This window comes from Sphingomonas sp. PAMC 26621 (assembly GCF_000251145.1).
GTDB lineage: Bacteria > Pseudomonadota > Alphaproteobacteria > Sphingomonadales > Sphingomonadaceae > Sphingomonas.
On the sequence record NZ_AIDW01000042.1, the window covers coordinates 1 to 43430 of the forward strand.

A 43430-nucleotide genomic window follows, 5' to 3' on the forward strand; every position below is an offset into this window, starting at 1 on the left:
CCGCCGGACGATCGATAGGATCTTGCATCATCATCTCCTGAAATAGCTGGTCAGCCTCGTCGGCTGTTAATTGCCGCGGACTTCGTCCGCTTGGTTGTCGAGAGCTTTACCGGTTGTTTTGGCTTGCGCACGGACCTCGGCGGCCTGACGCTCCAGCGCATCCGCCTGGCTGTCGCCGGACGCCCGCACGGTCTTGGCCTGATCCTTTAGGGCGTCAGCGCGGGCATCGATTACGCGCATTTGTGCATGGTCCGCCCGATCCGCAAGCCTGCCGAGCCGCTGCTGCGGCCCTTCTCGGAACAGTCCTGGCTTTTCGCCCGCTGCTTGATCTGCCTGTTTGCCAGACTTCTCATGGGGCCCGTCACAACCGGTAAGGACGGCGAACCCAAACACGGCTACAAGTGCCGCATAACTGTGCACGGCTCGCCTGATCATCTCGAGATGTTCGCTTCGCATCGCCTATGCTCGATTTGAAAGAGCCCGCGCGGTGCCAACCGCGCAGGCTCTGATTGCGTTAAATACGCTTGTTGGTGCTACCCAGCTTATCGGCGTCGCTAATCGATCTCGACGTCGGTGCGGCGCACTGTATCATCGATCTCTTCAACATGCTCTTCAGCGGTCTTCGAGACGACGACCTCCTCTACAACGCGCGCAGTCTTACCGACCACTGCCTCTTCGCCGGTCGCAGTCATGTCAATCGTGCGCTCACGGAACGCGTCGCCCTCGGCTGCCGAAAGGGGCTTATCAACAGCACGACGCTCGACATGCACCTGCTCGTTGCGCAGACGGATCTGCTCATGAACGGGCGTTTCAGTGACATAGGAGCGCACGCGCACGCCGCCACGGTCCACGTCGCGCTTGCCGACAACGAGCTGCTCTTCAACAATCGGAACAACTTCCTCACGCTCCCCGTCGAGGTCGTGAGTACGGTTCGTATCGTGCGCGGTGGTGCCACCAAGAGCACCCAAACCCGCTGCCCCTGCACCCGCTGCCGGATGATCCCAGCCGGACGAACGCCACTCGCTCGAGCGGTCGTCGATATCGACGCTATTGGCATCTTCCAGAACCTTGACGGCCTCATCAACGTGCGCGTCTTCGACGTCAGCAGTCAGCAGCACACCACCCCGGCGAACGCCTTCCTCATAAGTGTGGCGGTCCTCATCGGGAAGGAACGCGTGCTTGATCGAATCCCACATTCCGCGGTCCTGATGGGTCGAATAACCAGTCGCGTTATAGCCCGCGCTGGTCTTGTCATGGATGTGGATGTGATCGACGTCGACCCGTGCAGCCTTCAGCCGCTCCTTAGCGGCTTCGGCATCGGCGCGATTGTCGAACAGGGCAGTGATGGTGCTGGACATGATTTCTCCTGAATAAACGTTGGATAGAAAAGGGTTGCTTATCTCGCCGTTACGACGAGTTCGGTACGGCGGTTCTCGAAACGCCCCCCTGCCGTCGTATTGGTGTCGACGGGGTCGGTTGCACCGCCCGAGACGGTCTCGATCCCCCCGGCATCGATGCCCTTGGCCACAAGCGCCGCCTTAACGCTCTCAGCGCGAGCCTTGCCGAGCGCCATGTTAGTCGCATCGCTGCCGCGCGAGTCCGCATAGCCGGCGATCCGGACATGAGAGGTTGGATACTGCCTCAAAGCCATTGCGACTTGATCGACCTCTGCCGCGTCAGCCGCACGAATGTCGCTCTTGGCTGTGTCGAAGTTTAGCTTCTCAGACGTGAAAGTACGTGGCGTCGCTTCCGTGCCGCCCAGATACGCACCAAGACCAGACGTACCGACCAATGCTGCCGATTTCGGCGCATTAGGAGTCTGCGCTATCACTTTGCTCGGGGCTGGAGCCGGCACGACGGCGACTGTGTCCTCTTTGTGGCAGCGGCTTAAACCGAGGATAAGGGCGAGCAGCCCCAACGCCAGCGCCAACCACGCGAGCGCTTGTACCCAGCCTGGCTGAACGTTCCTTTCGATATGCACGTGGCTTGGCGCGCCGGGTTTATGGTCGTTCGGTCCTGGCATTAACAATCCCTCCTATTTTAGACTTCGTCGCCATCGCGCTCGATGACGGCGCGCATTTTGCGAAGCGTGGTAGGAACTCGTACCTCCTCGGTTCGCGCTATCCGGCGAACGACGACCTCCTCGACGACGAAAAGGCGCTTTTCGACGATGGCGCGCTCTTCAACGATTGGAATGATCAGCAGTTCGCCCTCATGGTAAGGCACAGGCGCGACGGACACTTCGCGTTCGACCACGCGGCGCTCAATCTCGATGTCCTCGCGCGCAAGCTCCGCAACAAGATTGTGGGTTCTCTCTTCGACGACCGTGCTGACCCGGACATGGCTACTTTCCACGGTCCGCTTGGACACAGTCGCAACTTCTTCAATAATTGGAACCCTCGTGTGCTGATCGTCAAATTTGGCCACGTAGCTTATCGATCTCTCTGTTCCGAGGGATGTCGAAGAGCACACGCAGCGGGCCAGCAATCACGCTCCGCCAAGTGTATCTTAGGATGCGGAAACCGAAGGCCGTACCATTGGTTCCGCAAAAATCTTGGGACCTTGATTAGGATCATTAGAAATATCTGATGTGCCGAAATCGCATGTGGACTGCGCTCAGTTGCTTGCCGCGACCCGCCCTGTAGAAAGGTTGTGTGAGCAGTTCGACGGGCTTTGTTGCAAAACTGACGCTGGGGATTCCCCAAGGGAATCGAGCGAGATAGATGGGCGCGATGCCCAAACCTGCCGCACCGAAATATCGCACGACGAACTGGCCGGAGTATAATGCAGCGCTAAAGCGGCGCGGGTCACTGGAAATATGGTTTGATCCGCAGATGCACTGGTTGTCGAAGCCGTGCGGTCGTCCTGGTCGGCCGATGCGGTTTTCGGACAGCGCGATTGAGCTCTGCCTGACGCTGAAATCGCTATTCAATCTGCCATTGCGGCAAGTGACAGGGTTGGTAGCGAGCCTGATCAAACTTGCCGGGCTGGACTGGCCGGTGCCGGATTATACGACGCTATGCCGACGGCAGAAGACGTTGGTCGTCGAGCTTGGCGGGCGGCCCAGCTCAGGCGGCCTGCGCCTTCTGGTCGACAGCACGGGCATTAAGATGACGGGTGAAGGTGAGTGGAAGACGCGCAAACATGGCGCTTCCTATCGCCGCCAGTGGCGCAAGCCTGTCCTGAGTTAGTCGAAGGGGTGCATCTGGGGATCGACGCGGCAACGCTGGATATCCGGGCCATCGAAGTCACGACGAATGCCATCGGCGATGCGCCGACCTTGCCCGATCTGCTGGCGCAGATCCCGCAAGACGAGCAGATACTCAGCGTCGGCGGAGATGGCGCTTACGATACCAGGGCGTGCCATGCTGCCATTGCCGAACGTGGTGCAGAGGCGGTCATCCCGGTCCGTCGCAACGGCCAACCATGGACGAAAGACGGTCCCGGCGTCGATGCTCGCAATGAAGCGCTACGCGCTACAAAGCGCCTTGGCCGCGCGATCTGGAAGAAGTGGAGCGGCTATCATCGCCGCAGTCTGGTCGAGACCAAAATGCACTGCTTCAAGCTTCTGAGCCAACGCGTTGTGGCTCGTACCTTCGATCGTCAGATCACCGAGCTCAAAGTCCGTGCTGCAATCCTCAATCGCTTCTCCAAAATGGGAACGCCGATCACTGTCCGCATCGCATAATATCTTTAAGTAAAAGGGCGGTTATGCTCTCGAGGCGTTATGCAACAAAGCCCGGGAAAACTGTAACTCTAACGCCATGTTGTAAAGGGACCGTGGCGGAACTTTTGAGAGTGTCTCCGAAAGCAACACTATTTTAAAAGATGGCGGTTCGTTGTCACAAATGCCCTCTTCTCAAAAGTTGCTCATTCCGAACGCAGTGTTCAAGCCCACTGTTGAGGCCCCGAGATCGTGAGCCTGCCGCCGCTGCGGTCCGAGCAGCGCATCGCGTCCCGAGAGCACACACGCCAGCGTTAACCGACGCCGGCCCTGTTGCGAAAGGGTTCCCTTTCGCGACAAAATACAGGCTAAACGAAATCAGTGGCTTGGCTGTCGCGAAAGGCTGTAGCAAAACGCGCGGATGAAAATCGGCTATGCACGGGTCTCTTCTGGAGAACAGAACCTCGACCTTCAGCGTGATGCTCTGACTCTCGCTGGATGCAGCATGATCTATGAGGATGAGGGTGTGTCAGGTGTTGCGCGTCGGCGTCCTGGGCTCGACCAGGCGCTCGCCACGCTGAAACAGGGCGACACCCTGGTCACGTGGCGGCTTGACCGCCTGGGACGCTCCCTGCCGCACCTGATCGAGCTGGTAGCGGCCTTGCAGGTTCGGGGTTGCGGGTTCGTCTCGCTCAACGAGGCGATCGATACCGGTTCGGCTGGGGGTAAGCTGGTGTTTCACATCATGGGAGCGCTGGCCGAGTTCGAGCGTGCCCTAATTGTAGAACGCACTCGCGCCGGCATGGCTTCTGCCCGAGTGCGTGGCCGACATCTCGGCCGCCCTCGCGCCCTGACGGGTGCACAGCTCTACAAAGCAAAGGACGAAATCGCCGCCGATCGCGAGACCACCGCCAGCATGGCGGCCCTGCTCGGCGTCAGCCGCTCAACCCTGTGGCGGGCGCTACGGGATCAGGAAAGTTGATGGCAGCGAGCGCCCAATCCCAGTCGTTCAACGTCGCAATCGTGGTACCCGAAACCTGCCGTTGGTTCACCTCCGACGTCGAAGGTTGGAATGACGAGGCCTGGGACAAGCCGTCGTCAGGGTAATTGAGCGTGAATGTCGGGTTTCAGATAAACTAGCCATTCGCGCGGCTTCCAAGATCTGCAGGGCAACGGGCCAACTTTCACGGTAGCGACTTCGCAGAGATTGGATCTCAGGCCAAAATAGCAGCCGCCTCTCCCGTGACGAAAAACCCCCTCTCTAAGGTTGTCGCGCACTTTTTGAATCCGTCAGGGTATCTCGGACAGTAGTCCGAACATGGAGCACGTACGCCACAGCTCACGCAGCCATTCTCCAGAATATGCAATGTTCTGCTTCGACAAACATGGGTTTTACGTCATGGCAGGGGGAGGCAGTGATCGACGCAGATTTTGCCATTCCGGCGCCTCAGTGGTGCTCCTAGACGCCGACAGACGAATTTTCATCGGGACAGGGGTTGGCATTTTCACTGTTGGACGGCTGGGCCCCGGTAGCTTTAGTCTGAAAGCTTTCAGTAGGGAGCAGTACTGCGGCTGTCGTTCGCGGTATCAGTTGATAGCGACAACGGAGCGCCTAACTCTTGGCGATCGTTCAGCTCTCGAGGTGCGCAGAGGTCCACGATCGCCGTTAGTTGACCCAAATAATCATGTTGGCGGCAATGATAGCTGAAAGGTGCTTTAAGGAACAAACTGCCTTATCATAGGTTAGGCTTTGATTGTCGGCTCTGCTAATGGCTGTCTGCAATTGAGGGTTGATCTTCGTCAGCTCCCGCCCAGCGAGGAGCATATTGATGGACCATTATCTAAGACTGGGCCCTCTTAAGCGCGGCGATAACAGGCACCGCGGTAACGGCGAATGAACCGAACGACGCCACAACTCCGACGGATTGCACGGAACATCATTTTGTTCGAATCTACCGAAGGGGAAGCCGCAGTTTCAGACTACCCAGTCACTGACCGTATGCGCCCCCAGCTAGCGCGCCTCATGGGGGACGGCTGGGTCCAAGTGCTGCTTGCTCGCGCGCTCGCCCTTGCGACCATCGAGATCCCGTGGCTCTCGCAAGCCTCAGTAAGTCGAAGCGGTGATCTTGAGGGCCTTCGGGACATCGGCAACGGAATGGATCCGAAGGTCTTTCTCGAAGGGCGCGTGGTTCTCTTGGCACAGCTTTTAGGACTGCTGGTTACGTTTGTCGGCCCTGCCCTGACGTGGGGCTTGGTGGACGAGATATGGCCCGACATCCCGCCCGAAGACCGCGATTTTGGCATGGAGCTATAAATGAAAAAGCCAACAAAAACGGCTCGACCTGCTGCTGTCGAAAAGCGCCACGGGAAAGGGGCGAAGGTCACCATCCACAAGCTGTCCACCGGCGTGCGCGGACTGGATGATATTCTCGGTGGCGGCCTGCCGGAATTTTCGCTTAGCCTGATCGGTGGTGCGCCCGGCAGCGGCAAGACTACCTTGGTCCATCAGTTCGCGTTTGCCAACGGCACCCGGGAGCGGCCGGCCCTTTACTTCACGATCCTCGGCGAACCGGTCATCAAGATGCTGCGCTACCAGCAGCAGTTTTCATTCTTCGATGCAGGAAAGGTCGGCAAGGCGGTTCAGTTCGTCAATCTTTCGGACATCGTCCTTGAGAAAAACCTGGACGCAGTGCTGGACGAGATCATCGCCCATGTGACTGCTACGAACGCGGGCGTGGTAGTGATGGATTCCTTTCGAACTCTTCTACGCAAGGCCAACGTCCTCGGCGAGCTTGAGGTCGAATCTTTCGTCCATCGCCTGTCGCAGTTTCTGACGGGCTCCGAAGTTACCACCATCCTCGTCGGTGAATATTTTCAGGACGAGATGCCTGACAACCCGCTATTTACGATGGTCGATGGCGTATTTTGGCTGACGCAGGCGACCGAGCGCAACTCCATCGTGCGCAAGTTGCAGGTCATGAAGCTGCGCGGACAGGCCTCGGTGCCGGGCCTTCATACCATCAGTATAACATCTGACGGTCTCCAGGCGTTCTCACGGACCCTTGGATTAAACACCGTCCCCTCCCGGCCCAGCCGACGCAAGCGGCTATCGATCGGCATTCCGGATCTGGACACCATGCTGGGCGGCGGCATTCTGGAAGGCGATAGCGTTCTCATCGCCGGGCCTTCGGGCACCGGCAAGTCGGCCTTGGCGACCCAGTTCATTGCCGAGGGTCTACGCCAGGGTGAGCCGGGAATCATGGCGATATTCGAAGAGCGACCACCAAGCTATTCGCAGCGGGCCGATAGCTTCGGTTTGCACCTCAGCGATGCGGAGAAGGACGGCAAGCTCGAACTTCTTTATCTAAGACCGCTCGACCTGTCCGTAGACGAGACAATGCAGGCCATTCTCGACGCGATCGAGCGCGTCGGTGCGAAACGGCTGGTAATCGATTCCTTGGTCGGCTTCGAAATGGCGCTCGCCCCCGGTTTCCGCGCTGACTTTCGTGAATCGCTTTATCGCATGATCGGCGCTTTGACGGGCGCAGGGATTACCATCCTCAGCACGGTCGAAGTGGAAGACAATTTCACGTCGCTACAATTCAGCCATTACGCCATATCGTTCCTCACCGATGACATCATCAGGCTGCGTTATGTTGAAATCGACGGCCAGCTGCGCAAGACGATGGTCGTCATCAAGATGCGCGGTGGGAACCACAGCAAAGACATACGCGAATACGTGATCACCACGAAGGGCGTCATCGTCATCGACCCCCGCCGAACGGATTACGCCAAGTTGAGCACCGGCATTCCGGAACGCACGGGGCCGCGCAAGGAGCAGCCGGACGAATTGCCACCAGAGTCCAAAGCAACCGTGTAAGCTCGCTCGCATGCCTATGGTTTCCGCCTTCGATTATATGAACTCGGGCCGTTCCTCTCCGTGGTTCGAACATGCGTCCTCCCCGATTGCCACGGTCACGGGCGCGGGTCACTTGATCCGCGACATCAACACGGCGTTTTGCAAACTATTCGATCGAGAGAGAGGCGATATAATCGGACAGCCCCTTTGCGAGCTGTTACCGGACAGCGACGAGTGCCTGGTGTCGCTCGACCGGGTTTTTCGCACGGGCGAACACGCAGAGTACACGGGGAGAGAACGCTCCCACCCTATGCCGGCATTTGCATCCTATCGGATGTGGCCCGTCCGGGAGGATGACCGCGTTGTCGGCATCGTCGTCCAGGTCACCGAAATGGCACCACTGCATCAGCAAAGGCGGGCCATGAACGAAGCGATGCTGGTCAGTTCGATCCGTCAACAAGAACTTGCCACCGCTGCCGCGACGGCAAACCACCTGCTTAAAGCAGAGATCATTCAACGCACTCAGTCCGAACAGGACGCTTTGATGCTAACGCGTGAAATTTCTCACCGCATCAAGAATAATCTTCAGACCTTCGTGGCACTAATCGCGGGCGAAATTCGACGCACACCTGCTGAATTTGCGCAGGGCTTCATCGCTATGGAGACACGGATTGCTGCCATTGCCGATCTTTATGACCTGATCTCGTCGAGCAGCGGTCAGACCGTTCGCGTTGACGACTATCTCAGGAAGATCGCCGGGGGGCTCGCTACGAGTCTGCTTGAGCCGGCTTCAGGCATCGTGATCGACGTCGTGGCAGATGAAATCGAACTCGACCCTGAGCGCGCCGTGGCCTTCGGACTGATGATCAACGAACTGGGCACGAACGCGATCAAACACGCGTTTCCACGGGGAAAAGGCCGGCTGGTGCTTGGTGCGAGACTAGTAGACGGTCAACTGGAATTTACCGTAAGCGACAACGGTGTCGGTATGGTCAAGAAAGCCTCGGAAACTGATCACAAGGTTCACGGCTCGGATTACGTCGCCATCTTCGTGCGCCAGCTCGGCGGCCAGTTTGCCGTCTCGATGCGCGAGGGCGGCGGAACCCTGATCACCGTTTCGGCACCTTTGTCGCTGTCGATCGAGGGCTAGGTACTGCGGTTCGCCACAGTGCGTGGAAAGTGCGGAGTAACTATTTTCGCCAATTTCCTTTTTCGAATAATACGACGATTGTTCCTGATGATCGACCAATTGGACCAATCAGCCGACGATATTCCATTTCTGGCGTTGGATAACTTCCAATGTCCTCGAGCTTCTCGCGGTCCTGGATGACAACGCAACCGCGCTTCCGAATATACGTCCGGGATGGCGCTAAACTTCACCGATATCAAAATGCCGGGCTATATCGACGGGTTAGACCTCGCAACGGATGTCGCATGGCAATGGCTTCACACAGAGGTCATTATAAGGTCCGGGGGCGCCCGCGCGCGCTACCAAACTAGTGCGAATGTTTATGGCCGCATTCCTCCAGAGATTACCGTTCGCGAACGGCGCAGACCCCCTCTTATATCCCGCAAGGATGACGACTTTTGGGAAGCTGCTGGCGTTATAATTGGCCGGTGATGTTTCGGGAATGACTAATTTCTTTATTCCTGCATGCAGGAGCTAAAATTGGACGGGCTTACGGCACAAATTCGCGTCCAAGGCGCCAATCTTCCCTGCAACCAGATTGCCTATCGAATAATCCATAAGATTCGCAACCCGACCTCTCGCGGTTGGTTAAGGACCAATGGCCCTTTCAACTGTTCCGTACGCCCTCGTCGTTGACGATGACCCGCTAATTATGATGGACACGACGAGCATCCTCGAAGACGCTGGATTTCGGTTCCATGAGGCTATGGACGGGGATGACGCAAAGCTTGTCTTGGCTGAACACTGGGAAAACATCATATTGCTGTTCTCAGATGTCGATATGCCGGGCAAGACAAACGGCTTCGCACTAGCGCGGCACGTTGCCGAGCACTGGCCCGCTATTGAGATCGTCATTGCCTCGGGTCATGTCCTGCCTAGGGCGGGCGAAATGCCCGAAAAGGCCACGTTTATTTCCAAACCGTTCAACAGACGTATGATCCACGAACACCTCAGAAAAACTTTGCCCGACAATAAGCTACCGGAACCTCTCAAAAAGGCAGTCTGACAGGGGTTAGCTGCTTCCAGCTTTCTGCGAAAAGGATGCCTTTGAGAACGCTGATCCACTCCTGACCGCTGTTCCCATGCGGGAAGGGCGTCAGAGGTTGCTTGATTACGAGATCGTCATTGCCGTCAATCCCAGGCTTGGTCCCCTTGCCCCTTCCCGCGCAAACGGCGCTTGAGATTGCGCTTATGGTCGTGTTCGGCGAAGGGGGGGCTGCTCGACCGTCCGGTTCAGTAGTGGAGAGGGCCATGGACGCGTTGGAAGCGCTTCAGAGATATGATGTGCTGGATACCGGACCCGAACAGGGTTTCGAAGATATTGTGGCGCTGGCCGCCCAGATTTGCCGGGTGCCGACAGCCTTGGTGTCGTTGCTCGACACCGACCGGCAATGGTTTAAGGCACGCGTGGGCTTTGACCACGAGCAGACCAGCCTGGATCAGTCTGTCTGTCGTCACGTGGTGGAGACAGCAAAAACCGTGGTCATCACTGACCTCACTGCCGATCCCCGAACACGTGATAATACGCTCGTCACAGGAAGTCCGCGGATACGCTTCTATGCCGGGGCTCCGCTGACGACCCGCTTCGGCGTTGTAGGCGCGCTCTGCGTCATCGACACCATGCCGCGTCCCGAGGGTCTTACCGCTGAAGAACAGCGAGCGCTTGAGCGTCTAGCCCGGCAGGTTGTGGCCCTTCTCGAAATGCGGAAGGACGCGGCCGAACTACGCCAGGCCCTGATCGAGCGTGATGCCTCAGAGGCCGCGGAGAGGACTACAGATCGCCGCTGGCGAGACCTGTACCAAAACATGGATCAAGGGTTCATTTACGCCCGTGTGCTTCGGGACGAGGACGGACGGGTCTTCGACTGGCGCTACGAAGAGGTCAATGACGCTTGGGGCGAGCTGGTCGGGATTGATCCCAACGAGGCGCGGGGGAAGACCATTCGCGAGCTGATCCCTGGCATCGAGAACGAGTGGGTCATGGAGCTGGCCGCCGTCGTTGATACGCACACACCTATATATTTCACCCGTCAGGTCGGCGTATTCAACCGATGGTATGACGGTGCGGCGCAGTGGATCGGTAACGACGATTTCACCGTTATTTTCCAAGAGGTTACTGAGCGCGTAGAAGAGGAACGTCGGCGAGATGCGCTGCTGGCATTGGGCGATTTACTTCGCAACGCCGGTGAAATTTCAGACGTGATCGCGGAAGCCTCATGCATCGTCGGCGAGGCCGTTGAAGCGTCGCGCGCCACCTTTGGCGAGATGGACCATAACCGCGAACGGATACGGGTCGCACCCGGCTGGGCATTGCCGGACATGCCTTCCATCGAAGGCGACTACCGCTTCGATGATTACGGGCAGCTGCGCCCCTACCTCATCCGCGGTGAAATCTTCGTTGTGAACGACGTGATGACGGACGATCGTACCGCCGATGAGGCATCCGGTTGGGCCGAACTTCAGGCCCGTGCGGTCATTAACGTGCCCGTTCGGGAACATGGACGGACGACAGCGGTCCTGATCGTTCATCGTGACACGCCGCACTCCTGGAACGCGGGGGAGCTTACCTTCCTGCGCAACGCCGCTGACAGGTTGGAGATTGCCATCGCGCGTAAGCGGGATGAGGAACGCCAGAATGCGGTGAACGGGGAAATTGCTCACCGATTAAAGAACACGCTCGCGATGGCGCAGGCGATCTCGAACCAGACGTTGCGGGGCGATGCTTCGCCTGAGGGTCTGGAGGCTTTTGGCCATCGTCTACAGGCGCTTGGCATGGCGCATGATGCACTCACGGCGGGTCGTTGGAAGGGTGCGACGCTCGGAGACATGCTGGCAAACGTGCTCGATGTCGCAGGCGTCCGCGATCGGTGCGTCCTGTCTGGACCGGATGTCGAGATGGGCGCCCGGGCCGCGCTGTCGACCTCGCTCCTGACACACGAGCTCGCCACCAACGCTCTTAAATATGGCGCGTTGTCGGCTGAAGGCGGCACCGTGGACATCGCTTGGAACCTCGCGGGCGAAGGCGACACGTCCCAGCTCGCACTTGACTGGACGGAGCGAGGTGGGCCGCCGGCTTCCCCACCAAGCCGTAAAGGCTTCGGATCACGTCTGATTCGACTTGGCCTTATCGGAACAGGTGGCTCGGACGTGCGCTATGAACAAACGGGTCTTGTGGCGTCTTTCCGAGCTCCGCTAGTGCAGGTAGAGCGGGCGTGAGTTCAGGCATAATGACGAAAGCGGGTAAGGTGGCGATTATCCTCGTGGTCGAGGACGAGCCGCTCCAGCGGATGGACATGATCGACATGGCCCAAGAGGCCGGCTTCGAAGTTCTCGAAGCTCATGACGCCAACCACGCCATCGTTCTTCTGGAATCTCGCTCGGACGTGCGACTGATGCTGACCGATATCGACATGCCCGGCGCCATGAACGGCATCAAGCTGGCTGCCGCGGTCCGCAAACGATGGCCGCCGATCGCGATCATCCTGACGACTGCGGGCCACGCTCCAGCAGCGGATCATATTCCCGAGCAGGCTATATTCCTACCCAAGCCGCTCAATCGCCAACGCACTGTCGAGACGATGCGTCGACTGACTGAAGAGCTGGCTGCTGAGGACTAGGCAACCCCTGTCCTGACGCCTCTTCAGTCCGTGCCTCTCGGTTTATATTACTTTCCGAGAAAGCTAATCCGTTCTCGAACTCGATCGTTTTTGAAAAAGCGACGGACGTGAAGACAAACAGGTTTTTGCGGACATGGCAGGTCACTCGCCTATCACTCGATAGGGGGATGGCTGGGATGGGTCACGAAGCCGCGCATCGCGTTCGCGTAGGGTAATACCAAGTCCCTCGGAGCCTGACTCAGCGCCGGGGATTCCCAAGTCGGTCATGATCTGATTCAACATCGCAAACGGTGGGAGGTTGGCGGTGGCATCAGCGGTTGGGCTAAGGGACGATTTCGACGGGTCTGGTCTTCGAAGGTTGGCGCGTTTGAGCGGTGACGCCAATCAGGTCCGGCGGCTGCTGGCGCTGGCGGTGATTTACGATGGTGGTGCGCGGCACGCGGCGGCACAGGTCGGCGGCGTTGGTTTGCAGACGGTTCGAGACTGGGTGCTGCGCTTCAATACCAGCGGGCCCGACGGCTTGCTCGACGGCAAAGCCCCCGGTCCCCGTCCAGTGCTTGGCCCAGAGCATAAGCGGGCGCTTGCCGAGATCATCGAACAGGGCCCGGTCCCGGCGTCGCATGGCGTGGTGCGCTGGCGGATCGTCGATTTGATCCAGTGGCTGTTCGACGAATATGGTGTGTCGGTCAGCAAGCAGACGCTGAGCCGCGACCTGCGCGCCATGGGCTACAGGAAGCTGACGGCACGACCGAGGCATCATGCGCAGGCGGCTGACGCCATCGACGTTTTTAAAAAGGCTTCCCCGCCCAAGTGGCAGCGATCCGGGCAGCGCTCCCTGGCGGTACACCTATAGAACTGTGGTGGCAGGATGAGGCGCGGGTCGGCCAGAAGAACGGCATCACCCGGCGCTGGGCCAAGCGCGGGACACGTCCGTCAGCGCCGAAGGACCAACGTACCACCTCGGCCTACATCTACGGCGCCATCTGCCCAGCCGAGGGCAAGGGAGCGGCCCTGGTGCTCCCGCGCTGCAATACCGAAGGGATGACGCTGCACCTCGCCGAGATATCCGCCGCCGTGACGCCCGGCGCCCATGCCGTGCTGATACTTGACCAGGCAGGCTGGCATCTCTCGGCGGGGCTGATCGTCCCGGCCAACATCACGCTGCTGCCGCTGCCGGCAAAATGCCCCGAGCTCAACCCGGTCGAAAACGTCTGGCAGTTCATGCGCGACAACTGGCTGTCGAACCGCATCTTCAAATCCTACGACGACATCCTCGACCATTGCTGCTTCGCCTGGAACCGCCTCACCGATCAGCCGTGGCGCATCATGTCCATCGGACTGCGGTCGTGGGCCCATCGGTCCTGATCAGAGAGTCTTGGTATAAGTGGCAAGTTTCGGGAGAAGCGGCCGTTCACACCTTTGCTGAAGAACGGCGTGAGGTTGTCGGCAAGTGCCGCAAAACTGGGCTCGCTCAATGGCAGCGATGCTTATTTCTTTCCCCAAAAGCGGTCAGGTCCGCTGTCCACCAATTATTGCCATTCAGGACAGCAATCGGCACCGTTTGCGCGACACATAGCGCGATCAGATCGCCGCCATTTAGCGTGCGCGTTTACACCTCGTGAGCTTCTGTCGCGAAAGTCTGTTGCTAAACATTTTTGTTCTGATACAGTTTTGCGACATGCTGATTGGCTACGCCCGTGTGTCCACCGATGACCAAGACCTCAGGCTGCAACGCGCGGCCCTGAAGGAGGCCGGGTGCAAGCGGACCTTCGAAGAAAAGGTCTCGGGCGCACGCCGCGACCGGCCTCAGCTGGCCAAGATGATTGAGCAGCTGCGCGACGAAGACACGGTCGTGGTGACGCGGCTCGACCGCCTAGCGCGCTCCACCCGCGACCTGCTCGACATTGCCGAGAAGCTGAAAGAAGTCGGCGCCGGCTTGCGGTCGCTAGCCGAGCCTTGGGCAGATACGACCTCACCCGCCGGGCGCATGGTGTTGACTGTGTTCGCCGGCATCGCCGAGTTCGAGCGCGAGCTGATCCACCAACGGACCAGCAGCGGTTGGGTAGCAGCCAAGGCGAGGGGAGTACGCTTCGGTCGTCCGCCCAAGCTCACCTCCGACCAGATCGCGCTCGGCGAGCGATTGGTGAACGAAGGCACGTCGGTGCGTGAAGCCGCCAAGCTGCTCAAGTGCCACCATGCGACGCTCTACCGGGCGCTGACCGCTGCGGCGCTGACCGCATGATGCCGGACATTCCGCAAACCGACGCGCAGGAAGGAAAGGCCTAATGCCGATCCGTCCCGAGCACATATACCTATACCCGATCGACTGGCCGCAACTTTCGCACCATGTGCGCTTCGTACGGGCAAGGGGGTGCTGCGAGCATTGCGGGCGCCCTCATGGACAGAGAGTATTCCATCTGCGGGATGGTCGATGGTGGGACCGGAAGCGGCATTGCTGGCGCAACGGCAAGGGTCGGCGCGTGCGACGGCCGACGGAGAACATCCTGGCGCACGGTGCCTGGACGCCGGTGGTGCTGGCCTGCGCGCACCTCAACCACGATCCCAGTGACAGTGCACTCCATCAGCTAGCGGCCCTGTGCCAGCGCTGCCACATGCTTCACGATGGCCCGGAGCATCGGCGCAGGCGTTGGATGAACGCGCATTACCGGTGCGCGCTAGGCGACCTGTTTTACGGTCCTTACCCAGTGCTCGGAGCCGAGTGGATCACGCCCACGCCGATCAGCATGCTTGGTGGTAGCTCATCGCTTTACGCCTGGGTTCGGTGAAGAATGCCGATCGTAGCTGCCGAAAAGGGCTTCGAAAAAGGGCCGTTTTGTGAACAGTTTCCCGGGCCTCTTATGCTTATTCGCAATCGGTCGCGGGAAATTAGCGATAGAAGGTTGAAACCGGTGGATAAGCATCAGTGCTTGACCTCACCGCAATTTATCTAAATACTTGTAAACACGATTTATTCGAGGTCGGCGGCGGTTCCGATCGGACCCTAAAAAATCATATTACTTTCCGTTTTCAGGAGCTTATACCACGAACCGATCAGGTCACATACCGACGCTTATTCCACATCATAATAGTGCTCCAGCCTCGATGGCCGGAACAGGACGGGATAATTAATAGCCATGCGTAGAGCACAGCCCATGGACTTTAGAATCGTCGCTCCCGCGGGCTCCTCTACCTTTGCCGAACCGTACTAGCGGACGCGGCTATCAGAATGCGTTGATGGTGAACGGGATGCGAAGCGACGTCCTCACGTTTGCGGCGTCATTGGTTGCACCGACTTCGACATTCCAGTTGACTGTCGTTTTCGGACTGGTGCGATAACTGACGCCAAACAGGAAGCGGCCAAGCTGTAGATCACGACTGGTCGTGTCGATCGCTGGTCCCGGCGTGTTGTCCGTTGTGCTGAGCATTCGCAGCCGCGTGCTCGTGCCAAATGCCCAGGTATGTGCGTACCCAAAGCTGATCGACGTCCGCGGATTTAGCGATATCGCAATTCCCGCGCTTGCTGAGGGCGCGTCACCGGGGCGAACGCGGTCTACGAGCGTGCCCCCAATCTGACGACCGATATTGCGGCCAAAATTCCGAGTATAGCCAATTGTAGCGAATAGCACCGCAGGGTCGGACGGAAGGATGGCGGTCACATTGGGCGTGACGCCCCAAAATCCCGCTCCCGTGGCACCGCGCAAGGCATTACCGAGCGCATCGCGTGGCACAGCAAATGGGTCCGTTCCGGTCGGCGCTACGGCTTGAAGGCCAGCGATCAGATAGGGAGCGCCGCTTTGGCCATCGGTAATCTGATAGCGCACGCCAAAATCAATGTCTCCAAGGTTACGTGCGGTGACGGGGCTATCGATTTGGCCGGCGTTCGGACTCGTTGGGTTAGCAACCGGCGCAATAACCGACTTGTCGGATCGATAGACAAACGGGAACCGGCCGTTGATTTCAAAACGGCTGGTCAAGCCAAGTCGTGCAACGACGGCGGCCGTAAGAACGTCCTGGCGGCTTTGATTGATATCAAATACACCGATCAGCACCGCTTCGGGTATCTGAACGCCTCGGAAAACTACATCGCTGCGATCAGAGCGCGCATATTCCAGATCACCTTCGAGCGTCAGCTGACCCGCTTTAGTGATAATGCCCCCTTGTTCTGACAAGACCGCAACTTGGACCTGCCGTTGATCGACGGGTGCAGAGCCAACAGATTGAACTCCGTTGCTAAGAACCGACGCCGACTGTGCGACAGCCGTCGGCGGAGCAGGCGGTGGCGAGGCTGGCAAGGGAACCCCGCCGGGCGAAAGAGTGGAAGCGGTACCGGTTACGGCTGATGCGCCGGCGGGGCCAAGCCGGGCCTCAAGGGACATGATCCGCACCCGCTGTGCCTCTAGCACCTTTTGCTGCCTGTCGAGCTCTGCTCTCTCTGCCGCTAAAGCCTGGCGCATCTCCGCGATGCTCGGCTCGCCAGCAGTGGCCACACCAATCTGCGCAGACGCCGTACTCGATGTGATCAAGCTGACCGCTACAAAACCTAGCGCGCACGCGCCGCTGCCCCGCCCCATTTCCTTCATATCCATCCCCTTTTCTCGTCTATCGCGAGCTTGATTAGCGTCGGCTTGCAGCGTCGGCTGCAAGCCGATTGACCATTAATATACCACCTGACAATCCAGCAGGAATTCCAACTAGATCGACGTTGACCGAGCTGACGGTGTCGATAACCCGGTTACTCGCGGTATTGGAAACGACTGCTCCGGTCGCTTGACCAACAAGATGATCGACCTGAACAGAGGGTGCAACCAGCGTCACACGTGCGCCGCGGTCATCATTTGCAAGCGAAATTACGCCCGAACTTGCAGCTACTGCGGGACCGTTCGCCACCACGGGCACCATCGTCTGGCCTGCGGCGTCGAGCCAGCCCGACGTAGGACCGGAGACCACGTTCACCGTCATCGGCGCGCTTGAGCTCGACGCAACAATGGTAGTGCCGGTAGGGGAACGGCCCACGGAAACAGTGGGGATCATTCCGCTGCCACCTGTAATCACTGTCGTGGTTGTTGGTGCGGTAGCGGGGCTATTGGTGCCATCGGTGTAGACCCGAATGCCAGGGTTCGGCTGTTCGCTGGTGTAGATGGTGTGCAATGCCAGGACACCGTCGATCCGCGTCTGAATGTCGATGCCGACGGCGACATTCAGTCCGTTCGGCAAAAGTACACCGCCGCGCATCGTGGCAAGTTCTCGGTCGGGGACTGGCAGCGTGCTAGTTTGCGAAATTAAAGGAGATGCCGCGACAAGTAGCGCAGTGACGAACGACATATCAGAACTCCCCTGATTGCGGTCGGGTGAGAGCAAGCGCCGCTAGATCGAGGGGATCCCCTCCAGGGAAAACATAACCGCGGGGCGCTCGTACCTGATCTCGCGCCATATTAAAATGCGCTTGAGCGACCGTTGACCGACCACTGACAATAAAGAACACACCATTCCATTGGCGCTGAAAACGACGAATGCTTTCGCGCCGAAGTCCAAGCGATGGATCGCCAAGCAGGAGGGTATCCTTATCGATGCCCTTGACGACTACAAAATGGCGATAACCATTAAAATTGATAAGAGCGATACCGGGGATTTTCGCATCAGCAATCTGCGCAAGGCTGACTCTATAACCATCAGCAGCAAGACCTCGCGCGGCAAGGTACCGCTTCATGTCCAGAAGCGAAAAACCGAGGCGCTGGATCTGCGCCCTGTCGCCGTCATGCCACATTCCCAGAAAGACGCTTTGCTCATTCTGGGGATCGTCATAATGATAACGAAGCAAGGTCGCCAGCGCTGCCGATCCGCAGCTGAAATCATATTGTTGGCGAACCACAGTTTCGAACCTGCGACCGATCAAACTAGTTACCGGCACCGTAAAGTTCAGAGAAGTAGAATAATTAAGGGGAGCACCGCCTTCAGGCAATGGTATACTTGAACAGGCCGACAACGTCGCTGCCGCCCCGAATGATACCTGACGCCAAAAGAAGGCTCTTTTCATCTACCGATTAATCGCGACGTTAACGTTTAGTGAGGAGTTTATCGAAACATTGTTACCGGTATTCGCGCTCAGTAGCGAAAGTCCGTTCAGGTTTTGGAACGAGCTACTATCGAAGTGGATAGTCCCTGTCTGTGAATTTCCGGTAACAGTATTACCGCTCACAACGCCGTTATTCTGAGCGTTGACGACCTGAGCAAGATCGGCCTGTCCGGTGACGACCTTCAGATCTGCGTTTTCTACCGGATTTACCGCACCAAACGGGGCAACCGAAGCTTCGGCGATAACCGGAGATACGGGTGCTCCGGGTTGTATTTGCGCGTTAGAAACTTGTGGCGAAAGCGCCACAATTGCGACGAGTATCGCAATAGCTCGAGCGTGCGAATTTTTTACCATTTCAGCCTCCGAACAAAGGAAGAAATGGGGCAGCACACTGCTGCCCCGTTCCCTTCGCTTATCGTGCTCCGAGGTTGATCGTGCCAGCGGAGACGCTGACATTGACCGCCGAATTCTGCGATGCCGCAGCGCCGGTGTTCATGTTCAGTGCTTGCGTGCCGGCAAAGTTCTGGAACGCGCCCGCGCCCGTGCTCAGGCTGTTGTTGATCGAGCCATCGCGGCTACCCGAAGGAGCGGCATAGTTTACCCGCACGCCGGTTACATAGCTGGCAAGTGTCGCGGAGGACACAACAGCGCTGTTGCCGAATGCGTTTGACGTTGCTGCCGTCCCCGTCCCTGCGCTCGCCACGGGTTCAAAGCGCATCGACGTGTCCGAATAACTCGCGTTACCGCCGTTGGCTACCGATCCAGTTCCGCCGTTCGATGCGCTGGTCTTCACCGATCGATCCGAATTATCGGTGGTCGACAGATTGCGATTGTCGTTGGCGGTCGAGCCGTTGTTGGCAGCGACCTGGGCGCCGTTTGCCGAACTGGTCGTGGTCGACCGGTTCGAATTATCGGTGCTCGACATATTCCGGCTGTCGCTGGCGCTTCCGCCATTGTTGGCAGCGACCTGCGCACCGTTCGCGGAGCTCGTCGTCGTCGACCGATTGGAATTATCGGTGCTCGTCGAAGACATATTGCGATTGTCGCTCGCCGTTCCGCCGTTGTTGGCAGCGACCTGGGCGCCGCTGGCAGCGCTGTTGGTCGTGGTCATCCGCGAATTGTCCGTGGTCGAACGGTTCGAATTGTCGGTCGATGACCGGTTCGAGTTGTCGGTCGACGACATGTTGCGGCTGTCGGTCGCGGACGATCCACCGTTTGCGGCAACCTGAGCGCCACTGGCGGCGCTGCTCGTCGTTGAACGGTTCGAATTGTCCGCAGTGTTGTTCGTCGTTGAGCGGTTCGAGTTGTCGGTCATTGTGGACGAACGATTCGAGTTGTCCGTGGACGTCGTAGACCGGTTGGAGTTGTCGGCCATCTGCGTGTTGTTAGAGGTCGACATATTGCGGCTGTCGCTTGCCGAACCACCATTATTGGCGGCTACCTGGGCACCCGACGCACTGCTGGTCGTCGGGGTGTTGGTGGTCGATCGATTGGAATTGTCGGTGGACTGGGTCGTCGTCGACATGTTCCGATTGTCTTGTGCGGTTGCACCATTGTTGGCTGCAACCTGGGCACCGGCAGCACCGGACGAACGGTCCGAGCTATCCGAAACGTTTGTCGATCGGTTCGAATTATCGGTCGATGTCCGTGCCGAGTTATCGGCGTAGTTGGTCGAGTTATTCGCATTGTCGGTCGTCGTGCGCGCCGAGCTGTCCGACACGTTGGTCGAGTTATTTGCGTTGTCAGTCGAGGTCGACGTTGGGTTGTACGATGCAGTCGTCGAGCTGGTTGGGTTGTATGAACCGGTCGCGACACTCCCGCCTGCGATCGTGCCGTTATTCGTATTGGTGTTGGACGGTGTCATCGTCTGCGAGAGTGCTGGCGTCGCGATTGCGAGCGCGCTGGCCGAAGCCGCCAAAAGAGCCTTTTTCATATCGCCTCCTAAGACCGGCTTATGGAGCTGGCCTTTTGACCGCCGATCTGAGCGAGATACGCGCCAGATTGAGAAATGGTTCATCTGGGATTAACCTTATTTTAAACCCTTTGTTTGCCGCAACTTGAGACGGAGAAACGGATTAAACGACCCGGTTGAGAACCGAGCAGTTTGCGATACGTTCTCTAAGAGCGCGTTTGAGAAGGGTGCCTGCTCACGTCCAACGGCGTAGCAAGGTGGCGGATAGAAGCCATCGGTCGGCTCGTTATATTAGCCACCTTATGAAGGGGCGTCAGTGATCCGCAGAATGTTGGTGCCATCGTTGGCCGGGACGGCTCTGGGGTTACTGTGCAGCCCTGCGCTCGCCGCCAACAGTCCTGGCGATGGATTCAAGGTGGTGAGCTACAGGCTCGCGCTTGCCCCGGACATCCAGAACAGGACCGTCGCGGGGCGTGAGAGGATCACGCTGCGAGCGACGATGGATGGCGTTCAACGGCTGAACTTCTCTGCCAATGCTCTCGCCATCGAGACTGCAACCCTCGATGGCGTGGCGCTCGCCCACATCGTGGAAGGCGATGTGCTAGGCTTTGATCTGCCCCGGCCGCTCCGACGCGGACAGACCGTAAAGCTGGAATTGTCCTATCATGGCCGCCCTACACGTGGGTTCGCCGGCTCGGCGACGACACTCTACACCAACTATTTTGCCTGCGACTGGATGGTCTGTTCCCAGAACAAGTTCGGCGAGAAGGCGGCGTTCTCGGTCGATCTGCGTGTCCCGACCGGGATGACTAGCCTGTCGGTCGGAAGCATGATTGCAAGGCGACCGCGACCGGACGGGACCGAAATCCATAGCTGGAAAGCGCCTCGGCCATACTCGGCTTATCTCTACGGCTTTGCCATAGGTCAATTTACCCGGGTCAAAGAACGGGCCGGGTCAAAAACGCTTATCTATCTGAGCGACGCTGCCGACACGGGCGAGCTGAAACGACGCTTTGCAGGGACAAGCGAGGCGGTCGCCTTTCTCTCCGCCAAGGCGGGCGTGCCGCTTCCCGTCGCCGACTATAGCCAACTTCTGGTCGGGGGTGATGAGGCGCAAGAAGCGGCGACATACTCTGTCCTCGGCACCGATGCGCTGCCAACGACGGTAGATGATTCCTCGGAGGATTGGGCCATCGTACATGAACTCACGCACCAATGGTGGGGCAATCTGATCACGTGCGAAACGCTTAGAGATTTCTGGTTAAACGAAGGGATTACGACTTTCATGACGGCTGCGTGGAAGGAGCATCGCTACGGCCGCGTCGCCTACGAAGCTGAACTCAATGTAGCGAGGAGCCGGCTCGAAAAGGCGTGGGCGAAGGGTTTCGACAAGCCGCTGGCCTGGGACGGCACCTACCCGACGTTGGGCATCCGGCGAGCGATTCAATACAGCAAGGGCGCGCTGTTCATGGCGCAGCTTCGGACCACGCTCGGCGATGTCGCGTTCTGGTCAGGCCTGCGTCGCTACACCCGTGACCATGCGGGCGGCACGGTTACGAGCATTGATCTGGAGCGAGCGATGGAGGCATCAAGCGGCCAGGACTTGCATTCGCTGTTCGCCGAATGGGTGTTTGGTGACGGCCTTTTGGATCGGCATCGGGAATAGCCGGTGGCATGATGTTTCCCGATTCCTGCTCCCGATCGGGACGGTAGGGGCGTTTAGCATACGATTCCGAACATGCTCTAACTGGTCCCCGTTTGGCTTAAGAAAAGCTCGTTTAAAGTCGCAATGCTCAGCTGGGGTGCGGTGTCTTCTTGCGCCCGAGCCCGATCGAATAGGCTAGTGCGCGCCGAATTTCGGCGTAGGCCGGCGCTACCATGGGGTAGTCCTTCGGAAGATTCCACTTTGTACGATATTCGTCGGGAGACATCCCGAAATTCGTGCGCAGATAACGTTTTAACAGCTTCAGCTTCGCGCCATCTTCCAGGCACACTAGGTAGTCTGGCTTGATGGACGAGCGAACCGGGACTGCCGGCTCTTGCTTTGGTGCCAACGGCGCGACCGAACTAGAAGTCGCGGTAAGCGCTGAAAAAACACTCTTGATAAGATCCGGCAGATCAGCCGTAGCCGTGACGTTGTTGCTGACATGCGCAGACACGATATCCGCGGTCAGAGCAATTAGATTGTTCTCGGGCATTTGTTAACTCCGAAGGGAAACGGCGCAAATAGCAACACCACTGTTGATGTCTATCCTCTATATCACATCCAAGACGTCAGACGGTATGTCCTAAAAGTGCGTCGTAGGTAGCCTGGAATTTTGATTGTCGACTGCCGGGGCAAAATTTCAGAGGACAAGGGCTTGCCCAATTAAATTTAAAAACAGCACCCCTCGCGAGAACCCTACAATGCTCTTCGACGTGACATTTACCATTGCTATGACCGTGCCAATTAGCACTGATATCTACATTTACGTTCGCTGGGGCCTTCTCGCGCCTCAAACGCCAACCGGACCTCCAACAGGCCGTCTCTCGCTGCCTCAAGGCCCTCAAAGAGCACCTTCGGGCTTATTTGGCTCTCCAACCGCTCGAGATTGGAAATCGGTGACGCCCACCGCGCTGTTCACGACTTTCTACACGGTCTGTTATAGTTGTGCGACATGCAGCACCCACGTTTAATCCAAAGTTGACCGGCGAATCATGACGATTTTGGCCATTCGAAGAGATCGATTACTGTGGGAGAGGCGGCCAGAGCGGCTCCCCACGCCGTATAGGGTGCGACATTAGGTAGGCCAAGGTGCAGCACGCTGGTCAATTGAACCCAGACAGGCTCTGACTCCGCCACGAGAAAGCTTCTGCTGCCGCTGCTATCCTCGACCGTTAGTGCGAGCACGAACTGCTCGATCTCGGCCTGTTGTATTAGGCCGGCTGCGATCCCCGTGATCGTGGTCCATGGCATGTCGCGGGGCACGCCATCCACCCGCGCAACGAGGCCGGCTTTGCTCGCTCCAGTGATGATGTTGCACGCACGCAGAGGGGGTGGTGAGGGTGAGCCTAGCACAGTGCAACACCGAGGATCGTCAGCTCACCAACCAGGATCTTGGCGACGCCAGGACCAATGATGGTGTTTGCGCTGCCTAGCGCTGTTTCAATGGTGTCGCCTGGAAATGCGATCTCAATCACGTGTGAGTTTGGGACAGGAAGGCCATCGGCGTCTAAGACGAATGGACGCGGCATGATCTGGACGCGGTACTGCATGGTGCAATTATAACGCGTCCAGCTGTCGGATTGAGGGGAGGCCGCTGCCTATACCGCTGTTGCCAGGGGTAGTAAACAGACGGACACCGCAACGTCCGAAACTCACAAGTTTTGCATCAATGGAAAAGCGTCCAAAACCCGACACTTCCATGATGCATAATTCGGCGCATGATTTACGGCTATGCGCGTGTCTCATCCAACGGGCAGGACCTAGCGCAGCAGCTCGCCTAGCTCGACGGGGCCGGCTGTGCGAAAGTCTATCGCGAGAAGATTAGCGCGGCGACGGCCAAGCGGCCCCAGCTCAAGCGCGCGATCGGGGCGCTCGATGCCGGCGACGTGCTGATGGTGACGTCCACTGATCGTCTCGCACGCAACACCCGTGACCCGTTGAACATTCTCTATGCGGTGAAGGAGGCTGGTGCCGGTTTCGGCTCGATCGCGGAGCCGATGGTGGATACCACCTCACAGTTCGCCGAGGTCATCATCGCCGTGCTGGGTGTGGCGGCAAGCTACGAGCGCCATCGTATTACCGAACGCACGGCTGCCGGCAGGGTCCAGGCCAAGGCCCGTGGCGTAAAGTTCGGGCGGCGTGCTGCCCTTACCCCTCACCAGCAGGCTGAGGCCCTGCGACGGCTCACAGCTGGCGATACGCAGCGCACTGTCGCTGCCTTGCTGGGCGTCGACCAGGCGACGATATCGAGATTGTCTCGAAAGCAGAACTGAACGTCTAGAGTTGGTGGTGGGTTCAACGACGTCGCCACACGCTCTGCAAACATTTCAGCCGACGTCTGATACATCAAGGTCTTTCTGGGGCGCTCGTTGAGTTGGCGGGCGATGGCGCTGAGTTTGGCTTGGCTGAGGAGCGACAGATCGGCGCCCTTGGGCAGATACTGGCGCAGCAGGCGATTGGTGTTTTCGTTGGTGCCGCGCTGCCACGGGCTTTGGGGATCGCAAAAATAAACGTCGACCTCGGTAGCCAGGGTGAAGCGCTGGTGATCGACGAGCTCCTTGCCGCGATCCCAGGTCAGCGACTGATAGAGTTCGCGGGGCAGTTTGCGCGCCTGCTTGATCAGGGCCGTGACGACGCTGGCGGTCTCCTTGTTCGCGACCTTGGCCAGGATCACATATCGTGACTAGCGTTCGACCAGCGTCACGATATGACTGTTCCGCGCGCCCGAGATGAGATCGCCCTCCCAATGTCCGGGCACGGCGCGGTCCTCGACCTAAGCGGGGCGTTCGCTGATCGATATCGCATCCTTGATCTGGCCAAGCCCGTCGCGCTTCAGGCTCGCGTGGCGCGAGCGGCGGATCGTGCGTTTCGCCCGGAGATGCTCGAGCAGCTCCTTATTCAAGACGCCACGCGCCTGGATGAACAGGCTTTTGTAGATCGTCTCGTGTGACACGCGGTGCTGCTCTTCGTCCGGAAAGCTGCGCTCGAGCCAGCCAGCAATCTGCTCGGGCGACCAGATGCGCTGCAGCTTGCGCGATACTGTTCGGCGTAAGCCCGGATGGCAAGCCAGCTTGCACGGCTTGGGGCGCAGCGCGTGGTCCCACGCTGCCTGATCCGAGACGGTCCCGCGATACTGATCCCGACCGCCACCCCGCCCGACTTCCCGGCTGATCGTCGAAGGCGCCCGACCAAGCTGGGCTGCGATCGCTCTGAGCGAGCTGCCGGCGACAAGACCTCTGGATATCTCCTCGCACTCGCTCAGGCTGAGGGCTCGTCCCGACCGCCTGCGCTCCGCCGGACGAATGCCGCCCAAAGGCGAAAGCACCGAGAAAATCGACGACGACTGCCGATCAAACAAGCGGCCGATCGAACTCATCGACTCTCCGCGCTGCCACCGGTCCCAGATCTCGGCTCGCTGTGCCGCCGAATAATAAAACCGCTGACGCTGCTTCATCCCCCACACTCCTTCTCCTCAAAGAATGAAGTGTTGCGACCACCCGTTGAACCCACTGTGGGAAGCTGACGTTCGCTACAAGCGGCCCCAATGTCGAGGTTTGGTAGTTAGAAGTCGGGGGACAAGCCATCGAGATCAAAACGTCGGATCCAATTCAATGCACTTTCTCCTTCCCAGACCTGTAGGATAGCGACCCAATCTGCGGTAACGGAATTTCCAATGCAATTGAAACCATTTTTCCCAAGATGAAATGGTGGATCGTCGTACGCTTCTTCGATGATCAGGCCTGTTTTGATATCGAGTGGATAGCCCAGAACTGGCTCTACAATATTCTTTTGCAAGAAGGCGCTTGTTCCAAAAGCGACATCGAATTCACTATTACAATATTCGCAGCGTGTCTTAACTAGCAAGTTGGTTGGGGCGTAGGCAGCTTCGCTTGGATGATAATCACAATATCGCGGAATGCCTTGAAACCACCATTTTGGTGGCTCGCTGATACGATCAGTGATGTCCATTAAAGGATAGTACATGTCGATCCACCTTGTTTCATTGCTGATTACGCCAGATCTTGAGCAAAAAGAAGAGGGCGGGAATGTCTGCAAGTGATGACGTGGACGGCTCTCCACCCCTCGCGCAGAATGATCTGTGGAGAGCCGGAAGGAGAACCACGATGGGGAACGTCAGGACGATCGGTCTGCATATCGCAAAGAACGTATTTCAGGTGCATGGGGTTGATGCTGATGGCACGGCTGCTGTTCGCCAGCGCCTGACGCGCGGGCGCCTGCTGAAGTTTTTCGCTAAGCTCCCGCCTTGCCTGGTCGGTATCGAAGCATGCGAGTCGTCGCACTACTGAGCGCGAGAACTGGTCGCGCTCGGGCACGATGTGAAGCTGATGCCGGCGCAGTACGTGAACACGAGATGCGCGCCGACCGCTCTGGAATGAACGAAGCGCTGGGGTTGGTCGATCGAGGCCCGATAGGTGAGCGCAACCACCGGACCGACGCCGGGCGCAGTCATCAATCGCCGGAACACCGGATCGTGCCGGACCGTGTCGAGCAGCATCTTGTGGAGCGTGGCCAGCTGCTGGCGCATTACCCGCCGCACCGTCAGCAACGGCTCGACGATCGCCGCCAGTCGCGGAAAGCCCTCGACCAGGTGACGGATCCGGGGCTCGTAGCCTACCGTGCTGACGACACCGACCTTGAGGCCAAAGTTGCGGAGGGTGCCGCGCATGTCAGACTCGATGTTGATCAGCTTGCGCTGGACGAGCTTGCGGCTGGTCAGCAGCATGCGCTGCTCCTGCGCGGCTAGCGTCTTCACGTGCACCGGCTTGAACAGGCCGACCCGCATCATCTGGGCGATCCGCGGGCATCGTTGCGATCGGATTTGTTGATCTGCTGCGCCTGCAACAGCGCCTTCATGTGTCGCGTCTCGACGCAGATGACCGGTAGGCCCACCTCGGCGAGACCGTTCACCAGCCACTGTGACAACGGCCCGGCCTCGATACCGACTCTCACGTAATCGCCACCGACCGACGTCAACAGCACGGCAATGTCATCCGGCTCGGTCGGCACCTTGCGCTCGCACACGACCTTGCCGGCATCGTCTACTACGCACACCGACGTCTCCTTTACCGAGACGTCCAGACCCACAAAATGCGCCATCGCTCACACTCCTTCCCTCGATGCACGAGGTCAGGCTCGACATCGATCCAGGCATCGTACGTGAAGGGGCTGCAATCTCATTTGCTCTCGAAATGCAGCCGCCGCGATACACCACCTTTCGACCAAACTGAACGTTCACGCTCGTCCACTCGGCCTCATTGGCGACTTTTTTTTACTGTCGTTTGCCCTCGGATTCCGGCCGTTTTGACGATGCATTTAGATTTTGCAGTTAGATTTCGCCTCAGAGGAGTCCGACTTGATACGTCTTATTTACATCAGCACCGCACGGGCTACATTATCAAGCGCTGAGCTTGATGGCATTTTACGTACTTCACGCCGGAACAACGCCGCCGTGAACGTCACAGGACTACTGATAGTGGGCGGGCGTCGATTCCTACAGACGTTGGAAGGCCCATCGAGTGCCGTCATGCAGACATATGAGCGCATAAAAGGCGATGCGCGTCACTTCGCTGCGGTTATACTAGATAACCGCCCCATTACAGAGCGCAGCTTCCCTGGATGGGCAATGGGGCATCAACCCAGTGGAACTTTGCGGGGCGATGCCACGATTGCAAAAGATGTAGCAGCGTTAATCGCTCCGATCACAGATCCCACAGTCCGAGTCTACTTTGCTGAGTTTGCAAGGAAGCACGCTACCTAAGTCGTTGTTATATCAGTCGCAATGTCTGCTTAGACGATGCTCTTGCGCAAACTGCACGTTCCGCTTTCCATCAAACTCAGCCATTCGCCACCAACGATACGCATCAGATTTCTACATCACAAAAACCCCGTTTTTCACCGATCCCAGCCTAATGCAGAACTTGTGAGTTTGCATCATCGCCGGTCAGAGGCAGCCTTCCTCTTGATAGGCCCACGTATCGCCGAGAGCGTCCGGTTGTCCGCAGATCGCCAATATACTTGCGCCGCGACGTTGCAGACAAAACTGCCCTCGATTCGCGTGGCTCCATACTCCCCATTTTCCTGGAACCACGTCGGCTTGAAGCCTTGAGATTTCAGTTCATTAGAAAGCTTCCAAATTGGGGTGCCTATGGGGAAGCGCCCATGCAGGCGGCTATCAAACTGAGCCGAAGCAGTTTTCCATTTCGAGTCGAGGTTTGCCGTCAGCGCCGACGTTCCGCGCCATGTTGTCCACCATAGCGCTATGGCAAATCCGGCAATCAAACCCACTGCTACCGCGGCAACCAATCTACCCGATAATCTGGCCTGTCGCATAACTGCGTTCCTAGTCGATATTCGAAAGGCTACGCAGGTGACAGCTTCCCGGCAATGCAGCTGGCGGGATGGCTCTGATGCAAAACTTTTGATTTTTGCATCAGGGATGACCCGGTCTGGTGGAAAGAGGACATTGCTCCGCAGCCCAAATTCTGTGAGCGTCTGCGCTTGAGTCCTTCGGCCGAGCGGCCGATGAACCAATGAGTCGGGGTGGAGCGGTATAAGGAGCGCGAAGGTTGCAACTGTCAGACCCGTGAGGAGGGCAGCATGAAAGTCATCCGGTACTCCATCGGCCTCGCTTTATGGGGTTTAATCCCCGCATCGATCCTTGCTGCACAATCGGCTGATGACAAAACCCCAATCGTGGTGGTTGCGCGGCCTGAGCCTCGCGAAAAGACAGTGCGGCATTTGGTAGACCATATGACAGCTATGACGAACGGTCAGGTGGCGCGCTTCACGACGTCAGTGTGCTTTGGCGTAGATGGTTTCGTCGCCCCACATGACGAGACGGTAAGGTACCGTCTCGAGAAAGATGCCAGGCTTGCGAAGCTCGACGTTCGGGCAAAAGGCTGCAAGCCCAACGTGATGATCGTTCTCGTTGATGACGGCAAAACGCTTGTGAACACGCTGTTTCGGCAGAGGCCTAGGTTATTCGCCGATCAATCGCTGAATGAGCGTCGAACACTCATGAGCGAAACGGGGCCAGTCCGGGTTATTACGACAACTGATCTTCGCGGAGCCGAGGGGCAACTTCCGAGCAAGTTTGGGCCACCCGGAGTGAATATCGCTGGGGCATCTTACTATCTTCCGGTGCAGTCTGCATCAATCATAGACGTACCGATGCGACAGGACATTCTGTGGTCGATGATACTGATCGATAATTCTGCCGTACTGGGAAAGTCGTTGAAGCAGATTGCCGATTACGCAGTGATGCGGACACTCGCACGACTTCGAGGTGTAGAAGCGGTGACAAGCGAACCTACCATTCTCAGCTTGTTTGCTCACAACGCGCCATCGCCGCCGGCCGAACTCACTACCTGGGACCGCGGTTATCTTACCGGACTCTACGAAGGAAACGCCAACCGAGCGGGCTACGCAAAGAAGGCAGAAATCGCGGAGGCGATAAACGCTCGCATTCGCGAAAAAAGTAAAATCAATATTGAGCCCCAGTCCGATCAGTGAATGCATGGTGCCAAGACAAGGGTCTTGCTACTCATTCCCAGGCAGCTTTCGTTCTCGGGCATTTCTACCCCGTTTTGCCTGCCGGTCGGCTTTCACCAACGATCGCCACGATGTGGATGTCTTAACGTCGCGACGAGGTGGAGAGCGGCACGTCTGCTTCTGGGAACCGGGATAGCGATAGCCAACATTGCGTGAAGCTGCTGCCCTTCTCGAAAAGGATGGTGAAGTGGGAAAGCGCAGGCATTTCCGAAATTCGGCCCAATCGCTAAAATGGGAAGGTTTTGACGTCTGTGCGCGGTGTCACAACCGTTCGAGACTGTTGAAAAACATTGACCACTTAGGATAGTTGCGCCCTGCTGTAATTCCCTAGCGAACAGATACCTTGGAACGATATATTCGTGCTTCTGTCGCCGATTGAATGCACGATTGTGATACTTCTTGCATACGGACCGAGTTTTTCAACAGTCTCGAACGGTTGTGACACTCGGCGCACGGCGGCTGCCGCCCACTCCCGGCCGTTCGGGCAACCCGCAGCAGTCCCGTTTCGCCATGTCCAGCGGGCCATTTCGGGAAAACTCAATCGGGAACAGGTATCGGGAAGCGATCTCGCCAGACGCATCCCGCCCGGCTGTCCCGACAGACGTTCGTTTGCGGGACGGGCTGATACGCTTGGCGCGTCTTCATGCCTTAGCCCGCGACACGCCGCACCGCGCCCGCTAGGCAGGCGTAATGTTGCTGGAGGCAAGAGGACCGACGCTGACGCGAACCCTGTTCGTCGTGTTGGGTACGCTTGCCCTCGCACTCCGTCTGCTGTTCCCGTCCGGGTTCATGCCGGGCACCAGCCTCGCCCAGCCGATTGTCCTTTGCGATGGCCAAGGCGTGATGCCTGGCATGACGACCGCCATGTCGGGGGGCGGGCATCATCATCCCGGCAAGGCGCCGTCGCACGGCACTACGGACCACGAATGTCCCTTCGCCGGCCTCGCCGCGACGCCTACCACTCCTGATCCACCAACAGTCGCGGCCGATCCGGTCGTCGCCGTTGCGGTCGCGTACATCGGTCGCTCAATCTTCACAGCGCCCGGTCGCGGCCTCGCCGCGCCCCCGCCGCCGTCCCACGCCCCACCACCGCTCCCTGCCTGAACGCCGCCGACCGATCGGGTGATCGGTCGGCTCACGCGCGCGGGTGTCGTTCCGCGCGCCCGTTTCCGTGCGGAGCTTTCCATGACCATGCCATCCATCGGGCATCCGGCATTCGCCGGACTTCCCGCCTCCATTTTGCTTGCGTTGCCGACACCTATAGCTGCCCAACAGACATCCCCACCCGCCAGCACACCGCCGGAGGACATCCTCGTGACCGCGCGCCGCCAGACGCAGACGATCGAGAACGCTCCAGCCTCCACCGCATCGGTCGACGCCGCGACGATCGAGACGACGATCAACGCCCGCAACGTCGAGGACACGCTCAAGTACCTGCCGAGCCTGGTGGTCCGCAAACGCCACATCGGCGACAGCCAGGCTCCGCTCGCGACGCGCACCTCGGGCTTGGGCGCATCGGCGCGCAGCCTGATCTACGCCGACGGCGCGCTGCTGTCGGCGCTGATCGGCAACAACAACACCACCGCCTCCCCGCGCTGGCAGCTCTTGTCGACCGAGGAGATCGCGCGGATCGACGTGATCTACGGGCCCTTCTCCGCCGCCTATCCCGGCAACTCGATCGGCGCGGTGGTCAACATCACGACGCGCCTGCCCGACCGGTTCGAGGCGACGATGACCGCCGGCACCAGCGTGCAGGAATATGACCAGTATGCCACGCATGGCACCTATCCCGCCTATCAGGTGGGCGGCACGGTCGGTGATCGGTTCGGGCCGCTCGCGCTTTTCGCCAGCGCCGATCACGTCGACAGCCGTGCCCAGCCATTAGGGTTCGCGACCGCGGTGGTACCGGCCGCCGTCAGCGCGACGGGCACTGCGACCACGGGCGGCTACGACGACCTCAACCGGACCGCCCAACCGATCCGGGTGTTCGGCGCCACCGCCTTTGAGCATCAGGTGCAGGACCGCTTCAAGCTGAAGGCGGCGCTCGACCTCACGTCGTCGCTGCGCCTCACCTATGTCGGCAGCATCTTTCTCAACGATACGAACGCGACCAGCGAGACATACCTGACGGGCGTGGCGTCCGGCTTGCCGATCTATGCCGGCAGCATCAACAACGCCGGCCGCAGCTACACGCTATCGCCTGCGACGTTCGCAGGGCAGACCTACCATACCTATCAGCGGCAATGGTCGCACAACTTGTCGTTCGACGGGCACACCAGCCGGTTCGACTGGCAGGTGATCGGCACGGACTATGTGGTCGGCAAAGACCTCCAACGCATCAGCAACACGGCGCTGCCCGCCGGCGCGACGAGCGGGGCGGGGTTCATCACCGACTTGGACGGCACCGACTGGCAGACGCTCGATGCGAAGGGCGCTTGGCGTTCGGATGCGGCGTCGACCAACGTGCTCAGCTTCGGCCTGCATGGCGACTGGTTCGCGCTCGCCAGCAACCGCTACAACACCGCCGATTGGGTCAACGGCGCGGAGGGCACGCTGAACCTCGAAGGTAGCGGCCGGACGCGGACCTACGCGGTATGGGCGCAGGATGCTTGGCGGTTCGCCGGCCCCCTCACGTTGACGCTCGGCGGACGCTACGAATGGTGGCGGGCCTACGATGGGGTCAACTACTCGCAGATCCCCGCGATCGGACCGATCAATCAACCAACGCTGTCGAGCAACCGACTCTCGCCCAAGGCGGCGCTGGCGTGGGAGCTCGGCCCGCACCTCACCTTGCGCGGCTCGTTCGGCCAGGCGTGGCGGTTCCCGACCGTGGGCGAGCTGTACCAGATCGTCACCTCGCCGGTGCCGTCCGTGCCCAATCCGACGCTCAGGCCCGAACGGGCGCGATCGGAGGAGCTGGCGCTGGAGCAGCATGACGGGCACGGCACATTGCGGGTATCGCTGTTCAACGAGGTCGTGGACGACGCCCTGATCTCGCAGACCGGGCCACTTGCAGGCACGGCGCAGCTCGGCACCTACGTTCAGAACGTCGATCGCACGCGCGCCCGTGGCCTCGAGTTGGCCGGGCAGCGTACCGACCTGATCCGCGGCGTCGATGTGCAGGGCAGCCTTACTTACGCCGACGCGATCACCAGTAAAGATACGGTGCTGCCCGCCGCAGTCGGCAAGCTATTGCCTTCCGTACCGCGCTGGAAGGCGACCGGGGTCGTCACCTGGCGGCCGTTCGACGCGGTCGCGCTCACCGCCGCCGCGCGCTACGCCAGCCGCAACTACGGCACGATCGACAACAGCGACCCTGTCGGCAACACCTACCAAGGCTTCTACAAGTACTTGGTGGTCGACCTGCGAGCCGAGTTCCGCATTACGCCGCACATGCAGCTCGGGCTCGGCGTCGATAACGTCAACAACGACCGCTACTTCCTGTTTCACCCCTTCCCGCAGCGCACGTTCGCTGCCGACGTGAAGATCACCATCTGACACTTGCGGCGAGACGGCGCAACCGTCTCGCCCCACTGGGGAACCATCATGCGATCGAGACACCTTGCCCTCGCGGCTTCGCTGGCTGGTATCAGTACCGCCGCCATCGCACACATTACCCTGGCCGAGCCGAGCGCGCCGGCTGGCAGCTATCACGCGGCCTTCTTCCGCGTCTCGCACGGCTGCGCCGGCTCGCCGACCCTGGCGATCCGCGTCGAGATACCCGCGAACGTCACCGTAGCGCGGCCGCAGCCCAAAGCCGGGTGGACGGTCGCGATCGAGCGAGCACCCCTTCCATCTCCAGTTCGCAGCGAGGGCGGCGAGATGGTAAACGATCGCGTAGCCGCGATCACCTGGACCGGGCAGCTTGCGCCCGACGAGTTCGATCAGTTTGGGGTCATGCTAAAGCTGCCGGACGCTACGGGTCCGCTCTACTTCCCGACAATCCAGCGGTGCGTGAGTAGCAGCACCAGTTGGACAACGATCCCCGCAGCCGGTCAGGCATGGCACTCGGTCAAAACGCCCGCGCCGGTGCTTGAGTTAATCAAGCCCAGTGCCGGCGCCATGAGTATGTAGCTCACGTCCTCCGCTCATAGTCTTAACTCATTCCCATAACTGGATCGAGATTTGAGAATGAGCGCGGCTTCTCGAAACCGGTCAGGGTAGTAGTATGGGAAACGATCGGAGCGGATCGCGAACGACGTAAAGTGGTAGGAAGCAATCGTTCGCCTTTACGAAGCGAGATAGGGGCGCGGCCTAACCCGCCGGGCTTTTTCGTGGTATGGGCAAGACATCGCCACCTATCATGCCGCGAGCAGGATGGCGACTGAGGGCAAAGACTGGCTCCCGCTTGCACGTGGAGCACCAACATGGCCGAACCCGAAGATATGGCATTTCTTGTCTTGCGCGAGCGACAATCCCGCGAGTTGGCAGCAGTGCCGGGAGATGTTGCGGTGCAGCGTGCGCACCTAGGCATGGCGGACCGCTATGCCGCCCGCATATACGTTCTAAAGTCCCAAACCCTTTAAGTCAGACACGTATATTGTGAGCGCCTTTCAGCCGCCGTCAAGGCAAGCTCCTGGTCTTCGATAAGAAGCGTCTACCCTTTCGGCGAAATCCGATGTTCGCTTGCCCATGCTCTCACGATGCCGATTGCCCCCCGCCAGCCATGTGGGTTACCATCCCCTCGGTGAGTATGGGGGATCGCATGCGGAAGATCATTCTGGCCGTGATGCCGTTGGCGCTGCTTTCAGTCGGTTGTCATCGCAAGCAGAAGGTCGAGGAAACAGCGACAGCTACCAACGTCACGGCGGCGACTGTTTCAGCGAGCCCGGCTCCACCTGCTGCAGCGCCGATGCCGGCCGATTTCTCGATCGACAATGTGCCAATCTCGAATGCGCCGCTCGGCAATTCCCCTTCTTCGGCTGGCCCGCAAACTACGCGCCGCAGAATACGCCGAAGGAAGTCGGCTTTGGTCATTTTCCGTTCTGGACTGGCAAGGCCTTCAACGACATCGAGGGCCAGACATTCATGGTCACTCTCGACGCCGCCCCGAACAAGCAGTTCTCCAGCTATGAGCTGCAAAAAAATATGCAGACGCTTTTCCAGCAGGCGGGAGCGGTCAAAGTTTTCGAGGGTAAGATACCGTACGATACGTTGAAAGCACTGCCCGACACCGTCAGAAGTGAGATCTCGCCTGGTCTTGGGGACGCCTATAACGACCCGGTCGAGACCTGGGTTATCCATCGCCCGCATGACGCCATCTGGATCAACTATTCGACCAACACGGCGCAAGGTGCGTTCGCCGTCGTGCAGACTAAACCGTTCGTGCCGACAGCGGTGCTGCTGCCCGCCGACCAGCTTAAGACCGCTCTGGACCAGATCGGCAAGGCGGTGATCCACGTCAACTTCGCGACCGACCAGACGCAGCTTCTGCCAACCTCAGGTCCGCAGATGGATGCTGTGATCGCGCTCCTCAAGGGCGATCCGTCGCTTAAGCTCGCGATCAATGGCTACACCGACGACACCGGGTCCGACGATCACAACGTTACGCTTTCGGATGGTCGCGCGAAGGCCGTGCAGGCAGCGCTCGTCGCAGCCGGCATCAAATCCGACCGCCTCCAAGCCAAAGGCTATGGCCGCATGATCCCGGTCTCGAATAACACGGACGAAGCAGGCAAGGCTGCCAACCGACGGGTTGAGCTGGTTAAGCTGTAGGCCGTCCCTAACTCGTTGGCAGAAGCTGCACGCCGCTACTAGTTTGCGCAGATGGTCTGCGAGGCAGCACCTAACCCATTTTCATCTGAACGGTTGTGGCACCGTTCAACAAATGGCGGTTTCCTGCGCAACGCTGCCGTCAGCCCGTTCTCGAAACCCATGACGTTCGGGATTTCATCGAGCCGCCCGCTAATCGCCGTGCATCGAATTTGTGCATCGTGGAAGCGGCTGCATTTCCGCCGTTCTTTATAAACAACCGTTTGGCATCCAATCGTAGGCTCACGCCGGCTCCCCTGGTACGGGTAGAAATGCCAAACGATCAGCCACCCGCACCTATTCGACCTTGGCGTGATAGCCTCACGCTGGTGGTAGTGGTGTTCATCCTATGGAACGCGATCATTTTGTGGCTGCTCTACACCGGTGCAACCGATCACGAAGTTGGCAACGATGCAGCCGGTGCAGGCATGGGCCGAGGATTTCGTGAGATATTCGCTACGGCAAGTGCCATCGGGATTGCCGTGCTCGCACTGCCTGCCATTATCGTCCAGCATCGCGGCGTGCGCATTACTTTTATCGGGCTACTTGGCATCGCGAGTTGCCTGACGCCAATGATGCTCTGACAAGCATCGTGACTTTTCCACAAACGATCTAGAACTGGGAAAACCACTCCCCCCCCACGCATCGTTGCAGCAACGGCATTGCTGTGTTATCATAACAACACACTGACTGGGGGGCGCAGGTGGCGTTGGAAGAGTATCGGGCACCGCCCAAGGTAAAGCTGGCGGCGCTCTGGGCATCCACGATGTTCTGCTACCTCTACGGCGACTATATTGCCCTCTACGTCGCCGGCACGCTGGCGGACATGAACCACGGCAGCATGGGGCCGTTGGGCCACGCGACACCTTACCTCCTGACGGCGACGTCACTGATGATGGCGGTTCCAAGTCTCATCGTGGCCCTGTCGCTTCTGCTGCCCGCGCGCATACTCCGTTGGACGTGCATCGTCCTCTGCCTGTTCTACACGGCTATCATGGCGGGCAGCATTCCCGGCTCGGAACCGTTTTACAAGGTGCTGGCGGTGATCGAGATGGCGCTGACATTGGCGATCACCGTCATCGCGGCCCGTTGGCTCAGCGAGGTCCAACGTGGCTGAGACTGCGCCGGCACCGTCTACCGCACGCCTCACGGGCGCGCTTTACCTTGGCACGATCGTGTTCGGATTGTTTGCCGAGGTGGGATCACGTGGATCGCTGATCGTCGGTAGCGATGCCGCCGCCACAGCCCGCTCCATCCTTGCCAACGAAGCACTGTTCCGTGCCGGCCTCGCCGCCGATCTTGCGATGCTGGCCTGCTACGTCGGGGTGACGACACTATTCCTCGACATGTTCCGCTCCGTCCATGCCGGCGTATCGCGGATGGCGGCTGCCTTCAGCCTGATCGGTATTGCCGTGCTGGCGGCCGATACCCTGCTGCTGCTCGTCCCCCTGCGGCTGCTGGCGGCGCCCCCCTATCTCGCTGCGCTGGGATCGTCACAACGCGATGCGGTAACGTTGCTCGCGCTCAAGGTGCACGGCGACGGCTATGACGTGAGCCTCGTATTCTTCGGCATCTACTGCCTGATGCTGGGCTGGCTAGTATGGCGCAGCGGCTTCCTCCCCAAGACGATCGGCGCACTGATGGCGCTGGCGGGCGCGTGCTACATTCTCAACAGCATCGCCAATCTGGCGGTGCCTGCCTTCGCCCGCATGCTGTCGCCGCACTTGATGGACCCGACGCTAATCGGTGAGGTGACATTGGCGCTCTGGCTGCTCGTATTTGGCGCAGGCAGGCGATCCAAGCGCGACCGCTAATTACTCGACGCCGTTTTCCCGATTGGGAACTTCGCACGGGAAGCCCGCTCATTACGCCCGTGCGCCCGCCCTGCCTCGGCACGGTTTCCCCAAAATCCGTTCCCAATTCAAATTCTCAAAATTTCGCTCCGCATACGGAGTTATGAGAAGGAGTAGCCATTGGAGGGCGGCCCCGGCCAGAAGGCACTTTAGGTGTTCAACAAACCGACGAGACTGCTGAAAAACCGGAACCCGTTCCGCGCCGGTGAGACGGCAAGCAACAAAAATGCGGCTTAGAAATATGCAGCATAATCTTGCAGCACCGTCAGGGCCGCACGCGTATCTTGTTACGCGTAACTACGACTGTCCGGTCGACCTCAGAGTTTCCAACAGACTCCGACGTTTCTTGGACAGGACTAAGGCAAAAGCAAAAGGCCGCCCCTCTCGGGACGGCCTTTCCATTGTCAGCCACTGATGGCCTTATCCTTAGAGCTGGACAGCCCCGCCAGCGGGGGTCGTACTCATCCGGGTTGCCACTAGCTGTAGACGCTTGCAATCGTAGCGGCATCTACTCGCAAACAGCATGGTTTTCTGCTCAGATTAGCTGGCAGCGGACGACGCGCGCTGCTCACGCAAACTGGCAATGTACTCGCTATCATCCGCGCCTGCTCGCAATCAGAGATGGTCTGCTCACGCTTTTAGCCGATGGCGCGACCTGGTGGGGATCTGCCATGCCAGTGCCGGCGAGCATGCTCGCCGGCACACACCTTAAAGCTTCTCCTTCAGCCCTTTGGCGGCTGTGAACGACACGTTCTTCGATGCTGCGATGGTAATCGCCTCACCGGTCGAGGGATTGCGTCCCTGACGCTCAGGACGACTCTTCACAGCGAACTTGCCGAAGCCGGGAATTGAGACCTCATCGCCCTTTGCCGCAGCACTAGCGACCTGGTCGAACACGGCCGCGACAAACTTCTTAGCCTCCGCGTCACCCGTCCCTGTGGCGGCTGCCACACCCTTTACGAATTCACCGATGTTCATATCGTCAGGCTCCCTTGAAAGAAGCCCGTCTTACCTCTGCGCGAAACCGAAACAATCCCGTCTGCGGGCATCCGTCGCACATCGTGCGCCGCCGGCCCTGCATGGCCGCTAGCCTGCGATGACCTCGCCGTTATTTGCGGCGGCTCGCAATGATGCGACGCCGGAACTGCAATAAAGGGCAGTTTCCGGCTCACATTGCGTGAGACGGATCGATGCGGAAAACCCATGCTCCGTGAGACAGAAACCACATTCGGTGCGACGGACGCACGCTGCTGACCCTTCCGCTCGTAATCGCCGCCAACCGACGTCAGCAGCACGGCAATGTCATCCGGCTCGGTCGGCACCTTGCGCTCGCACACCACCTTGCCGGCGTCGTCCACCACGCACACCGACGTCTCCTTCACCGAGACGTCCAGACCCACGAAATGCGTCATCGCTCTCACTCCTTCCCTCGATGCACGAGGTCAGGCTCGACTCCGGTTCAGGCATCGTACGTGAAGGGGCTGCAATCTCATCTGCTGTCGAAATGCAGCCGCCGCGATACACCATCTATTGGGCGGTCTGTGACCGACCGCTGCCGCGCCCGATAGCTGCCGGTTAGCTTTTAGGGGACGCACGCGCTGGATCAAGGCCGGAACGGCAATAGGTGGTGGGCACCCGACGCTCCGTCCCAACCACAGCTCTCGACGCTCGCGAAGCGAGCGTACGATGGTCTGCCTATTGACTCAATCGGCGATAGATAAGCTGTCGTTCGCAGAATTAGTCTAGGGCGGCGGCTAATGTCTAGATGCTGTGACGAGCACTCTCGTAAAACTGGGTCGCTTGAACCCTTAGCGCCCCTGATCCAAAAAAGCCGATAATGGCTAATCCGGTGCGGTAAGTTCCTGCTCCGTCGTAGTGATATATCCGCGGGTGACTGGCAACGCGCGACGATTGCGAATCATTTGTACCTGATAGTTGCACATCACACCATGCTTGAACGCTGCCATCGCTCCAGCAAGATAAAAGGTCCACATACGATAAAATCGCGCGTCAAACATTCCCTCGATCTTTTCGCGACTGGCCACAGTCCGGTCATACCAATGGCGAATAGTCATCGCATAATGGAGACGTAGCGTCTCAACATCGGCGGTTATCAGCCGCACCGACTCACTTGCACCTACAATCTCGGAAAGCGCTGGGTTGTACCCTCCGGGGAATATGTAGCGCGCGGTGAACGGATCGGTCTGTCCGGGGCCGCCCATCCGTCCAATGGTATGAAGCAACATCACGCCGTCATCCGCCAGCAGCGCACGACATTTGTGAAAGAACCTTCGATAATTGGGAACCCCCACATGCTCGAACATACCAACCGAAACGATACGGTCGAACCGGCCCGTCATCTGGCGATAGTCAATCAACTCGAACTTGACTCGATCCGCAACACCCGCGTCCTCCGCACGCTGCCGAGCCGTCTTCAGTTGCTCCTTCGACAGCGTAATGCCGAGCACGTCGACATCGGCGACGCGGTTCAGATAGAGAGCCATGCCACCCCAGCCGCACCCTATGTCGAGGACGCGCAGGCCCGGCTTTAGCGCCAGCTTGGCGGCAATGTGCACTTTCTTGTCATACTGCGCTTGTTCAAGCGTATTGTCAGCGTCCGTAAAATAGGCGCAGCTGTATTGCAGGTCTGCATCCAGGAACAAATCGTAGAGCCGATCTCCTATGTCATAATGATGCGCGACATTCTGCTTAGATTTTGCAATCCGATTGAGCTGCCGAATTTGCGCGGTTGCCGTGGCCCAAGCAAGCTTGAACGGGTTGCGTGTTCCAAGCGAGCTCTTGCCGTCCTCCCAGACGGCGTTGCCGCGGATCAAATCGATCAGGCCCGCAATGTCACCTTGTTCGACAAGAAGACGTCCATCCATCCAAGCCAACGCCGCGCCCAGGCGCGGGTGACGCGCTATGTAGCTGGCGACCTTGGGGTCAACAAAGCGGATTGTACACGGTTCGAACATTCGGTCGGGAGTGCCGTAGTGATAGTGCTTTCCGTCGGCATCGATGATTGTCAACGCGCCGCGCTTCACAAGATTTCTCGCAAACCGATCGAACAGCCACATGCACTACGTCCTTCGCGCCAAGCAACCCTACGGCCTGCCGTTTCGACACAAACGATCTCGGCGCCATCACCACGCTCACCTGAGCCCGAACCAGTAGGTGCCAACCTAAATCAGCAAGGGCAAGCGGCCAAGAATGATGTCGCGCGTCCGCCTGTCAGATAGAGCGCTGTTGAGGGGATCAGCAATGCGGCTTGATCCAACGGCGAGAACTGGACGCCGACCTTCCGCTTTTGGCGAAGGCCTAGCTGACCGCGAATGACCGGGATTCAAATAACGCTCGCGATGACCTTACTACCTTATTGGTCTATCACGGTCGGAGTTTTCTTTACGCTCTTGAGGGGCCAGCTGCGGCGATCAATAAGACCAACGAACGTATCAAGCTTGACACTCGTCACCGCGCGTCCGTGAAGCTCTCTACATGAGTGGTTTTGTCAAGGCAGTTTGGGCGCTGGGATATGGCAAGCCAGAAGGTTGATCTTATAGATGACGACGACTCTCTGAAAAACTTGGTAGCTAATATGGTCGCGCATTTGCCTGATCCGAATACTCGGTCGTTGTTCAGCGAATTTGCCAAGATCAAGCGAAAGTTTGCGTAGCTAGGCTTGGTCTCGCAGCAGCTATTATATCGTTCGCTACATTCCTACCTACGTCCGCGATGTTATTTGGCACCATAGGACCCGACCGCAGCCAAAGACGTGTCTAATCAGTTGTCGTACTTCGGAATTTGGTAACCATTCATAGCGTACCAATCGCAAATGCGCCTTGGCTACGCCCGACCTGGTCTCCCATCAGTGCAATGCATTGCGATTGCGGTAGCGCTAACGGTTCTCGCCTTCCGGCCACCGGCTACAGGACGCATGCTCCTGGTGCCGCTCTGGTCGGCCGATGAGGGCGGGGCGGTTCGCCTGGCGTTAGGTGGCGGTGCTTTATTGATTAGCGTCGGTCCGGTACGCGGATCAATAATCGTGGATGGTCGACGCGCTAACCTGGCCAATGCCGCATGGAACCAGCACATACTCATGATCGCAGCGCCATCCGCTGGCTGCGGCCAGACCAACCGGGCTGGTGTGAATACGTGATGGCGCGGCTGGAAAATGGCCGGTTCTCGGCGCTGCGATTAGCGTTTCGTTCATCCAGCATTGCTCTGGTTCCGCCCACAAGCACGGTAGACCGGCTGCGCCTACGTGGAGTCATTGGCATCGCGATTTCCGGCTGGGTTTCGCTTGCCGTCATCATCACCACCAGCCTCTGGGTGGATAATGGAACGTCACTATCGCTGCTAGCTATCGGAGTTTTCGTCAATCTCGCGCCCACTGCCATGGCCGTCCGAGCGCGTTACGATACCGAAGCGCGGGCGATCGTCAGCACGCTCGCCGCCATCATGCCCGCGCTGCTGGTCTATGCCCTCCAGGGGCATCCATGGCAGATGGATGGCCACATGTATTTTTTCGTGGCGCTCGCGGGGCTGACAGTGCTGTGCGACTGGAAGTCGCTCGCCGTTGCCTCCGCGATGATTTCTGCACACCATATTCTGTTCGCGCTGATCGCACCCGCATGGGTTTTTAGCGGATCCGGCAATACCGGTCGGATCGTAATCCACGCAGTCGCAGTCCTCCTGCAGTGCGGGGCCCTTGGTGTCATCGCGCACCGCCTTACGATGCTCCTGACGCGTCAGGATGAAGCGGTCGCGGAGAGCCAGCGACTGATAGAAAAGGTCTCAAACGCGCTTGCCTCGGCTGAAGCAGCCTCGAGGGGCAGGGCTGAGGAGCGTGCACATCGCCAGGCTGCGGAACAACGTTTTGTCGTCGAGCGCCATGCCGAGATGCATATCCTTGCAAATGAGTTCGACCGAACTGTATCGAAAGTCGTCAAATCGCTCGAAACCGCCGCCTCGGATATGGCGAACTCGTCCATCAGTCTAAGCACCATCGCAGAAAACGCCCGCCGCGAAGCTGATGATGTTGCATCGAGTGCAGCAGAGGCCAGCGGTCAGATCCGCAAAGTCGGTAACTCCATCCGCAGCCTGAGCGGGTCGATTGGCTCGATCGCAGCTACCTATCAACAGCAGTGCAGTTCAACCAAAGCAGCTGATCTCGAAGGCCGCCAAAGCGTTGAGACCATCGTTCAGCTCTTTGAAAAAGCCGCAAGCATTGTCTCGTTCATCGATACGATCAAGGCGATCTCCACCAACACCAATCTGCTGGCGCTGAACGCAACCATCGAAGCCGCTCGCGCCGGAGAGGCGGGACGCGGGTTTGCGGTAGTGGCTTGCGAGATCAAAAATCTCGCAAGTGATGCAGCCCGCGCGAGTGATAGCGTCAGCATGTTGCTCCAAGGAATTCTGGCTGCGGTCGCAGAGTCAGCAGCCGGGATCGAGAGTGTGGCGAGCACGGTTCGTGAGGTTGCCGAAGGGTCCGCCAACATCGCTGGATCGGTCGAAGACCAGCGTAAGCATGTCTTTCAGATTGCGACGAGTGCCGCCGACGTCGAGGAAAATGCCGCCACGATCGAACAGCGTATACAATCAGTCGCATCAGCCGTATCCGCGGCCTCGCTGCTCTCGAGGGATGTCCATAAAAGCGCAGGCGCGCTGTCACAAAGTGCCAGCGCTCTAAGGTCGTCGACAGATCAATTCGTCAAATATCTGGTAGAGGACCCTCAGGTCTCGCGCTAATCCGTCGCCACACAATCAGGGTAGGCATTGCGGTGATCATCAATGAAAGCGATCATCGCCGGAACGGGCGGTCGAGCTCCGCCTGCGCGAAATATGCCGATGCCCCTTCGACAAACTCAGGAAAGGCTTGCGCAGGATCTCGTTGGCTTGCCGCAGTTCACGAACCTCGCGCTTTAGCGCCTTCACCTTGTCGGCCACCTCGGTCGGGACACCGCCGCGCTTGCCGCCGTCGACCTTGGCCTTCTTCACTCACTCATGCAGCGTCTGCGGAACGCAGCCGATCTTCTCCGCAATCGATACCACGGTCGCCCATCTCGACGGGTGATCCCTTTCGTGATCGAAAACCATCCGCACCGCTCGCTCGCGGACTTGGGGCGCAAACTTGTTGGTCGTCTTGCTCGTCATGGCTTCACCTTCTCAGCAGTTGGAGCCTCCGACAAACCCGGGGCGGTTCACATTTGTCCATCTCACGCAACGCGAGCCG

General features: G+C 58.9%; 39 protein-coding genes, 6 pseudogenes and 1 other annotated feature. Of the genes and pseudogenes, 27 read left to right on the forward strand and 18 right to left on the reverse strand.

Translation table 11 applies throughout. The features are described from left to right. Nucleotides 1–66 precede the first annotated feature (66 nt). The 4 genes from RI03_RS19050 to RI03_RS19065 form a co-directional block, all read right to left on the reverse strand. Nucleotides 67–456 carry a hypothetical protein gene (locus RI03_RS19050; protein ID WP_010219268.1) on the reverse strand — a complete coding sequence of 130 codons (390 nt, stop codon included), beginning with the start codon at nt 454–456 and terminating at the stop codon, nt 67–69. Nucleotides 457–554: 98 nt separating this feature from the next. After that, nucleotides 555–1358 carry a DUF2382 domain-containing protein gene (locus tag RI03_RS19055; RefSeq protein WP_010219270.1) on the reverse strand — a complete coding sequence of 268 codons (804 nt, stop codon included), beginning with the start codon at nt 1356–1358 and terminating at the stop codon, nt 555–557. A 38-nt stretch (nt 1359–1396) separates the two neighbouring features. Continuing rightward, entirely contained in the window at nt 1397–2023 is a 627-nt protein-coding gene (locus RI03_RS22960) for an OmpA family protein (protein ID WP_051007305.1), read from the reverse strand. Nucleotides 2024–2040: 17 nt separating this feature from the next. Beyond that, nucleotides 2041–2427 (reverse strand): DUF2382 domain-containing protein, encoded by a 387-nt coding sequence (locus tag RI03_RS19065; RefSeq protein WP_010219272.1) that lies wholly within the window; start codon nt 2425–2427, stop codon nt 2041–2043. Between the two features lie 305 nt (nt 2428–2732). Between RI03_RS19065 and RI03_RS19070 the strand changes: the two are divergent. The 10 genes and pseudogenes from RI03_RS19070 (at nt 2733) to RI03_RS19120 (ending at nt 14571) form a co-directional block, all read left to right on the forward strand. Next, nucleotides 2733–3688: pseudogene (locus tag RI03_RS19070) on the forward strand (IS5 family transposase). A 397-nt stretch (nt 3689–4085) separates the two neighbouring features. Next, on the forward strand, nt 4086–4646 hold the full coding sequence (locus RI03_RS19075; RefSeq protein ID WP_010219275.1) for a recombinase family protein: 561 nt from the start codon (nt 4086–4088) through the stop codon (nt 4644–4646). Nucleotides 4647–5606: 960 nt separating this feature from the next. After that, nucleotides 5607–5978: a hypothetical protein gene (locus tag RI03_RS19080; protein ID WP_138995744.1), complete on the forward strand. Its 372-nt coding sequence runs from the start codon at nt 5607–5609 to the stop codon at nt 5976–5978. Beyond that, the gene (locus tag RI03_RS19085; protein WP_010219277.1) at nt 5979–7544 is read left to right on the forward strand and encodes an ATPase domain-containing protein; all 1566 of its coding nucleotides are present in this window, start codon (nt 5979–5981) and stop codon (nt 7542–7544) included. Nucleotides 7545–7554: 10 nt separating this feature from the next. Continuing rightward, entirely contained in the window at nt 7555–8673 is a 1119-nt protein-coding gene (locus RI03_RS22385) for a histidine kinase dimerization/phosphoacceptor domain -containing protein (RefSeq protein ID WP_081504275.1), read from the forward strand. Between the two features lie 637 nt (nt 8674–9310). After that, on the forward strand, nt 9311–9718 hold the full coding sequence (locus tag RI03_RS19095) for a response regulator (RefSeq protein ID WP_010219280.1): 408 nt from the start codon (nt 9311–9313) through the stop codon (nt 9716–9718). A 245-nt stretch (nt 9719–9963) separates the two neighbouring features. Beyond that, nucleotides 9964–11928 carry a GAF domain-containing protein gene (locus RI03_RS19100; protein WP_138995745.1) on the forward strand — a complete coding sequence of 655 codons (1965 nt, stop codon included), beginning with the start codon at nt 9964–9966 and terminating at the stop codon, nt 11926–11928. 29 nt (nt 11929–11957) lie between these two features. Continuing rightward, a complete protein-coding gene (locus tag RI03_RS19105; protein WP_238542454.1) occupies nt 11958–12329 on the forward strand; it encodes a response regulator in 372 nt (123 codons plus the stop codon). Nucleotides 12330–12633: 304 nt separating this feature from the next. After that, nucleotides 12634–13694 (forward strand): IS630 family transposase gene (locus RI03_RS22965; protein ID WP_170318413.1). Its coding sequence is split into 2 segments (ribosomal slippage): nt 12634–13126 and nt 13126–13694, totalling 1062 coding nucleotides; the frame shifts between segments, so codons are not numbered across the junction. Between the two features lie 313 nt (nt 13695–14007). Beyond that, nucleotides 14008–14571 carry a recombinase family protein gene (locus tag RI03_RS19120; RefSeq protein ID WP_010219283.1) on the forward strand — a complete coding sequence of 188 codons (564 nt, stop codon included), beginning with the start codon at nt 14008–14010 and terminating at the stop codon, nt 14569–14571. Between the two features lie 979 nt (nt 14572–15550). Here RI03_RS19120 and RI03_RS24810 read toward each other — a convergent pair. From RI03_RS24810 to RI03_RS24815, 5 genes are read right to left on the reverse strand one after another with little or no spacing between them, the layout of a single operon-like run. Then, the gene (locus RI03_RS24810) at nt 15551–16915 is read right to left on the reverse strand and encodes a transporter (RefSeq protein WP_138995746.1); all 1365 of its coding nucleotides are present in this window, start codon (nt 16913–16915) and stop codon (nt 15551–15553) included. A 28-nt stretch (nt 16916–16943) separates the two neighbouring features. Next, nucleotides 16944–17651 carry a hypothetical protein gene (locus tag RI03_RS23780; protein ID WP_138995747.1) on the reverse strand — a complete coding sequence of 236 codons (708 nt, stop codon included), beginning with the start codon at nt 17649–17651 and terminating at the stop codon, nt 16944–16946. Nucleotide 17652: 1 nt separating this feature from the next. Next, entirely contained in the window at nt 17653–18363 is a 711-nt protein-coding gene (locus RI03_RS22975; RefSeq protein ID WP_081504277.1) for a C39 family peptidase, read from the reverse strand. Further along, complete coding sequence (locus RI03_RS23785) at nt 18364–18792, reverse strand: hypothetical protein (protein ID WP_138995748.1); 429 nt, start codon at nt 18790–18792, stop codon at nt 18364–18366. A gap of 22 nt (nt 18793–18814) precedes the next feature. Next, entirely contained in the window at nt 18815–19120 is a 306-nt protein-coding gene (locus RI03_RS24815; protein ID WP_238542455.1) for a hypothetical protein, read from the reverse strand. Between the two features lie 31 nt (nt 19121–19151). On the opposite strand from RI03_RS24815, the gene RI03_RS24820 reads away from it, so the two are divergent. The 4 genes from RI03_RS24820 to RI03_RS19155 all read left to right on the forward strand — a co-directional run bounded on the left by RI03_RS24820 (nt 19152) and on the right by RI03_RS19155 (nt 21980). Then, nucleotides 19152–19631, forward strand: a complete 480-nt coding sequence (locus RI03_RS24820) for a hypothetical protein (protein WP_232283648.1) — start codon at nt 19152–19154, stop codon at nt 19629–19631. Nucleotides 19632–19679: 48 nt separating this feature from the next. After that, a complete protein-coding gene (locus RI03_RS19145; RefSeq protein WP_010219287.1) occupies nt 19680–20069 on the forward strand; it encodes a hypothetical protein in 390 nt (129 codons plus the stop codon). Beyond that, on the forward strand, nt 20070–20429 hold the full coding sequence (locus tag RI03_RS19150) for a hypothetical protein (RefSeq protein WP_010219288.1): 360 nt from the start codon (nt 20070–20072) through the stop codon (nt 20427–20429). Between the two features lie 303 nt (nt 20430–20732). Then, nucleotides 20733–21980, forward strand: a complete 1248-nt coding sequence (locus RI03_RS19155) for a M1 family aminopeptidase (RefSeq protein ID WP_238542456.1) — start codon at nt 20733–20735, stop codon at nt 21978–21980. Nucleotides 21981–22107: 127 nt separating this feature from the next. Here RI03_RS19155 and RI03_RS19160 read toward each other — a convergent pair whose 3' ends face one another. Further along, nucleotides 22108–22512: a MucR family transcriptional regulator gene (locus RI03_RS19160; RefSeq protein WP_026046881.1), complete on the reverse strand. Its 405-nt coding sequence runs from the start codon at nt 22510–22512 to the stop codon at nt 22108–22110. 1225 nt (nt 22513–23737) lie between these two features. Here RI03_RS19160 and RI03_RS19175 point away from each other — a divergent pair. Continuing rightward, nucleotides 23738–24292 (forward strand): annotated as a pseudogene (locus RI03_RS19175) (recombinase family protein). A gap of 26 nt (nt 24293–24318) precedes the next feature. Here the strand turns inward: RI03_RS19175 and RI03_RS19180 are convergent. Together RI03_RS19180 and RI03_RS23790 are read right to left on the reverse strand one after the other, a co-directional pair. Further along, nucleotides 24319–25473, reverse strand: a pseudogene (locus RI03_RS19180) (IS30 family transposase); the annotation flags it as partial. A 107-nt stretch (nt 25474–25580) separates the two neighbouring features. Next, nucleotides 25581–26003: a hypothetical protein gene (locus RI03_RS23790; protein WP_138995749.1), complete on the reverse strand. Its 423-nt coding sequence runs from the start codon at nt 26001–26003 to the stop codon at nt 25581–25583. A gap of 140 nt (nt 26004–26143) precedes the next feature. Here RI03_RS23790 and RI03_RS24825 point away from each other — a divergent pair. After that, nucleotides 26144–26323, forward strand: a pseudogene (locus RI03_RS24825) (IS110 family transposase); the annotation flags it as partial. 56 nt (nt 26324–26379) lie between these two features. Here RI03_RS24825 and RI03_RS24830 read toward each other — a convergent pair. Beyond that, a pseudogene (locus tag RI03_RS24830) lies at nt 26380–27137 on the reverse strand (IS110 family transposase); the annotation flags it as partial. A gap of 256 nt (nt 27138–27393) precedes the next feature. On the opposite strand from RI03_RS24830, the gene RI03_RS22990 reads away from it, so the two are divergent. From RI03_RS22990 to RI03_RS19225, 9 genes are all read left to right on the forward strand, one after another. After that, entirely contained in the window at nt 27394–27798 is a 405-nt protein-coding gene (locus RI03_RS22990; protein WP_010219296.1) for a BLUF domain-containing protein, read from the forward strand. A gap of 839 nt (nt 27799–28637) precedes the next feature. Then, complete coding sequence (locus tag RI03_RS19195; protein ID WP_138995750.1) at nt 28638–29552, forward strand: hypothetical protein; 915 nt, start codon at nt 28638–28640, stop codon at nt 29550–29552. Nucleotides 29553–30281: 729 nt separating this feature from the next. Then, on the forward strand, nt 30282–30695 hold the full coding sequence (locus RI03_RS22995) for a hypothetical protein (protein ID WP_010219298.1): 414 nt from the start codon (nt 30282–30284) through the stop codon (nt 30693–30695). A gap of 81 nt (nt 30696–30776) precedes the next feature. Then, nucleotides 30777–33089, forward strand: coding sequence for a TonB-dependent receptor (locus tag RI03_RS19200; protein WP_238542457.1), 2313 nt, complete (start codon nt 30777–30779; stop codon nt 33087–33089). Between the two features lie 48 nt (nt 33090–33137). Next, complete coding sequence (locus RI03_RS19205) at nt 33138–33665, forward strand: YcnI family copper-binding membrane protein (RefSeq protein WP_010219300.1); 528 nt, start codon at nt 33138–33140, stop codon at nt 33663–33665. A 576-nt stretch (nt 33666–34241) separates the two neighbouring features. Continuing rightward, entirely contained in the window at nt 34242–35306 is a 1065-nt protein-coding gene (locus RI03_RS19210; protein ID WP_170318419.1) for an OmpA family protein, read from the forward strand. A 95-nt stretch (nt 35307–35401) separates the two neighbouring features. Further along, complete coding sequence (locus tag RI03_RS24835; protein ID WP_238542458.1) at nt 35402–35926, forward strand: hypothetical protein; 525 nt, start codon at nt 35402–35404, stop codon at nt 35924–35926. Nucleotides 35927–36045: 119 nt separating this feature from the next. Further along, on the forward strand, nt 36046–36459 hold the full coding sequence (locus RI03_RS19220) for a DUF6326 family protein (RefSeq protein ID WP_010219302.1): 414 nt from the start codon (nt 36046–36048) through the stop codon (nt 36457–36459). Further along, the gene (locus RI03_RS19225; protein ID WP_010188134.1) at nt 36452–37156 is read left to right on the forward strand and encodes a DUF4386 domain-containing protein; all 705 of its coding nucleotides are present in this window, start codon (nt 36452–36454) and stop codon (nt 37154–37156) included. The genes RI03_RS19220 and RI03_RS19225 overlap by 8 nt, the downstream gene beginning before the upstream one ends. Nucleotides 37157–37903: 747 nt before the next feature. Here the strand turns inward: RI03_RS19225 and RI03_RS19230 are convergent. The 3 genes from RI03_RS19230 to RI03_RS19240 form a co-directional block, all read right to left on the reverse strand. Further along, the gene (locus RI03_RS19230; protein ID WP_010219303.1) at nt 37904–38173 is read right to left on the reverse strand and encodes an HU family DNA-binding protein; all 270 of its coding nucleotides are present in this window, start codon (nt 38171–38173) and stop codon (nt 37904–37906) included. After that, nucleotides 38170–38607: a transposase gene (locus tag RI03_RS24295; protein ID WP_010219304.1), complete on the reverse strand. Its 438-nt coding sequence runs from the start codon at nt 38605–38607 to the stop codon at nt 38170–38172. The genes RI03_RS19230 and RI03_RS24295 overlap by 4 nt, the downstream gene beginning before the upstream one ends. A gap of 429 nt (nt 38608–39036) precedes the next feature. Continuing rightward, the gene (locus RI03_RS19240) at nt 39037–40272 is read right to left on the reverse strand and encodes an SAM-dependent methyltransferase (RefSeq protein ID WP_010219305.1); all 1236 of its coding nucleotides are present in this window, start codon (nt 40270–40272) and stop codon (nt 39037–39039) included. A gap of 245 nt (nt 40273–40517) precedes the next feature. Between RI03_RS19240 and RI03_RS25415 the strand changes: the two genes are divergently transcribed. Next, nucleotides 40518–40694: a BLUF domain-containing protein gene (locus tag RI03_RS25415; protein WP_081504280.1), complete on the forward strand. Its 177-nt coding sequence runs from the start codon at nt 40518–40520 to the stop codon at nt 40692–40694. Nucleotides 40695–40916: 222 nt separating this feature from the next. Here the strand turns inward: RI03_RS25415 and RI03_RS25420 are convergent, their stop codons facing one another. Then, entirely contained in the window at nt 40917–41027 is a 111-nt protein-coding gene (locus RI03_RS25420; RefSeq protein ID WP_443208567.1) for a helix-turn-helix domain-containing protein, read from the reverse strand. Nucleotides 41028–41272: 245 nt separating this feature from the next. Here RI03_RS25420 and RI03_RS25150 point away from each other — a divergent pair, with 245 nt between their 5' ends. Beyond that, a complete protein-coding gene (locus RI03_RS25150) occupies nt 41273–42946 on the forward strand; it encodes a methyl-accepting chemotaxis protein (RefSeq protein WP_081504281.1) in 1674 nt (557 codons plus the stop codon). After that, nucleotides 42943–43044 (reverse strand) — a sequence feature (AL1L pseudoknot). (Overlaps the previous gene by 4 nt.) On the opposite strand, the pseudogene RI03_RS24845 reads toward RI03_RS25150, so the two are convergent. Further along, a pseudogene (locus RI03_RS24845) lies at nt 42967–43351 on the reverse strand (transposase); the annotation flags it as partial. It overlaps the preceding feature by 78 nt. Nucleotides 43352–43430: the final 79 nt, after the last annotated feature.

Bases quoted from the DNA above. Each gene is read 5' to 3' on its own strand.
- RI03_RS22960 (WP_051007305.1), bottom strand. From the start codon at position 2,023: ATGCCAGGACCGAACGACCATAAACCCGGCGCGCCAAGCCACGTGCAT.
- RI03_RS23790 (WP_138995749.1), bottom strand. From the start codon at position 26,003: ATGTACTATCCTTTAATGGACATCACTGATCGTATCAGCGAGCCACCA.
- RI03_RS24295 (WP_010219304.1), bottom strand. From the start codon at position 38,607: ATGACGCATTTCGTGGGTCTGGACGTCTCGGTGAAGGAGACGTCGGTG.
- RI03_RS19050 (WP_010219268.1), bottom strand. From the start codon at position 456: ATGCGAAGCGAACATCTCGAGATGATCAGGCGAGCCGTGCACAGTTAT.
- RI03_RS19085 (WP_010219277.1), top strand. From the start codon at position 5,979: ATGAAAAAGCCAACAAAAACGGCTCGACCTGCTGCTGTCGAAAAGCGC.
- RI03_RS19095 (WP_010219280.1), top strand. From the start codon at position 9,311: ATGGCCCTTTCAACTGTTCCGTACGCCCTCGTCGTTGACGATGACCCG.
- RI03_RS19205 (WP_010219300.1), top strand. From the start codon at position 33,138: ATGCGATCGAGACACCTTGCCCTCGCGGCTTCGCTGGCTGGTATCAGT.
- RI03_RS23780 (WP_138995747.1), bottom strand. From the start codon at position 17,651: ATGTCGTTCGTCACTGCGCTACTTGTCGCGGCATCTCCTTTAATTTCG.
- RI03_RS22995 (WP_010219298.1), top strand. From the start codon at position 30,282: ATGTTGCTGGAGGCAAGAGGACCGACGCTGACGCGAACCCTGTTCGTC.
- RI03_RS19200 (WP_238542457.1), top strand. From the start codon at position 30,777: ATGACCATGCCATCCATCGGGCATCCGGCATTCGCCGGACTTCCCGCC.
- RI03_RS19120 (WP_010219283.1), top strand. From the start codon at position 14,008: ATGCTGATTGGCTACGCCCGTGTGTCCACCGATGACCAAGACCTCAGG.
- RI03_RS24815 (WP_238542455.1), bottom strand. From the start codon at position 19,120: ATGCGCTTTGAACCCGTGGCGAGCGCAGGGACGGGGACGGCAGCAACG.
- RI03_RS25150 (WP_081504281.1), top strand. From the start codon at position 41,273: ATGGAACCAGCACATACTCATGATCGCAGCGCCATCCGCTGGCTGCGG.
- RI03_RS22385 (WP_081504275.1), top strand. From the start codon at position 7,555: ATGCCTATGGTTTCCGCCTTCGATTATATGAACTCGGGCCGTTCCTCT.
- RI03_RS19160 (WP_026046881.1), bottom strand. From the start codon at position 22,512: ATGCCCGAGAACAATCTAATTGCTCTGACCGCGGATATCGTGTCTGCG.
- RI03_RS19195 (WP_138995750.1), top strand. From the start codon at position 28,638: ATGAAAGTCATCCGGTACTCCATCGGCCTCGCTTTATGGGGTTTAATC.
- RI03_RS19100 (WP_138995745.1), top strand. From the start codon at position 9,964: ATGGACGCGTTGGAAGCGCTTCAGAGATATGATGTGCTGGATACCGGA.
- RI03_RS19230 (WP_010219303.1), bottom strand. From the start codon at position 38,173: ATGAACATCGGTGAATTCGTAAAGGGTGTGGCAGCCGCCACAGGGACG.
- RI03_RS22975 (WP_081504277.1), bottom strand. From the start codon at position 18,363: ATGAAAAGAGCCTTCTTTTGGCGTCAGGTATCATTCGGGGCGGCAGCG.
- RI03_RS19055 (WP_010219270.1), bottom strand. From the start codon at position 1,358: ATGTCCAGCACCATCACTGCCCTGTTCGACAATCGCGCCGATGCCGAA.
- RI03_RS19240 (WP_010219305.1), bottom strand. From the start codon at position 40,272: ATGTGGCTGTTCGATCGGTTTGCGAGAAATCTTGTGAAGCGCGGCGCG.
- RI03_RS24810 (WP_138995746.1), bottom strand. From the start codon at position 16,915: ATGGATATGAAGGAAATGGGGCGGGGCAGCGGCGCGTGCGCGCTAGGT.
- RI03_RS19075 (WP_010219275.1), top strand. From the start codon at position 4,086: ATGAAAATCGGCTATGCACGGGTCTCTTCTGGAGAACAGAACCTCGAC.